Genomic DNA, 56750 nt, shown 5'->3' with positions numbered 1-56750 from the left:
CATCCATTATACATTTGAGATTTGCATATTCAAAAACATCAATGCTTACAAAAATAAATCCATCTTCTGCCAACAGCCGTTGCAACAGCTTCAAGCGGGGGTACATCATGCACAGCCACTTATCGTGCCGGGAAAGGTCCTCTCCTTCTCTGCCCACCACTTCACCCAGCCACTTTTTGATCTTGGGGTCATTGACGTTATCGTTATACACCCAGCCTTCGTTGCCGGTGTTGTACGGTGGATCAATGTAGATGCACTTCACCTTGCCCTCATACTGTGGCAGCAGAGCTTTCAACGCCTCCAGATTGTCGCCGTGGATAATCATGTTTTCGCTGCCGTTGTCCTCGGCGTGCTGTCCGGCTTCGTCATAGCTGTACTGGCGCTCCAGCACCCGGTAAGGCACCTCCTGGTGGTGGTTTACCACTTTATCTTTTCCAATCCATTCAAGTGTTGGCATGGGGTGTATCCTCCTTGATCCAAACAATTTGCTTTCTTTGTACTATCCCCCATGAATACACAAAAACCACCTTATCACATGAGGTCAAATCTCCACGCACAAACACATGGATGTTTTTTGTAGTGCTTGATTTTGGAGCAACATCAATATATCGAAGTTCATCACATTTATAGGCTCCTGCGCTTTTCCTGCCGGTGTCTTTATCGGCACAGGAGCACACGGCAATTCTGTTTGAACCGCTGTATAATTCGCAAGCAATTTTCTCAATAATCAACGATTTATTTTTCTTGTTGAGAATCGAAGCCCTAAAATTTATCCACGAACCATCATATCCGCCTTCACCGTCTGGTTTGCCCGTACCGAACCGCACATCAATATCGGAAATAACAAGCAGTTTGCGTCCAAAGCCACTGCACAGGTACGGAAAAACAAGACCAACAATGGTCCCTAACAGTGTTCCCCCTACGCCAATCAGCGCACACAATACATTTTCCGTCATACTTATTTTGCCTCCAAGTTCACTTCGGTTGTTTGGTTGGTCGGCAGAAAGTCCACGATGTCTCCAATATTTACATTCAATATTGCGCAAATTTTCCCCAGTGTTTCCAAGGTCACTTCTTCATCGCGGTTTAGTTTTGTCATGGTGTTGGGGGCGATTCCCGCCGCACGTCGTAAGTCTGCCTTGCTCATTTTGCGATCAATGAGCAGTTTCCAGAGCTTATTGTAAGAAATGGCCATATGGGTACCTCCGGTCAGAAAATTCGACGCTTTTATTATACCAGATACAGGAATTCAGAACAACAGATTTTCGCATCTCAATACGAAAATATCCAACTCAAATTTATCAGTCAGCAAGGCTTTCCGTTCACCTTTTCCCAGCCGCTGCTGACCAAAACAGGCACAGAGATTTACCCGCTATTCGGGCAAACCTCTGTGCCTGTTTTACCTGTTCGGGCAGGAGCGTATCCATCGTGTAGAAGCAGGATGGATCGCTACTGCATGGACAGGCGGGGCGTCCAGAGGGGCAAAGCCCCTTCGGCTCTGGGTTTCCAATAGGGGCGAGCAGCACCCCTGTTGGCACACGATTTTCCGTAGGAAAGTCTAGTGTGTTATACCTTTTGCGACCGCTGACGCTGGAAAGGGGCTGTCCCACGCCAGACAGACCGTTTTCAGTGGCAGCAGAACAGGCGGATTTTGTGGGCTGTAAGATACACAAAATGAAGGATTTGCCATGAGCAAAATCCGGCTGTTCGGGTGTAGGTGGCGCAGAAAACCTTGTAGCTGTGCGAAAAGTTTTTCTGTGTCAACGGGGGCGCAAGAGGTATATAAAAACCCGCCGCAACGACACGCTTAATTTTCCCCATCCAAGGGGAGCTCAAGAACTTGCTTGGCAAGCTGCTGGAACAGTTCGGAAGTATTCTCGTCCATTGTGATCATCGTTCCTATGTAGGCAGTAATGGCTGTTGACACATCATCGGCTGTCAATTCAGATTGTGGCTTGTCCGGTAATGCGGCACGAATCCCCTTTACTGCTTCTGCTGTAGCAACCGCTCCACTGGGTTGCTCCTCTGCCATGTTCTCTTTTACATCCCGAATGATCTTCATCAATATGTTTTTGATTTTCTCTATGTCTGCTTCATTACTCTGAATTTTGCTGGAGCTCAGAAAACTCAGATCTTTTATCATTTCCGTTCGCTTTGAAGGATCGGCGCTCATCAGCTCTGCAAGCGGATCAGTGGCAAGGTCAATAATCTGGTTTCTTGCCATGATGCCATTTGCAACGGTATTGCTGAAATAGTTTTTCATCAAAGCACAAAGTTTTGGGAACTGGTCATGCTCCAAAAGCCTGTTTAACACATCGGGGTCAATCGTTTTCAAAATCAGCCTGCGGATTACTTCCTCTGATAATCCCAGCTGGGAAATATCATAGCTTTTCGGTACGCTAATGGGCGTAAGGCAAAGCAGATAATCTGTTGAAACATGGAACACCTTAGCTAACGATACCAAGAGAGAGCTACCTATATTTGTGGTTTCGCCGCTTTCCAACCGGCTGATCTGGGAGTGGGCAACAAATATTTTGTCTGCCAGTTCTTTTTGGCTCCATCCCCTGTCCTGGCGTAATAGGCGGACACGGTACGCAGTGGTATTTTCCTGCTCATCGTCATAGTTCTTCTTCATGTGCAACGCCTCCCAACCTACTATCATTATAAACCACCCTGTGCAAATTTGCAATTTTTCAAGTCTATACTTCCGACATTTGCGGCTTTCGTGCATAAACGAAGGTCGCTTATTTTTTGCGGTAAACTTGGCTCACGATCGATCGAAAAGACGCCTTGAAAATCGAATGACCGTCCAGACCGAGATAAACCGCCATGACTTCTGTAAAAGGAACGAGCGCTCCACAAAGGAGACGACACAGCGCCGAGCAGGGTTGCCTGTCAGGAAACGGAATGGGTAGAACGGCTTAACCAAGAGCAAGCAGGAGGATTATTGCTATTTGAATATTTTTGAAACTGTGAAAGCGGCAGTTCCTGTAAGACAAGCCGCCGAACACTACGGGCTGAAAGTCAGCCGCAACGGCATGGCTTGCTGCCCATTCCACAATGACAGGCATCCAAGCTTGAAGTTGAATGAGGAATATTTCTTTTGCTTCGGCTGCGGAGCCAAAGGTGATGTGATCGACTTTGCGGCACAGATGTTTGATCTCAGCAGCTATGAAGCGGCACAAAGACTGGCTGCGGACTTCGGTATCAGCACCGAGCACGGTCAAGCGGTGGCAGCTCCCCACAAGCCAAAGCATCCCTATATCCGTCAGTTCCGGGAGGACGAAATGTTGTGCTTCCGGGTGCTGACGGATTATCTGCATCTGCTGGAAGATTGGAAGGTTTGGTATGCCCCGAAAACGCCGGACGATGATCCGGATGACCGGTTTGTGGAGGCCTGCCAGATGCTTGAACGCATCGAGTATCTGACTGACATTCTGACCGTGGGCGATTTGGAAGAACGTGTTGCTGTGGTGGAGGAGTTGATGAAGGATAGCACGGTTGCGTTCCTCCAGGACTACACCGCAAGAAAGAGAGAGGAGGATGTACGATATGAGCGAGGAAATGACGCAGACCACGCACTCTGAAAATCCGGCGTGGTTTGACGGCAAGAAAATCAACGAAGCCCTATTCTGCGAAGAATTTCTCCGGGAATATCCAATGGTCACGGTAAACGGAGCATTTTTCACGGTCAACGGCAGAGTACACGATGAAAATCGCCTGAAAAAGGTGATTTATGACCGCATCAAGTGTTATGTGACCAGCGGCATTGCAAAGAAGGTCACAAACCTGTTGGATGTCATGCGGATGGAGTGCTGTACCGAAAAGCTGCCCCTGTATCAAGACCGCATCCATGTGGCGAACGGCACCTATTATCTGAACGGCACATTCAGTCCGGAAAAGGATTTCTGCCGGAATCGTTTGCCTGTCTCCTACAATCCAGAAGCTCCGCAGCCAGTGACATGGCTGCATTTTTTGTCTCAGCTTTTGGAGCCGGAGGACATCCTGACTTTGCAGGAATTTATGGGATACTGCTTTATTCCCTCCACTAAAGGACAGAAGATGCTTTTACTGATCGGCAAAGGCGGCGAGGGCAAAAGCCGCATTGGTATTGTCCTTCGTGCGCTGCTGGGCAGCAACATGAACACAGGCAGTATCGCAAAGGTGGAGACAAGCCCCTTCGCTCGTGCCGATCTGGAGCATGAGCTTGTGATGCTGGACGATGATATGAAGCTGGAAGCCTTGCCCCAGACCAATCACATCAAGGCAATCATCACCGCAGAATTGCCGATGGATCTGGAGAAAAAGGGACAGCAGAGCTATCAGGGCGATTTGTATGTGCGCTTTATCGGCTTGGGCAACGGCGTCTTGCAATCTCTCAATGACCACAGCGTGGGCTTTTTCCGCAGACAGATTATCCTTTCCACCATAGAAAAAGACCCGAACCGAAAAGACGATCCGTATATTGCGGAAAAGCTGTGCGCCGAAGCAGAGGGCATTTTCCTGTGGGCACTTGCGGGCCTGCACCGCCTGATCGACAACGATTACAGGTTTACTCTTAGCCAGTCGGCGCAGGACAATATGGACGCTGCGGTATCGGACGGCAACAACGTCATCGAATTCTTAGGCTCCGAGGGGTATATCCGTTTCAAGGCAGATTACGAAGTCAGCTCCAAAGACCTGTACGCCGTTTACAAGCTGTGGTGTGACGATAACGCCATGAGCAGCCTTTCACAAAAGCGCTTTTGTTCCTTTCTCAAACAGAATGAGAGCCACTATCACCTTGAATACACAAATAAGGTCAATATCGGCGGCGGAAAGTTCGCCAGAGGATTTATTGGCATTGAGCTTCTTCAAAGACCGTTTCTGTGAAAAGTGAAAGTGACCCGAAAATACATGTACCACCCGTACCAAATGTACTACGGTACGAAAGTACACTTGGTACATGTACTTTTCAGCCCATCTCACTTCCTTTTGGCAGAAGCATCCGTAAAGACCTGTTTTGGGATATGGATTCGCAATGGTAGTGGAAACAGGCAAGTTTTTGACCGCAGGACGAAATGATTTCACGGAATCGCGCTTCTCTGAATCGTGTACCGTGTTTACGGAATGGTGGGTGTTTTTACTGTCCCAGCCCAAATCACACGGAACAGTAAAGTGGGATATGGTCAGATATGGACAGGACATCACAGGAGAAATTCTGAACGGATTTCAGAGATTGCAGTTTTTTCACGATTCGGTATATCTGCTCTACTTTGAAGCGCAGAGTGTGCACCGAATCAACAATGATATTTTATGGAGGACTTTATCAATATGAATGTACGTAACGAAATCAAAGCACAGATCATCCGTGCCGGAATGACGATGCAGGAAGTAGTTGACCTGCTGCATGATGAATACGGCTGGTCGGACAGCGTTTCCAACCTATCTGCCAAGTTACAGCGGGAGAGCATCCGCTATAAAGAAGTTTTGGAGCTGGCTGATGTATTGGGCTACGACATCGTGTGGCAGAAAGGGCGGGAAAAATAATGGAAAAAGGACAGTTTGCTATTTTGAGATTTGCCAAGTATAAGGGACCGGAGATCGGTAATATCGAAGCCCATAATGAGCGAACCAAAGAGAAATATGCCAGCAATCCCGATGTGGACATCAGCCGGAGCCATTTGAATTTCCACCTTGTTAAGCCGGAAAGAAAGTACCGGGCAGAGTCCGAACGGCAGATTGCCGCAGCCGGATGCCGTACCCGCTCCGACAGTGTTCGTGTGGTAGAAGCTCTGATCACCGCAAGCCCGGAGTTTTTCAAGGGCAAGAAACGGGCTGATATCAAGGAATTCTTCAATGAAGCGTTGGAGTTTATCCGACAGAACCAATCCCCTGAAACCATTATATCCGCCGTGGTGCATATGGACGAGAAAACGCCCCATATGCACCTTTCTTTTGTCCCGCTGACCGAGGACAAGCGGTTGTGTGCCAAGGAGATTCTGGGCAACCGCAAAAAGATGACCCAGTGGCAGGACAAGTTCTGGGAACACATGGTCAGGAAGTATCCGGTATTGGAGCGTGGCGAGAGTGCCAGTGAGACTGGCCGTGACCATATCCCGCCGAGAGTGTTCAAACAGATGACCCGTTTGACAAAACAGATGGAGAAGTTGGACGCCATGCTCTCCGATGTGAAATTCACCAACTATAAGGAGCGGACAGCGCAGATTGCCGCATTTCTGGAGAAATATATCCCGGATGTTGCGGCGATGGAAACGCAGATGAAGAAATATCAGAGGTGCTTTACCACAGCTGAGTCCGAGAAAAAGGCGCTGAAAAAGAAAAACGATGATCTGACGGAAGATCTGGAAAAGAGCCAGCAGCAGAGTACCGTCAAGAAGTTACAGGAGGCAAGGCTGCAAAGCGATTATGAACGGGTGAAAGGGATTCTTGATCGTATCCCTCCGGAGATCATCCAGGCGTACACACAGCGTGGCAGTAAGAAACAGGAGGTAAACCATTATAGCGGATTGGAATAAGGATGAGTGGAGCGGCTTTGCTGATTTGCTTGCCAACTTAATAGAAAAATATGCGGCGGTTCTGGACATTGACAACCTTCCAGAGCCGCCGAATTGTTTAGGGAAAGAAACTGCCGGAGCTACAAATATTCCCGAACAGCCAGAGGACACTATTGAAAAAACTAAAACGGCATGATATAATAATCGTGCAATAATTGTCCAAACTTACTCCGAAAGAGCTTCGGAGTAAGGATACATAAAGGTGCCATGGCTGTGGCACGAATGAGGATCGTGAGATGAAAAAAGAAAAGACAAAAGTATATATCTATACAAGAGTATCCACCGCCATGCAGATCGACGGATACTCTCTGGATGCCCAGAAATCCAGAATGAAAGCCTTTGCCGAGTATAATGAATATGAGATAGTCGGTGAGTATGAGGATGCCGGGAAGTCGGGTAAATCCATTGAGGGCAGAGCGGAGTTCAACCGCATGATGGAAGATATAAAGTCCGGGAAAGATGGTGTTTCCTTTGTGCTGGTGTTCAAGCTGTCCCGCTTCGGCAGAAATGCAGCAGACGTATTGTCCACTTTGCAGGTCATGCAGGATTTCGGCGTCAATCTGATTTGTGTGGAGGATGGGATTGATTCTTCCAAGGATGCCGGAAAACTGATGATCTCTGTTCTGTCAGCCGTTGCGGAGATTGAGCGAGAAAACATCCGTGTCCAAACAATGGAGGGCAGAATCCAGAAGGCTCGTGAGGGCAAATGGAACGGCGGATTTGCGCCCTATGGCTACAAGCTGGAAAATGGCCAACTTTTCATCAACGAGGAAGAAGCGGCTGCAATCCGTGTGATCTTCGATCAGTATGTGCATACCGACATGGGTGCAAATGGTCTTGCCAAATATCTTGACCAACATGGTATTCACAAAATCCAGCGACAGAACGGCAAAAATCCGCTATTCGATGCGGCCCTTATCCGGAGAATACTGAAAAACCCTGTGTACTGTGGGAAAATCGCCTATGGTAGACGCAGAACGGAGAAGGTGCATGGCACCAGGAACGATTACCGGCTTGTGGAGCAGGACGATTATTTGTTGGTGGACGGCCTGCATGAGGGGATCGTATCAGAAGAACTCTGGCACGAAGCACAGGTCAAGCTGCTGGCGCAGGCTGAAAAGTATGAACATGTGAACCGTGGCAAGGACACCAAGGTGCATCTTCTGTCTGGTATTGTCAAATGCCCAATCTGCGGAGCCGGGATGTATGGCAACAAGAGCATCAAACATAAGTCCGATGGAACGAAGTACAAGGATTTCTTCTATTACGGCTGCAAGCACCGCACTATGACCCGTGGGCACAAGTGCGATTATCGAAAGCAGATTCACGAGGAACTGTTGGACAGTGCTGTGGCAGAGGTCATTGTCAAGCTGGTCAGCAATCCCAAGTTTGCCGCCATGATGCAGGAAAAAATCAACATGAAGGTGGACACTGCCGCCATTGAACAGGAGATCGTCAATTACGAAAAACAGCTCCGGCAGAGCTATTCTGTGAAATCAAAGCTGATGGAGGAAATAGATTCCCTTGACCCGGACGATAAACACTACTACAAACGCAAGGCAGACCTTGATGATCGGCTTTACAAGATGTATGATAAAATCGAGGATACAGAAAAACTGCTGATCGCCGCCAGAGCAAAGAAAATGGCAATCGAAGCGGAAAAGCTCACCGGGGATAACATCTACAAGGTGCTGATCTACTTCGACAAGCTATACGCCGTCATGAGCGAGCAGGAAAAGCGGCAGATCATGGAAGCATTGATTTCCGAAATCCAGATATATGAGGAACGCCAGCCCAACGGACAGTGGCTCAAGTCCATCAAATTCAAGCTCCCGATTATTGAGGAAGATATGAGTTTGAGTTTGGACAATGATACACAAGTTGAGACGGTTGTCCTGATGACAAGAGGCCACCGTCTCCGAGCTTGAAAGGTAAAACGATGAAATACAGAAATGTGATCGTATTAAATGACGGCAACGAATGCCTGCTGAGAAACGCGGAAGCCTCCGACGCTCAGGCTGTATATGATATCTTCTGTTTGACCCATGAGCAGACGGAACACCTGTTGACCTATCCGGATGAAAACAGCTTTGATCTTGCTCAGGAGCGTCAGTTTCTCATTGAGCAGGAAGAGAGCAACAGCGCGGTGGAGCTCTGCGCGTTTGTCAACGGACAGCTGGCGGGAACGGCCGGTATCGAGCCGGTGGGAACAATGGATAAAGTAAAGCACCGCGCTGATCTCGGGATCAGCGTAGACAGGGCGTATTGGAGAAAGGGGATCGGCCGTGCGCTGACAGACGCCTGTATCCAGTGCGCGAAACAGGCGGGCTATGCACAGATCGAGCTGAATGTGGTCAGCACGAACACCGGCGCCATCGCGCTTTACAGGAGCGCCGGCTCTGCCGGGTACGGGAGAAACCCGAGAGGTTTCCGCACACGGGACGGCCGGTGGCAGGAGCTGGTGCTGATGCGGCTGGAGCTTGCGCCGTAGAGCCGCATCCATGATCTTTGGGACCCCTGTGATCCGGATCACTTCCAGAAAAAGAGAAGTACTTCCATGGACGATCGGGACATCTTATATACAGTGCCGTCCGGGAGGGGGCGCGCGGCAGTACCATCCCGCCCCGTCCGGCCGGAAAGGAAGGAAGCCATTTGAATCCCAACCGCTATGAATTTGACGCGGTGATTCGCAAAGTGCCGGACATAGACGGCGCTTATGTCGAATTTCCCTTTGACGTGCGGGCCAAATTCGGCGCGGGCCGGGTGAAGGTCCACGCCGAGTTTGACGGCGTTCCCTATGATGGCAGCCTGGTCCGTATGGGCACGCCCGGCCACATCATCGGCGTCCGGAAGGACATCCGCGCCCGGATCGGCAAGCAGCCCGGCGACACCGTCCATGTGGTCCTCTGGCAGCGGCCCTGAACCCTACTTGCGAGAAAAGGAGCACTTCCATGAGCGAGAACCATTGTATCCATGTCATCGCCCGCATCCGCAGCGATTTCCCCACCAAATTCGGCGTTCCCCGCCAGAGCGGCCTGGTGGATGCCCTGAAGGCCGACGTGGTCTTTGAGCCGGAGTACCGCAATCCCGACGCCTTGCGTGGGCTGGAGGACTTCTCCCACATCTGGCTCATCTGGCAGTTTTCCGGCGCGGTGCGGGAGAAATGGTCCCCCACCGTGCGCCCGCCCCGGCTGGGGGGTAACGCCCGTATGGGGGTATTCGCCACCCGCTCGCCCTTCCGTCCCAATCCCATCGGCCTGTCCTGCGTCCGGCTGGAGGGGGTGAGGCAGGACCCGGAGCTGGGTCCCGTCCTCCACGTGGCGGGGGCCGACCTGATGGACGGCACCCCCATCTACGACATCAAGCCCTATATTCCCTATGCCGACAGCCATCCGGAGGCCTCCGCCGGCTTTACCGCCGGGTTGTCCCCCCGGCTGCTGGAGGTGGAGTTCCCCCAGCGCTGGCTCGCCCTGGTGCCGGAGGACCGGCGGGAGGCCCTGATGGGCGTGCTCTCCCACGATCCGCGCCCCACCTACCACAGCGACCCCGACCGGGTCTACGGCCTGGCCTTCGGCGGCGTGGATGTGCGCTTCACCGTGCGGGAGGGGGTACTTACCGTCTGCGGCGTGGAGTCCGCCGCCCTCTGATGAAAGGATGCTTCCATGATCTATTCTCTCTATGAGCTGAGCTGGTTTTTCCTGATCTACTCCTTCCTGGGCTGGTGCGCCGGAGTGGTGTTTATTGCCCTGCGGCGGCACACCTTTGTCAATACCGGCTTCCTTACCCTGCCCTTCTGTCCCATCTACGGTACGGCCGGGGTGCTCTTCACCCTCTTCCTCGGCGAGCTGTCCGGGCAGGTCTTTTTCCTCTTCCTGGGGGGCGCGCTGCTCTCCGCCTTTCTGATCTTTCTCACCGGCTGGCTGCTGGAGCGCTTCCTCCACCGCAAATGGTGGGACTTCTCTCACCGCCGCTTCCAGTTCCAGGGTCACGTGTCGATCCCTCTGCTGGCACTGTGGGGCGTGCTGGCGGTGGTGTGCGTCCGGGTGGGTGACCCGCTCTTTGCCCGGCTGCTCGCCCTGATCCTCCTCCCGGTGGGCCGGGCCGTGCTGCTGGCCGTGCTGGGCGCGCTGGTACTGGACTCCTTCCTCTCCCTGGTGACCATGCTCCAGCTCCGGGTGCAGGTCCGCCGCCTGCTGGAGCTGCAGGAGGATTTCCGCAATATCTCAGACAACTTCGGCAACGCCATCACCCGGCACATCCAGCGCCGCGTCCTGCGGGCCTATCCCAACCTGGAGGGCGGAACAGCCGCCCAAAAGGAAGAAGACGCCGGCCCCCGCGTGTTTGCCCGGGGCTGCTGCTTTTCCAAACTGGTGTGGCTCTTCGTCATCGCCGCCTTTCTGGGGGACGTGATCGAGACCTTCTTCTGCCGCTACACCATGGGCGTCTGGATGAGCCGCTCCAGCGTGGTGTGGGGCCCCTTCAGCGTGGTGTGGGGCCTGGGCGCGGTGATGCTCACCGCCCTTCTCTACCGGTACAAGGACCGCCGGGACGGCGCCATCTTCTTTGCCGGCACGGTGCTGGGCGGCGCCTATGAGTACGCCTGCAGCGTCTTTACCGAGCTGGTATTCGGCACCATCTTCTGGGACTACAGCCACCTCCCCTTCAACCTGGGCGGGCGCATCAACCTGCTCTACTGCTTCTTCTGGGGCATCGCGGCGGTGGTGTGGCTCAAGCTCATCTACCCCCGGCTCTCCGGCCTCATCGAACGCATCCCAGTCCGCGTCGGCCGGATCGGCACATGGGCACTGCTGCTCTTCATGGTCTGCAATATGGCGGTCTCCTCCCTGGCCCTGGCCCGCTATACCCAGCGGCACACCGATCCCGCCGCCCCCCAGAACGCCGTCACCACCCTTCTGGACCGGCATTTCCCCGACGAGCGGATGGAACGCGTCTATCCCAACGCCAAGCTGGTGGACTGAGCCCCCGAAAAGAAGGGGTCAGCCGGTGCGCCCTGCCCCTGTCAAAAATCAAAATCAGGAGGGATCTCTATGCCCGCTCCCCGCGGTCTTGTTCTCTATTACTGCGCCGGCCCCCAGGCCGAGGCCTCCAGGGCCAAGCTGGTCTTTATCCGCTTCGGCCTGCGCATCAAGGTCATCACACCCGACCTGCTCTCCCGCGCCGTAGGCTCCTTTGCCGGGCTGGACGTGCCCGCGCCGGAGGACGCCGGCGGCGGCTCCATCCCCGACAGCATCATGGTCTTTGCCGGGCTCCGGGGCCCTGTGCTGGACCAGGTGCTCTCCGCCCTCCTCAAGGCGGGTGTCCCCCGCTCGGTGTACAAGGCGGTGGTGACTCCCGGCAACGCCGGCTGGTCCTTCTACCAGCTCTATGAAGAGCTGGTACGGGAGCGTCGGGCGGTGGATTTCGGCGATTCCGCCATGTAAACAGGTTCTTTTTTGTCTGCTTTTCACAATTAGATGGAATTTTCTCTTCCCTTCAACTTTTCTCTTGCCTCCCACGTCAAAAAGAGGTAAGCTCTAACCTGATATGCGTTATGTCACCCAGAGCTTACTGCTCTGCCGGCAGATCGCCGCGTCCTGCGGCGCAGCGGAAAGGCAGGTATCATCCACTTTGAATTTTGATTACGACCAGCTTCTGGATCTTGCGGCGGAGCTTGGGTTCCGCCTGATGGAGACCGGGGCCGAGATCTACCGGGTGGAGGAATCGGTACAGTACATCCTTCAGGCCTACGGCGTCACCACCGGAGAGGTCTTTGCCATCCCCAATTGTCTCATCATCAGCTTTACCGATACCACCGGCCACGCCCACACCCGGATCCGGCGCATCCCCGCCCACGGCACCGACATCTCCCTGCTGGAATCCCTCAACGAATATTGCCGGGAGACCGTACAGGATCCGCCGCCCCTTGCCGCCGCACTGGACCGCCTGGACCAGATCCAGAAGCGGCACTTCGTCTATCCTCTTCCCGTGATGCTCCTGGCCGATTTTGCCGGCGGCGGAGCCTACTCCATGTTCTTCGGCGGCAGCCTGCGGGACGCCCTGTGCGGCGGACTGTGCGGCGTGGCCATCGGCCTGTGCCTGTGGCTCATGGGCGGCCTGCGGGCCAACTCCTTCGTCCGCACCCTGGCAGGCGGAGCGGTCTCCGCCCTGTGCGCCCTGCTGCTGGTACAAAGCGGCCTGGGGGAGAATCTGGACTTCATCATCATCGGCGCGCTGATGATCCTGGTGCCGGGCATCGCCTTCACCAATGCCATGCGGGACATCATGTCGGGAGACCTGACCTCCGGCGTCAACAAGACGGTGGAGGCCCTGCTCATCGCCACCGCCATCGCCCTGGGCACCGGCTTCGTGCTGACCCTGGCGCCCGCGCTGTAGGAGGTGAACCATGGAACTGTTCACCCCCTCTTATTTTCTGCCCTGCCTGTACGCCTTTGTGGGCTGCGTGGCCTTTGCCGTTACCTTTAATATCCACGGCCGGGAGATCCCCATCTCCGCCCTGGGGGGCGCGGTGGGCTGGCTGGTCTATCTGCTGGCCGCCCCCTGGATCCCCGGGGAGATCGTGCGCTATTTCCTGGCCTCCCTTGCCCTGTCGGTCTACTGCGAGGTGATGGCCCGGCTGCGCAAATGCCCCGCCACCTCCTACCTGCTCATCTCCATCTTCCCGCTGGTGCCCGGCGCCGGCATCTACTACACCATGGAGCACGCCATCCACGGCGAGACCGCCCTTTTCATCAGCCGCGGCATGCATACCCTGGGCCTGGCCGGCGCACTGGCCCTGGGCATCCTGCTGGTGTCCTCGGTAATGCGGATGTGGACCGTGTTCCGCCGCCGCACCCATCATTTTCCCCCTTTCCGGAGGTCGTGATATGCCCCGCTATGACTATGTTCTCTTTGATGCCGACAATACCCTCTTCGACTTTGACCTGGCCGAGCGTAAAGCCCTCCGCCGGGCCCTGGAGGAGCACGGCTACCCCTTTGACGATGTGACCGAATCCCTCTACCTGGCCATCAACCGGGCCCTGTGGCACCGCTTCGACCTGGGCACCATCGGCCGGGAGGAGCTGTTGCGGGAGCGCTTTGCCGTGTTCTCCCATGTCATGGGCGGACAGGACGATCCCCTGGAATTCAACCGCTGCTACCTGGACCATCTGGCGGAGGGAAATGATCTTCTGCCCGGGGCGGAGGAGCTCTGCGCCGCCCTGGCTCCCTGCTGCACCCTGGCCATCGTCACCAACGGCGTGGCCTCCGCCCAGCGGGGGCGCTTCTCCCGCTCCCCCCTGCCACCCTATTTCAGCGGCCTGTTCATCTCGGAGGAGCTGGGCTGCCAGAAGCCACAGGCCCGGTTCTTTGAGCTGGTCCTCCGTGCCATGGACATCCGCTCTCCGGAGCGGGCCGTGGTGGTGGGGGACAATCTGCTCTCCGACATCCAGGGCGGCATCAACGCCGGGCTGGACACCGTGTGGTACAATCCCCACAGCCTGCCCAATGCCACCGCCGTCCGCCCCACCTGGGAGGTTCACGATTTTGACGCCCTCCGCGCCCTGCTGCTGGGCGACCCCATCATCCCTGAAACGAGGTAATCATCCATGTCCCAATCCAGTCAGCGGCCGCCCCGCCGTCCCTCCCTCCCCCTGCTGCTGGCAGGTCTGGTGGTGGTGACCGGTCTTCTCATGGCCCCCACCCTCTCCCGGGCCCTCCAGCCCTCGCCCAGCCCCTCTCCCACCGCTTCCGAAAGCCCGACGGTAACACCCGCGCCCCCCTCCATGGCCACCCCGCCCCCGGCCGCCCAGTCGGCTGTGCCGTCGGCCTCTCCGGCGCCCACCCCCGCGCCCACGCCCTCCACTCCTGCTTATGACTATACCCAGCCCGCTCCCGAAAGCCCGGCGGTGGATATGTCCTACTTCTCCGACGCGCTGTTCATCGGCGACTCCCGTACCGACGGGCTGCAGCTCTTCAGCGGCATCAAGGATACCACCTTTTTCTGTTACAAGGGCATCACCGTCTTTGACGTGATGGAGGATGATCCCAAAAAGGTCATTGAGCTGGGCGGAGTCAAGTACTCCATCCAGGGCGCTCTGGAGGCCTGCCAGGGCCAGTTCAAAAAGGTCTACCTCTCCCTTGGCATCAACGAACTGGGATACTACGACGACCAGGGGTTCCACGACAAATTTGCTGCCCTCATCGACAAGGTCCGGGCCACCCAGCCCGGCGCCGTCATTTACTTACAGAACCTGGTCCCCGTGAATCCCGAGCTCTGCGCCAAGAACTGGAGCTCCTACGTAAACAACGAGAAGGTGGCCGTTTACAACGCCATCTTTACCCAGCTCGCCCAGGAGAAGCAGGTAGTTCTGCTGGACGTGGCCTCCGCCCTCTCCAACAGCGAGGGCATCCTGGCCAAAGAAAACACCGTGGACGGCGTCCACTTCACCAAGGCCTGGTACAAGGAGTGGCTCTCCTATCTGATGTGCCACACCGTATCCCTGTGATGGGCCCGGAATGAGAAAGGAAGTCTTTGCTATGTATCGTCTCGCATCCCTGCGCCTGCTCCTGCCGGCGCTGGCCCTGGGCCTGCTACTCACGGCCTGCGGCGGCGGCTCCTCCGCTCAGCAGCCCTATGACCCTGCCGCCGTCTCCCAGGCTCTGCTGGATTCGGACGCTTTCTCCGAGCCACTGGAGGAGATGGATGCCGACACTGCCTGCGGCGCGCTCTACCGCATCGACGCCCAGAGTGTCACCGGCTGCGCCGTGTACACCTCCCTCACCGCCGGCGCTGAGGAGCTGGCGGTTCTCACCCTCTCCGGCGAGGAGGCCGCCAAGACCGCCCTCTCCGCCCTGGAGCAGCGGGTAGCCGACCAGAAGGAGGCCCTTCGCTCCTACCAGCCTGAGGAGGTGGCCAAACTGGACCAGGCCATCGTTAAGCAGCAGGGAAATTCGGTGCTGCTGGTGGTTGCTGCCGATCAAAAGGCCGTACAGTCCGTCTTAGACACATTGAATTAAGTCTTACTCACTGCTTACAGGAGGTTTCTTATCTTTAAGAAGCCTCCTGGTTTTTTATGCAGTCTCTATCTTTCCTGATTTTTCTATTTCTTCTTTTTTCTTTCTGTCCTTTTTGACCTCTCTCTGTTGGAACACTTTTCTTGACGCAAAAATTGCAAATTTTTATCTACTTTATGTAGGCTTCCTTCTGTAATTTCCCTTTTCAGGCCTTTCCAAGACGCAAATTTGCCGAAAATACCCTTCGCGTCCGAAATTATGACTTAACTCTTGCATTTTCACCGTCAGATGGTATAATTTCTATGTTTAAGATGATCAAGGAGGAGTTTGACATGGGTCATAAATATGTATACCAATTTTGTGAGGGAAACGGCTCCATGCGGGAGCTGCTGGGCGGTAAGGGCGCCAATCTGGCTGAGATGACCGGCCTGGGTATGCCCGTGCCTCAGGGCTTTACCGTCACCACCGAGGCCTGCACCCGCTATTATGACGACGGCCGGACCATTGCTCCCGAGATCCAGGCCGAGATTCTGGAGTATCTGGCCAAGCTGGAGGAGACCACCGGCAAGAAGTTCGGCGACGCCTCCAACCCCCTGCTGGTGTCGGTCCGCTCCGGCGCCCGGGCCTCCATGCCCGGCATGATGGACACCATCCTGAACCTGGGTCTCAACGATATGGTGGTGGAGGGCTTTGCCAGGTTCACCAACAACCCCCGGTTTGCCTATGACTCCTACCGCCGGTTCATCCAGATGTTCTCCGACGTGGTGATGGAGCTGTCCAAGAAGCGCTTTGAGGAGATCATTGACGATGTAAAGGCCAAAAAGGGCGTCAAGCAGGACGTGGAGCTGGACACCGAGGATATGAAGGAGCTGGTCCGGCTCTTCAAGGAGTTCTATAAGAAGGAGAAGGGTGAGGACTTCCCCCAGGATCCCCATACCCAGCTGATGGAGGCCGTCAAGGCCGTGTTCCGCTCCTGGGATAACCCCCGCGCCAATGTCTACCGCCGCATGAACGAGATCCCCTATGACTGGGGCACCGCCGTCAACGTGCAGTCCATGGTCTTTGGCAACTCGGGCGACAATTCCGGCACCGGCGTGGCCTTCACCCGCAACCCCGCCACCGGCGAGAAGGCCCTGTTCGGCGAGTACCTCATCAACGCCCAGGGCGAGGACGTGGTGGCCGGCGTGCGCACTCCCTCCCCCATCAGCAAGCTCCACGAGGAGATGCCCGCGGTGTACGACCAGTTCGCCGCCATCGCCGACAAGCTGGAGAAGCATTACAAGGACATGCAGGACATGGAGTTCACCATTGAAAACGGCAAACTCTACATGCTCCAGACCCGCAACGGCAAGCGCACCGCCGCCGCCGCCCTGAAGGTGGCTGTGGACCTGGTGGATGAGGGCATGATCAGCGAGAAGGAGGCCGTCCTCCGCGTGGAGCCCAAGCAGCTGGACTCCCTGCTCCATCCCCAGTTCGACGCCGCCGCCCTGAAGAAGGCCCAGGCCGTGGGCAAGGGCCTGGCCGCCTCTCCCGGCGCCGCCTGCGGCCGGGTGGTCTTTACCGCCGAGGAGGCCAAGGAGTGGCATGCGCGGGGCGAGAAGGTCATCCTGGTCCGGCTGGAGACCTCCCCTGAGGACATCGAGGGCATGCAGGTCTCCCAGGGCATCCTCACTGTCCGGGGCGGCATGACCTCCCACGCCGCCGTGGTGGCCCGGGGCATGGGCACCTGCTGCGTGTCCGGCTGCGGCGAGATCGTGGTGGACTACGCCGCCAAATGCTTCACTCTGGCCGGCAGGACCTATCAGGAGGGCGACTGGATCTCCATCGACGGCTCCACCGGCAACATTTACGGCGAGGCCATTCCCACCGTGCCCGCCGATCCCTCCTCCGGCCCCTTCGGCCGCTTCATGGCCTGGGCCGACCAGTACCGCCAGCTCAAGGTGTACACCAACGCCGACAATCCCCGGGACGCCGCCCAGGGCTACGCCTTCGGCGCCGAGGGCATCGGCCTGTGCCGCACTGAGCACATGTTCTTTGAGAGCGACCGCATCAAGGCCATCCGGGAGATGATCGTCTCCGACAACGTGGACGACCGCAAGAAGGCCCTGGCCAAGATCATGCCCTATCAGCAGGGCGACTTTGAGGGCATTTACGAGGCCATGCAGGGCCACCCCGTGATCATCCGCTTCCTGGATCCCCCGCTGCATGAGTTCCTGCCCACCAAGGAAGAGGACATTGCCGAGCTGGCCGACGAGATGGGCATCTCTGTGGAGAAGCTCCACAACGTCATCGACTCTCTCCACGAGTTCAACCCCATGATGGGCCACCGCGGCTGCCGTCTGGCCGTCTCCTACCCCGAGATCGCCGAGATGCAGACCACCGCCATCATCAGCGCCGCCATCAACGTGCAGAAAAAGCACCCCGACTGGAACATGCTCCCCGAGCTCATGATCCCCCTGGTGGGCGACGCCAAGGAGCTCAAGTTCGTCAAGGACGTGATCATTGCCACCGCCGACAAGCTCATCGCAGCCTCCGGCCTGGACATGAAGTATGAGGTGGGCACCATGATCGAGATCCCCCGTGCCGCCCTCACCGCCGACGAGATCGCCAAGGAGGCCCAGTTCTTCTCCTTCGGTACCAACGACCTGACCCAGATGACCTTCGGCTTCAGCCGCGACGATGCCGGCAAGTTCCTCAGCTACTACTATGATCAGAAGATCTATGAGTCCGATCCCTTCGCCCACCTGGATCAGAACGGTGTGGGCAAGCTGGTGGAGATGGCCGCCAGAATGGGCCGGGCCACCCGCCCCGACATCCACCTGGGTGTCTGCGGCGAGCACGGCGGCGACCCCACCAGCGTGGAGTTCTGCCACAAGGTGGGCCTGGACTATGTCTCCTGCTCCCCCTACCGCGTTCCCATCGCCCGGCTGGCCGCCGCGCAGGCCGCCATCAAGAATCCCAGAGCCTGATCCATCCGCTGAACTGCATTGATCGAACACAGCCCCGGTCCTATGGACCGGGGCTGTATGCTTTCAGGCATTAGGCCGGCCTGAACTCTACGGAGCGTTTGTTGTGGGAGCGGATGCCTTGCCCTATAATAATGTCTGCTGAATAAACCGCTTTGCGGTTTATTCGTGCGGCAGCAGCCGCACAATTCGATCAAAAGGGTTATTCTCAGCCCTTTTGATCGAATTCAGGCATTGTTACAATGTCCACAGAGGAACGGACCAACACCATGGTCCATTTGATCAGGAGGGATCACAGTGAAAAAGGAACCCTGTTTTACGCCTGTCGATCTGCGGACATGGCCCCGCGGGCAGGTCTTTTACTACTTTTCAAAGATGGCTCCCACAGGCTATTCCATTACGGCGGATCTGGACGTAACCAACATGAGAGCATCCCTGAAACAGGCGGGCATGAAGTTCTATCCCGCTTATCTGTGGCTCGTGACCAGGACCCTGAACCGGCAGCAGGAATTCAAGATCGCGGAAAAAGACGGCCAAATCGGGTATTATGATACCCTGACTCCCCTCTATGCGGTATTCCACGATGACGACAAGACCTTTTCCCTGATGTGGACGGAGTATGATGACGATTTCAAATCGTTTTACCGCTCTTATCTGGAGAACAGCACGCGGTACGGCGGCAATCACGGCATCCTGGCGCAGGCCGGCCGGACCCCGCCGCCCAACGCGTACACGGTATCCTGTGTTCCGTGGATCTCCTTCCGCCACTTTGCCGTTCACACCTATGAGAACAAGACGTACTTTTTCCCCTCCGTGGAAGCGGGCAGGTTTTTTGAGGAGAGCGGAAGGACCGTGATGCCCTTGTCCATCACGTGCCACCATGCCTCCGCCGACGGATACCACGTGAGCCGTTTTCTGGAAACGCTGCAGTCAGAAGTGGATCTGTTTCAGCAATATATTATATAGAATCCTGCCCGTTTCCCAAACTGCTGTCAAGGAGATGGGAACCCCTCTCCGCGCCCGGACATGTTACCTTGAATCAACACGCGCTTCGGAAGCCTCCTTCCTGGGCGTGTGTTTTTTCATCCGTCAAAAGACGGTCCATATCCCTTGAAAACGCATACTGCCTATGTTAATGCGTACTGAACAAAGCTGTAGGCCTTGAAAGCCAAGGCTTACAAGACCAAACAGCTTTGTTCGGGTGCAAGGTTTTTGGGCGAAACCGCCCAAAAACCTTGCACGTTCCGATGAAGCGCTGTGGCGCTTCATCGGAAATACGCATTGTAACAATGCCTGAATTCGATCAAAAGGGCCGAGAATGGCCCTTTTGATCGAATTGTGCGGCTGCTGCCGCACGAATAAACCGCAAAGCGGTTTATTCAGCAGACATTATGTTAGAATGGATTATACTCCGGAAATTTGTTGATTCTGTCAAAACGGGAGGCAGCAACATATGACAAAGACTGAATTCGCAGCACGCCTAAAAAATGCCTGCGCGGCCGTCATTGCCGCGGAGGATGAGCTGACTGAGATCGACTCCAAATTCGGCGACGCCGACCACGGTCTGACCATGGCCAAGATCGCAGGCGCCATCTCCGCGGCGGTGGACGCCTCGGACGGCGGCATCCAGTCCATGCTGGACGACGCCGCCATGGCCGTCATGTCCCTCAACGGCGGCAGCGCCGTTCCTCTCTGGAACACCTGGCTGGACGGCATGCAGGAGGACGCTCCCGTGGGAGATGAGATCGGCATAGAGGGCATCAAGGCCATTTTTGCCCGGGCCTTTGAGGAGATCGACGATATGTCGGGCGCCAAGGTGGGGGACAAGACCATGATGGACGCCCTCATTCCCGCCAGCCAGGCCATCGCGGCCTATGAGGGGGACAGTGCAGACGGGCTCTTTGCCGCCGCCGCCCAGGCAGCTGCCCAGGGCGCGGAGGACTCCAAAAACTTCGTCTCCAAGTTCGGCCGGGCCAAGAGCTATGGCACCAAGACCATCGGCACCCCCGACGCCGGCGCTGTGTCCATGGCCTGTTTCTTCCGGGGGCTGGCCGAAGCATAACCTTGCTTTCTCCCCGCACGGGCGGGATCTGATCGGCACCAAATTTTGACTGGAGGTATTCTGCCATGAAAATGAAGAAGTTCATCAACGCCCCCGAGACGGTCACCGACGAGGAACTGGCCGGTCTGGGGCTGGCTTACAGCGATATCCTGGACGTGGAGGGCCATCTGGTCATCAGCAAGGACCTGGCCAATGCCGACCGCGTGACCATCGTCACCTACGGCGGCTCCGGCCATGAGCCCGCCCAGGCCGGCTTTGTGGGCAAGGGCATGCTGGACATCCAGGCTGTGGGCGATATCTTCGCCGCTCCCAACGGCCAGCTGGTGTTTGACGCCATGAGGATGGCCGACAAGGGCCACGGCGTGCTGCTGCTGACCTTGAACTACGCCGGCGACCAGCTGGCCGGCAAGCAGGCCATGAAGCTGGCCAGGAAGGCCGGTCTCAATGTCCGCCAGGTGGTCACCGGCGAGGAGATCCAGTTCGATCCCAACGGCGAGAATAACCAGCGAGGCCTGGCCGGCGCAGTGGCCCTGTACCACATCGCCGCCGCGGCCGCCCGGGAGGGCAAGACCCTGGACGAGGTAGCCGACATCGCCCAGCGCTACGCCGACAGCATGGCCTCCATCACCGTCAAGTCCACCGACGCCACCCATCCCCAGAACGGCATGTCCTTCGGCGACCTGGGCGAGACCGACCTTATGGAGATCGGCGCCGGCCAGCACGGCGAGGGCGGCGGCGTCCGGGTGCCCATGATGTCCTCCAGGGACACGGTAGCCACGGTGGCCGAGGCCCTGTGCAAAAATCTGGAGCTGAAGGCCGGCGACAGGGCCTTTGTCATGATCAACGGCTGCGGCGCCACCACCATGATGGAGATGCTGGTGCTGTTCAAGGACACCGTGGAGTTCCTGAAGGCCAAGGGCGTTGAGGTCGTTGGCAATATGGTGGGCGAGATCCTCACCGTGCAGGAGGCCGGCGGCTTCCAGATGAACATCGCCAGGTGGGACGACGAGTTCCTCCGCCTGTGGAACACGCCCTGCCGCACCCCCGCGTTCAGCAAGGAGTAAGCCATGGCAGACGCGATCGGAAACAAGGCCGCAAAGGACTATCATCTGGACATTCCCGCCCCGGAGCAGACATTCTTCGCCAAGGGCCTGGGCCACGGCGACTGGGGCGCGAAAAACCGTCTCTCCCGCCTCTTTAACCCCAGGAGCGGCAACACCGTGATGCTGGCCTTTGACCACGGCTACATCATGGGCTCCACCGCGGGCCTGGAGCGCATGGACGTGACCATCGCCCCCCTGTGCCAGTATGCCGACGTGCTCATGGCCACCCGGGGCGCCATCCGCTCCTGCATCCCGCCCACGGTACAAAAGCCCGTCTGCCTGCGGGCCACCTATGACGCCAGCGTTCTCAAGGACGACATGAGCACCGGCAACGGCCTGGGCGCCGACATGGAGGCCGCCATCCGCATGAACGCCTCCGCCGTGGCCATGCAGTGCTTCATCGGCGGCGCGGGCGAGGCCCGGTCTCTGGAGACCCTCTGCCGGGCCGTGGACGCCGGCGAGCGCTACGGCATCCCCGTTCTGGGCGTCACCGCGGTGGGCAAGGAGATGGAGCGCACCACCCAGTATTTCCTGCTGGCCACCCGGATGCTGGCCGAGCTGGGCGCATCCTTTGTCAAGACCTACTACTGCGACGATTTTGAAAAGGTAGTGGCCGCCTGCCCCGTGCCCATCGTCATTGCCGGCGGCAAAAAGCTGCCCGAGGACGAGGCGCTGACCATGGCCTACCGCGCCATCTCCGACGGCGCCCGGGGCGTGGACATGGGCCGCAACATTTTCCAGAGCAAACACCCCGCCGCCATGTGCCAGGCGGTAGCCAAGATCGTACATGAGAAGTTCACCGACCGGGAGGCGTATCAGTTCTATCAGGAGCTGGCTTCCGAATCATAAAGACAGGAGGAACTGCCATGGCAGCCGAATATATGCACATCGGTATCCCCGTGCTCAACAAAAAGCCCAACATGGTCTACAACGAGTGGGGCGGCTTCTGGGTCAACGAGAGCGTTGACGCCTACGACTATAAGATCGAGTACCTGAAGTTTGAAGAGGGCACCCGGTTCCCCGAGATCCTCTCCAAGCAGCCCCATGTGGCCTACAAGGTGGATGACATGGCCCCCTATATTGCCCAGGCCCAGCGGGTCATTTTCGGGCCCGAGGTGCTCAGTGACACCGTCCGTCTGGCCTTTGTCATCCACGATGATGCCATTATCGAGCTCTATGAAGAAAAATAAGGCAGCCTGCTGATTATGATCGTTTTGCAGCAGCGTCCCCGGCCGGGGACGCTGCTTTTTTCATCTGCCGTCCCTTTGCCCCCCCGGAATGCACAAATCCCCTCATCTGGTGCAAAAATCCTATTCAAAATGCAAATATTCTGTGGATTCTTACATTAGAAAACCCAATTTAACATGTACAGGCATTTATGATACAGTAACACTGTTGATTTATCCTTCTATTCCCACATAACTCCACATACAAACTGCGTTTTGACCGGAGGGGATGAAATGATCGAGATCAGGCATCTGCAAAAGTCCTTTGGCAGCAATGAAGTTTTGAAGAATATCGACATCACGATCCGGGACGGAGAGATCTACGGGCTCATCGGCGTCAGCGGCGCGGGGAAATCCACACTGCTGCGCTGCATCAACGGTCTTGAGCCCTATGACGGCGGAAGCCTGAAGATCGACGGCGTAGAGGTCAGCCAGCTGAGCAAGCAGGAGATGCGCCGCTTCCGCAGCAACATCGGCATGATCTTTCAGCAGTTTCTTCTGATGGACCGCATGACCGTATATCAGAATATCGCCCTGCCCATGAAGTGCTGGAAGCGTTCCGCCGCCGAGATCGACAGGCGGGTCAGCGAGCTTTTGTCCCTGGTGGAGCTCAATGACAAGAAAAACGCCCGCCCCAGGGAGCTCAGCGGCGGCCAGAAGCAGCGGGTGGCCATTGCCAGGGCGCTGGCCATGGAGCCCCGTATCCTGCTCTGTGACGAGGCCACCTCAGCCCTGGACCCCAATATCACCATTTCCATCCTGGAGCTGCTGAAAAAGATCAACCGGGAGCTGGGGCTCACCATCATCGTGGTCACCCACCAGATGGATGTGGTCAAGCAGATTTGCAGCCGGGTGTCGGTCCTGAGCCACGGCGTGCTCACGTGCACCGGCGAGGTGAAGGACATTTTTCTCAAGCAGCCCCAGGTCCTGTCCGAGCTGCTCAGTGAGGCCTCCAGCCAGTCCCTTCCCGCCGGAGGCGTCAACGTGGAGATCATCTATCCCATGGACACCGCCTCCACCCTGCTCTCCCGCATGGCGCTGGAGACCGGCATCGCCTATGAGCTGGTACGGGACCGGGTGGAAACTTACTGCACCGGCACCTACGGCTGCTGTACCATACATATTGCCGGCCATGAGCTGGCAGCGCTGGAAGCATTTCTGAAGCGGGCTCAGGTAGAATGGAGGGTACTGCAGGATGTTTTATAAGGATGTTCCCACACTGATCCGGCGCATCGTGATCCCCGGGTTCTGGACGACGGTGTACATGCTCGCCTTTGCCTCCGTCACCTGCACCATCTGCGGCTTTGCCATTGCCATCGTCCTGGTACTGACCGACAAACAGGGCCTGCGCCCCAACCGCTTTATTTACGAGACCCTGAGTATTCTCATCAACATCGTCCGCTCCACCCCCTTTGTGATCCTGATCATCTCCATCATCCCCATCACCCGTCTGGTGGTAGGCCGGTCCATTGGTCCCAACGCCGCTGTTTTCGCCATCACGGTGGCTGGCTCTCCGCTGGTGGCCAGGCTGATGGAGACCAGCCTGAAGGAAGTGGACCCCGGGTTGATCGAGGCCGCCAAGTCTTTCGGCGCGTCGGACTGGCAGATCGTGGTCCACGTCCTCATCCACGAGGCGGTGCCCTCCATCGTCTCCAATCTGACGCTGGCCGTGGTGTCCATCCTGGGCTACACCGCCATGGCGGGCATCGTGGGCGCCGGCGGCCTGGGCGCCGTGGCGCTGACTTACGGATACCAGAACTTCGACGACCGGGTGATGTACAGTACGGTCCTGATCCTGATCATCTTCGTACAGATCATCCAGCACGTGGGTCTTGCCATCTATCAGAAGCTGAAATGATTTCCCGCGGCCATGGCTGTTTGCCGGCCGCCGGATATAAAAAACAAAGGAGAGTGCCCCATGAAAAAGAAAACCGTTTCCCTGCTGCTGGCCGCCGCCATGCTGCTGGCCCTGCTCTGTGCCTGCGGCGGTCAGAGCGCCGCCACTCCCGCGCCTTCCTCCGCGCCCGCCCCCTCCTCCGAGCCCGCTCCTGCTCCCACTCCCACGCCGGAGGAAAAGACCGTCATCACCGTGGGCTGTCTGGCCCGTGAGGAGCCCGATATCCTCTATGTAGCCGAAGCCCTGAAGGATTCCAAATATGAGATCCGTCCCCAGGTCTTCAGCGATGTGATCACCACCAACATGGCCACCCAGGAGGGCGAGATCGACGCCAACTTCACGCAGAACAAGAAATATCTGGCTGCGTTCAACGAGAGCAACGGCACCACCCTGGTAGCTCCCGGCGAGCCCATCTCCACCTTCCCTGAGGGTCTCTACTCCCGCAAGTACACCTCTCTGGATCAGCTGCCTGACGGCGCCGTCATTGCGATCTCCAACGACTCCGTCAACCGCGCCAGAGAGCTGGATATCCTGGAGTCCTGCGGCCTGATCGAGCTGGACCACACTGAGGATTATCCCACCGTACTGGATATCACCTCCAATCCCAAGAATATCGAGATCCTGGAGATGGAGTCCAGAAGCAAGTGGGGCGCTTTTGAGGATGTGGACTGCATCACCGTCACTGCTGTTACCGTCTATCTCTCCGATGATCCCGCCAAGCCCGCCCACCTGCTGGCCATCGAGGGTATGGACGTCACCATGACCGTGGCCGGCACCTGCCTGGTGGTGGCCGAGGAGAACGCGGACGCGGAGTGGCTGAAGCTGATGGACGACGCCATGCACACCGATGAGTACGCCGCCCATCTGGCCGAGACCTACAAGGGCGCCAAGGTCCCCATGTTCGAGTCTGACGCCTTCAACGTCAACTACTTTGAATGATCGCCGGAAGCAGGAAGTGACAGGATGAAGCATCGTACACAGGCCAGCTTTCCCGGCGGTTACCGGACCGATATCCAGGTACTCAGCCCCGGCAGCGGCAAGGTGATGGAATTCCACACCGACTACTCCAAAGAATATGGCGGCGACGGCAGCGCGCCCACCCCCTGGGACACTTTCCTGGCCGCCATGACCGCCTGCCAGGGCATCCATGTGCGGAATTTCTGCGCCGAGCACCACATCCCCACCGAAGCCCTCCGCGTCCAGATGGACCTGGTGCTGGCTGAGGACAACCGGGAGGTCAGGGAGTTCCGGACCAATATCGTGCTCCCCCGGGAATTTCCCGAAGAGCTGAAAGAGCAGCTCATTGCTGAAGCCAGACATTGCAAGGTGGTGCAGCATCTGCTGGATTTTGAGCCCACAGTGATCTACAGCACCGAGCGCGAGCCCTGAATCAACAGGCCGCCGCAGAGCGTTCCTCTGCGGCGGCCTGTTTCGCTCCCGGGTGCCGTCCCTCCCTCTTGCCGCCGGCGGCGGGACTTGCTATAATCTGAGACAGACATTTCATCTTACCGCAAGAAGGAGGCGGCTGTTCCATGGAGCCATCCACCCCGGCGCGGGCCGCATCACCCACCGCCGATCCCGCCCGGAACGAGGCGGTCCTCTCCTGCATCCTGGACATGGGGGAGCTGCTGCTCACCAGCGGCGCCGAAGTGATGCGGGTGGAGGACACCATCTCCCGGCTGTGCGCCGTTTACGGCTTCTCCAAGGCCGACGTGTTTACCATTACCTCCAGCATCGTACTCACCGTCCACACGCCGGAGGGCCGGGTCATCACCCAGACCCGGCGCATCATGGCCCGGGATACCGATCTGGGCCGGGTGGAGCGGGTCAACGCCCTGTCCCGCTCCCTCTGCGCCCGGCCTGTGGACGTGCCCCGCTTCCGGCAGGCTGTGGGCGGGCTGCGCCGGGCGCCCGCGTATCCGCTTCAGGCCCAGTGCGCCATGTATGCCATGATCTCGGCCGCCTTCTCCATCTTCTTCGGCGGCACCTTCTCCGACGCGCTGGCCGCCGCCTGCTCCGGCGTGCTCCTCTTCGCCTCCCTGCGCTTTGGCGCCCGGCTGCGGCTCAACAGCATCCTGCTCAACCTGCTCAGCAGCATGCTGGCCGCCCTGGCGGTGGTGGCCATGGTCTCTCTGGGGCTGGGACAGAATCCCGACAAGATCACCATCGGCAACATCATGCTCCTCATCCCCGGCATTGCCTTTACCACCTCTCTGCGGGATATGATCAGCGGCGACACTATTTCCGGCCTTCTGGGCATCAGCGAGGCCATTTTGAAGGCACTGGCCATCGCCATCGGCTTTGCTGTAGTGCTGATGCATTTCTGGAGGTGAGGGCATGGCGTGGTATGTTCTTCAGACCGCCATGGGCTGCGTGGGCGCCCTGGGCTTTTCCATTCTCTTCAACATCCGGGGCCGGAAGCTGATCTGGTCCATGCTGGGGGGCGGCCTGGGCTGGGTGGTCTATCTGGCCGGCGTGTGCCACGGACTGGACGTATTCCCCGCCCTGCTCTGCGCCACCCTGGCTGTGGCCCTGCTCAGCGAGGTACTGGCCCGGGTGCTCAAGGCCCCCGTGCTCATGCTGCTGGTCCCCATGCTCATCCCCCTTATCCCCGGCGGCGACCTGTACTATATGATGAGCTTTTTCGTCCGGGGGGACTATGAGTCCTTCGGCCAGCGGGCCCGGCTCCTCCTCTCTGAGGCGGGAGCCATTGCCCTGGGCATCCTCTGCGCCGCCTCCCTGGCCAGCCTGGCTGTCAGCCTTCATGAACGGCGCGGCGCCGGCCGCTGAACATGCAAAAACGCTCCCCCGGCACTCGAACGCCGGGGGAGCGCTGTTTTTTACGGTCAGTTGTCCAGGTCCTGAATGGCCTTGGCGGCGTCGATCGCCTTCTGCTGGGCCACGGGAGGAGCCTCCTCATAGCGGACGAAGTGGAAGGTGAAGGAGCCGCGGCTCTGGGTCATGGAGCGCAGGTCGATGGCATAGGTCATCATCTCGGCCATGGGGACCTCGGCCTCCACGATCTGGTTGCCCTTGCCGTCGGGGTTCATGCCCATGACGCGGCCGCGCCGCTTGTTCAGGTCGCCGATGATGTCGCCCATGTAGCTGTCGGGGATGGTGACCTTCAGCTCGCCAATGGGCTCCAGGATGGTGGGATTGGCGTCGGGCAGGCCGGCCTTGTAGGCCAGCTGGGCCGCCGTCTTGAAGGCCATTTCGGAGGAGTCCACGGGATGGTAGGATCCATCGTACAGGGTGGCCTTCAGGTTGACCACGGGATAGCCGGCCAGCACGCCGTGCTGCACGGCCTCACGCAGGCCCTTCTCCACGGCAGGGAAGTAGTTCTTGGGCACCGCGCCGCCGAAGACCTCCTCGCAGAACTCCAGCTCCTCGCTCTCGCCGGGCTCGAAGCGGATCTTGACGTCGCCGAACTGGCCGTGACCGCCGGACTGCTTCTTGTGGCGGCCCTGGACCTCCACCTTCTTGCGGATCTTCTCGCGGTAGGCCACGCGGGGGATGGAGAGCTCGGCCTCCACGCTGAAGCGGTTCTTCAGCTTGGACACCAGCACGTCCATCTGCATATCGCCGGTGCCGGAGACCACCATCTGGCGGGTCTCGGCGTTGCTCATCCAGTTAAAGGTCAGGTCCTCCTCGTTCAGGCGGGTCAGACCGGCGGCGATCTTGTCCTCCTGGCCCTTGGTCTTGGGGGCGATGGCCACGGAATAGCAGGGCTCGGGGAGGGGCAGGGGGGCGACCTTGATGACCTTGCGGCTGTCGCACAGGGTATCGCCGGTCTTGAGGGCATCCATCTTGGCCACAGCGCCGATGTCGCCGCAGACCAGCTCCTTGACCTCCTCGGTCTTCTTGCCCTTGACCACATACAGGCGGCCCAGCTTCATGGTCTCGCCGGTGCGGGCATTGACCATGGGCATATCGGGGGTGATGGAACCGGAGAGCACCTTCACGTAGGAGTACTTGCCGTACTGGTCGGAGGTGGTCTTAAACACATAGGCGCAGGGATAGGCGCGGTCGGACAGGACATACTCCTCCAGCTCGCCGTCGGCATTCTCCACCACCTCGGGGGAACCCTCCAGCGGGTTGGGGACCAGGTCCACAATGGTGTCCAGCAGCATCAGGGTACCCAGGCCCTGGACCGCGGAGCCGCAGACCACGGGGAAGAGGGACAGGTCCCGCACGCCCTGGCGCAGGCCCTGGACCATCTCGGCGTAGGTGAAGTCCTCGCCGTTGAAGTACTTGTCCATGAACTCCTCGCTGGTCTCGGCCACCGACTCCTTCAGGGCGTCGTACAGCTCGTCCAGCACGGCCAGCTTGTCGTCGGGCACCTGGATCTCCACCCGCTTGCCATTCTGCATCTCGTAGGCCCGCTTATGGAGCACGTCGATGATGCCGATGACCTTCTTGTCCGCATCCCAGATGGGGGCCACCACGGGGGCAATATTCTTGCCGAAGCGCTCGCGCAGAGTGGCGAAGGCGGCGTTATAGTCGGAGTTCTCCTCGTCGGTCTTGGAGATGTAGAGGATGCGGGGCATCTTGCGGGACTCGCAGTACTCCCACGCCTTCTCGGCGCCCACGCTCATGCCCGCCTTGGCGGAGCAGACGATGACGGCCGCGCCCGAGACGCTCAGGGCCTCGATGGCCTCGCCGCAGAAGTCGAAGTAGCCCGGAGTATCCAGCACATTGATCTTGCAGCCCTTATACTCCACGGGAGCCACCGCCAGGGAGATGGAAATCTGACGGCGGATCTCCTCGGGATCGTAATCACAAACGGTATTGCCGTCCACAGGAGAACCCATGCGGATGGAGCCGCCGGTGAGATACAGCATGTTCTCTGCCAGGGTGGTCTTGCCGTTGCTGCCGTGGCCAAGCAGGCAGATGTTGCGGATGTTTTGCGCGGAATAGCTCATATGTTTCCTCTCCTTGCGTTTGAAATCGGGCCAGCAGTGTGCCCCGATGGATCATCACGACTGACATTAGTCATTATAACTCAAAACCGGCATCATGGCAACTGCAATTTTAGAAAAATAGTGCAAATCACGCAATTCAGCAAAAAAACAGGAAAAAAAGGTCTGTGGAGATTGCCCACAGACCTTTTCAGACGTAAAAACCGGATTGTTCATTGTGTCAAATCAGGACTCGGAGGGTTCCTCCGTCACCGCACCGCCGTCCAGCTCCACCAGATAGCGGGCCACCGGGGTCCCGTCCCCCCGCTCCAGCCGGAAGGCACAGCTCCCGCCGTCCTCCGTCAGGCCGTCGCAGGTGAGGATCAGCTTCTCCCCGTCCCGCTCCGTCATGGCTGCTTCGGGCGAGAGCCAGGTATAGTCTTCCCACTCCAGCTCCTCCAGCAGCCGCTCCATGGCGGCGCTCTCCGCTTCGCCAAGGGCATCCGGCACAGCAGAAAACAGGGCCGGTCCTGTTCTCTTATCCTTATCTTCGGCAGAGCCGCTTTCCCCGCCGTCCGTCCTTTCGGCTCCCTCCGCCGGTGCGGCGCTCTCCGGGGCGCTGCCGGTGTAAACGTCAGCGGCCGTCTCACCGCTCCGGCCGGCGGCCGCCATTTCAGGCTCAGGGACCGGGGCGGTGCTGCCGGAGGTGGTCTCGATCCGGGCGCCCTGTGCCGCCGTGGCCTCATTGGCGGCGGGGGCCGCCTCATGCCGCAGCGTGCCTGCCCCCAGAAGCACCACGGCGAATACCGCGGCGCTGGCCGCCCAGGTTCTCCAGCGCTTCCGGGCAGAACGGACGGGCTTCATGGGGACCACCTTTTCCGCCCGCACCCGCTCCATAACCCCTTCGGCCAGGCCGGCGGGCGCCGGGACATTCAGGCCGGACATCTCCTCATGGATGGACCGGAGCTCCTCCAGGAGCGCCCGGCACGCCTGGCAATGATCCAGGTGCTCTTCCAATATACGCGTTTCTTCCGCTGTCAGCTCGCCGTCCACTCCGGCGCTGATCAGCTCCAGCGCCTCGTCACAGGAGACCATGGGCACTCCCTCCTTTCTCTCCGGGGATCAGATAGGCTGTTACTGTCCTGTAGACGAACCTGAGCCGGAAAAGTTCCCGGTGGACAGCAAATACTTCCGCAGGGCCAGCCGTGCCCGGGCGATGCGGGATTTCACCGTCCCCTCCTCCAGCTTTAAAAGGCCGGCGATCTCGGCGTAAGAGAATCCGTCCAGCTCCCGCAGCACCAGCACCTGCCGGTGCTCCTCAGACATCTGTGCCAGTCCGCCCCGGATAGCCTCCCGCAGCTCCCGCCGCTCAGCCTCCCGGTGGGGATCATAGCGATGGTCGGGCACCTCGGCCTGCCGCTCCTCTTCGTCACCGTCCAGCGAGATGGTCATGGACAGCGCGCCGCGCCGCTTCTCCCGGCGCAGAAAATCGATACACACATTGGTGGTCAGGCGGTAGAGCCAGGTGGCAAAGGAGCTCTCCCCCTGGAACCTGGCCAGCCCCCGCCATGCGTTGACAAAGGCCTCCTGGGCCAGGTCGGCGGCGTCCTCCGGATTGCCCGTCATCCGCAGGGCCAGGTTGTACACCCGGCTCTGGTGTTCTTCCACCAGGGCGGCGAAGGCCGCCTCGTCCCCCTGCCTGGCCCGGGCGATGCGCTCCGATTCGGTTGACACGGCTTCACCGTCCTTTCTCTCAAAGCTTCCCGCGGGACTTACCGCAGGTCCCGCTTGATGCCTTCTGTAATCCGGTAGATATCCTCCATGGCGGAGATCTTCGAGATCTGCTCCTTATAATAGCCCGCATAGGGCACGCCCTTGAGATACCAGGCGTAGTGCCGCCGGGCCTCCAGACAGGCGATCTTCTCCCCCTTGTGGGCGGCGTTGAGCTCGAACTGCCGCACCGCCGTGTCGCACCGCTGTGCCAGCGGGGGCAATTCGGGGATCTCTTCCCCCTTCAGGGCGGCGGCGCACTGCTGCAGCAGCCAGGGGTTGCCGAAGGCCCCCCGGCCCACCATGACCATGTCCGCCCCGGTCACCTTGCGGATGCGCAGGGCGGCCTGGGGAGAGAACACGTCGCCGTTGGCAATGACCGGAACACTCACCGCCTCCTTCACCTGGCGGATATAGTCCCAGTTGGCCTCCCCAGCGTACATCTGCTTGCGGGTGCGGCCGTGGACCGTGACGGCGGCGGCCCCCGCCTGCTCCATCATCCGGGCGAACTCCACGCAGTTGATGGAGCCCTTGTCCCAGCCCAGGCGGAATTTCACCGTTACCGGGCGGCCGCCCGCCCCCCGGACCACCGCCTCCAGCACCCGGGCGGCCAGCTCGGGGGTGCGCATCAGGCCGGAGCCGTCCCCGCTCTGGGCTACCTTGGGCACGGGACAGCCCATGTTGATGTCGATGATCTCCGCTCCCGACACCTCCCCGGCGATGCCTGCGGCCTGCTCCATACACGCCGGGTCGCTGCCGAAGATCTGAGCCGCGGCGGGGTGCTCCCCCTCCGCCAGCTTCAGCAGGGGGATGGATTTTTTGTCCTGGTAGCACAGGGCCTTGGAGCTGACCATCTCGGTAATGGTATAGCAGCCGCTCAGCTCCCGGCACACGGCCCGGAAGCCCAGGTCGGTGACCCCCGCCATGGGGGCCAGCGCCAGCGGCGTCGGTATGGTGACATTGCCTATCTTCACGGTGATTCCTCACTGTTCCATCGGTTTCTCATTCTGTTCATCATACCATATCGCGGAGCTTCGGGCAAGCGCTTTCCGGCGGGCCTGATTTCCCCGGCTTCTCCTCCTCTTCCGACCGTCTTTTTCCATAATATGGTTTATACTCAAGTGGAACAAAAGACCACGCATCTGCGCGGAACAGACAGGAGGAGCCGAGATGGCAGCAAAAAACGATCTGAGAACCCGGGCGGCCCGGGTCAGCGAGGAGATGCGGGAGACCGGGCGGCTGGTGCTGCGGGCGCCGGCGCTGGTGCGGTGCGCCGAGTGCGCCATGCGCTTCCTGCTCAGCGCGATCCTGGCGGGGGCGGAGCTTTTCGGCGGATACGCTCCCTTTGGACTGGGAATGGTGGCGGCCTCCGGCTCGGGACTGGACGGCTTTTCCGCCCTGCTGGGCGCCTGCTTCGGCTACCTGGTCTTTCTGGGTTTTGCCGAGGGGCTGCGGTACGCGGCGGCGGCCATTCTGGTCTTTTCGGTGGCCTTCGCCTTTTATGACATTCGCCCCTACCGGGCGGCCTGGTTCATGCCCCTGGCTGCCGCCGGGATGGACGCGGTCACCGGCTTCGTCTACCTCTCCGACCGGGGCTGGACGCCGGAGAACCTGATCTTTTTCGGCACGGAGATACTTCTCGCCGGCGCGTCGGCCTACTTCTACCGCATTGCCTTTTCCCCCTGGCGGGAAAACCGGGAGGAGGATCCCCTCACCCTGCGGCAGACGGTGAGCCTGCTCATCCTGGGGGGCACGGTGCTCCTGACCCTGTCCAGGGTCACCTTCCTGGGGGATCTCTCAGTGGGGCGGCTGGCCGCCGCACTGGTGGTGATGGCCTGCGCCTATGCCGGAGGCATGGGCCCGGGTGCCGCCATCGGCATCACCGCCGGGATGGGCATGGACCTGGCAGGGGAGGGCATGGCCTTCTACTCCATGGCTTACGCCTTCTCCGGCGTTATGGCCGGGGTCTTTCACCGGCAGGGCCGCCTCTTCACCGCCCTGGCCTATGTGCTGGCCAACGCGGTGGCCGTGCTGTGGACCTGGAACACCGGCGTCCACCTCTCCATACTCTACGAGGTATTCGCCGCGTCGGTCCTCTTCCTGCTCCTGCCCGAGCGTGGCCTGCGGCAGCTCCGTTCCCTGCTGGTGCGGGAGCCCCGGCGGGACACCGAGAGCAAGGCCCGCGCTTACGCCCGGGCCCGGCTGGAGGGCACTGCCCAGGCCTTCCGGGAGCTCCATGACGCCCTCCGCGGCGTCTTCTCCTCCCCCGACCCCAACGACAACGACGCCGCCGGCATCTTTGACCGGACCGCCAACCGGGTGTGCAAAAGCTGCCCCCAGCAGCTCATCTGCTGGCAGCGGGACTATGTGGACACCTACAACGCCCTCAACGACGCCCTTCCCGCCATGCTGGAGCGGGGCAAGGGGGAGGGCTGCGACTTTCCCCAGCACTTCTCCAGCCGCTGCCAGAAGTTCCCCCAGTTCCTCTCGGCCGCCAATGAGGAGCTCTCCGCCCTTTTTTACCGCCGCCAGTTCAAGAGCCGGCTGCGGGAGAGCCGGGAGGAGGTCTGCCGCCAGTACGCCGGTCTCTCGGCCGCCCTGGGCTCCGCCGCAGCCGAGCTCTCCGCCGAACTCTCCCCCGACCCGGTACGGGAGCGGCGGCTGCGGCAGCACTTCGCCGCTCTGGGGGTGGAGGCCGACCCCGCCGTCTACTACGATCAGGCCGGCCACCTGCGGCTGGAGATCGAGGGCCCGGGGCTCCAGCCCCTCCGGCGGCCTGAGGCGGTCAAAAAGCTCTCCCAGCTTCTGGCCGTGCCCCTGCGCCCGGCGGATGAGACCCCCCTGCGCCGGGGGCGTCTGGTGCTGGTGGAGCAGGAGCCCTTTATGGCTCTGGCGGGGGTGGCCGCCCGGAAGAAGGACGGTGAGACTGTGTCCGGCGACACCGGAACCTGGTTCAAGCGGGAGGACGGCAGTCTCTTCGTGCTCCTGTGCGACGGCATGGGCAGCGGAAGCGCCGCCCACCGGGAGAGCAGCGAGGCCGTGCGGCTGCTGGAGGGCTTCCTCCGGGCCGGAGTGGCTCCGGAAGAGGCGCTGCGCACCATGTGGGGGGCACTGGCCCTCCAGGGGGAGGAGACCGGCGGCTTTACCACCATCGACCTGCTGCGGCTGGACCTGTTCACCGGCAGCGGGGCGGTGTACAAATACGGCGCCGCCCCCACCTATGTCAAAAAGGGCGGCACCGTCACCCGTATCTCGGCCTCCACCCTTCCCGCCGGGCTGGCCCCCGGCTCCAACGCCGCTCCTGACGTGGGCCGCTTCCAGCTGGAGCCGGGGGACTGCGTGCTCATGGTGTCCGACGGGGTGGCCGGCGGCGACGGGGACGTGTGGCTGCGGGAGAAGCTGCGGGCCTTTGACGGCGCCAGTCCCAAGGAGCTCACCCGCCTTCTCATCGACGAGGGGAGCCGCAGGGGCGGCGCCACCGATGACCGCACCGCCATCCTTCTGCGGCTGGCCAAACGGGAGCAGGCGTAAAACAGACCGCCGGCGGGCATTTGCCCGCCGGCGGGACTTTTATGCTCCTATGTCCTTTTACAGGCTGTCTCCGAAGTCGGCCCGGAACTTGGCCACCAGCTTCTCCTGCCAGTCGGAGGTGGGGGCCAGCCGGCCGAAGAAGAAGCGCAGCACGGCGGGCTCCTCCACGAATTTCAGGCCGCCGATGAGTTCCCGGTTCTGGTACAGCCAATCGATGCGGTCCACGGCGTACTTGACCTGGGACAGGGTGAACACACGGCGGGGCAGGGCCAGACGCAGCAGCTCCATCTCGGCGAAGCGCTCGCTGCCGTCAGGCTCCCGCTGCTCGCTGATGGTGCCCCGCTCCATACCCCGGACGCCGCCGGCGATGTACATGGCCGCGGCCAGCGCGCCGGCGGGGTACTCGGACTGCGGGATATGGGGCACAAATTCAGAGGCATTCAGATGGCAGCCCAGACCGCCGGCGGGGGTGATGACCGGGATGCCCCGCTTGGCCAGCTCGCCCACCATATACTCGATGAAGAGGGGCCCCTGGGAGATCACGTCCTCGTCCATGGTCTCCTCCAGACCCACGGCGATGGCCTCCATCTCCCGGACCGACATGCCGCCGTAGGTGAGGAAGCCCTCGTACAGGGGGATGTACTCCTTCATCTTCAGGCAGGTGGCCTCGTCCCGGATGCAGATGCCGCCGCCCCGGGCAAAGCCCAGCTTGCGGGCCGAGAAGTAGATCACGTCCATCATATCGGCCATGGCCCGGGTGATCTCCCGGATGGACATGTCCTTGCAGGCCTCTTCCCGCTGCTTGATGAAATACAGGTTGTCCTGCAGCAGGGAGGCGTCCAGCACGGTCATGATGCCGTACTCCTTACAAAGGTCGGTGACCTCTTTGGCGTTCTGCAGGGAGAAGGGCTGGCCGCCGATGAGGTTGGTGCCCGCCTCCAGCCGCAGGAAGGGGATGTGCTCCGGTCCTACCTTCTCGATGAGGGCGCGCAGCCGGGGCACGTCGAAATTGCCCTTGAAGGGATAGCTGCTGGTGGGATTCAGGCCCTCTTTAATGACCAGCTCCTCCACCGAGCCGCCCAGGCGGGTGATGTGGGACTTGGTGGTGGTGAAGTGGAAGTTCATGGGCACCACGTCGCCGGGCTTCACAAAGGCCGAGGCCAGGATGTTCTCACAGGCCCGGCCCTGGTGGGCAGGCAGGAAATAGTCCATGCCGAAAATCTCATGGAGCTTGCGTTCCAGGCGGTTGAAGGTCTCGCTGCCGGCATAGCTGTCGTCGGCCTGCATCATGGCCGCCATCTGGTTGTCGCTCATGGCGTTGACGCCGCTGTCGGTGAGCATGTCCAAAAACACGTCCCGGTTCTGGAGCAGGAAGGTGTTGTTGCCCGCCTCCGTAATGTGCTGGAGCCGCTCCTCTACCGGCGGCAGATAGAGCTTCTGCACGATACGGACCTTATGCATCTCCAGCGGCACCCGCTCGCCGCTGAAAAAACTGACCTTAGCCATAGTAAATGCCCCCTGAACTTTTTGATTTTTTTTGCTTTAAAGCAATGCGCTTTTACAGTTTAAAGTAAATATACAGGAATTATACTTCTTTTCGACCGCCGCGTCAAGTCGAAATCCCCTCCCCGCTGCATGAGCATAAGCGGGAATCACGTTCTTTCCCTCCTTCGGACAGCTTGAATCAAAAACGGATCTCCGCTATAATATACCCAGCACCCAGTGTGAGGTGATGAACATGCGCAGCGATCCGTTATATGAAGCCATGAAAGAGACCCTCCGTTCGGATGAATGCAAAAAATATAAAGTCAGTGTTTCTTCCAGCCGCTATCTGTATAAAAAGGACGGGCCGTATTTTTGGAGCGTCCATTTCACGCCCCAGGGAGCCCCGCAGGACGGAACGCTCCCCATTTACCTGTATCTGAGCTTAAAGTATTGGCGGTTTGACGAACTGCAGCTCGCCGTCACGCACCCCGGCGCCGCGCCCAGGTTCACAGACCGGAGACGCTGCGACGGCGGCGGTGCATGTAATGCCCTGATCGAACGCGGGACCCATCCCTTCCCCTGGGAGAGCGGGACGCCGGTGCGGGAGGCGGAACACGAGGAGCTGCTGCTCCTGTCCCGGAACATACTCAGCGCCGCGTTGGAGCGGGTACAGGCGCTCATCGCTGCCGCGGAAAAGGACTATGGCGGTTTGGGAGACTATTTCATCGCTCACCCGGAGATCAATCCCCGGCTGGCAGGTCTTGCCCTCATCGACAGGGGCGATTACCGGGGCGCAGAGAAGGTATTTTCCAGTATTGACAAGCTCCCTGAAACCCTCACTTTTTCTGTGCTCTCCGTTTCCGGCACGGAAACAAGCGCAGACTCTGTCTGGCGGAACTACCGCGACATTTATCTGGATTACTGCCGCGCCATGCAGCGGGGCATCCCCTGGACGGAAGAACTCGTCCGGCACGGATTGCCGGACTGATCGCGAAACAGCTCCCAGCAGATGGGGCAGTTCCCTTTTGGGGACTGCCCTTTTCTTGGCCCGCGAAAGCGCGCCCTCCCCACTGTTGCAGAAACGGCTAAAAGCGGCTAAAATAATGTCTACTGAATAAACCGAATGGGGAATACGATGAAAAAACTGGTCGTTGGGATACTGGCCCATGTGGACGCGGGAAAGACCACCCTGTCCGAGGCCATGCTCTATCGGAGCGGAAATCTGAAAAAGCTGGGGCGGGTGGACCATCAGGACGCCTTTCTGGACACCGACGCACTGGAGCGGGAGCGGGGCATCACCATCTTCTCCAAGCAGGCGGTGCTGCCTCTGGACGGGCTGGAGGTCACTCTGCTGGACACGCCGGGCCACGTGGACTTCTCCTCCGAGATGGAGCGCACCCTCCACGTGCTGGACTGCGCCATTCTGGTCATCAGCGGCACCGACGGCGTACAGGGCCACACCCGCACCCTGTGGCGGCTGCTGGATCGCTACCACGTGCCCACCTTCCTCTTTGTCAACAAGATGGACCTGGCGGGAGCCGACCGGCAGGCCGTTCTGGAGGAGCTGCGCCGGCGGCTGGACGAGAACTGCGTCGATTTTACCCAGGAGGGAGATCCCTTCCACGAGGCGGTGGCCATGTGCGGCGAGGAGGCCCTCACCGCCTATCTGGATACCGGCACGGTGCCTGACAGTGAGATCGTCTCCCTCATCGCCGCCCGCAGGCTCTTCCCCTGCTGGTTCGGCTCCGCCCTCCGGCTGGAGGGTGTGGACGAATTTCTCGCGGGCCTGGCCCGCTACGCCCGCTGCCCCGACTACCCGGCGGAATTCGCCGCCCGGGTGTACAAGATCGCCCGGGACCCCCAGGGCGCCCGGCTCACCTATCTCAAAGTCACCGGCGGCACGCTGAAGGTGAAGGCCCTTCTATCCGGCGGCCCGGAGAACGACCGCTGGGAGGAAAAGGCCGACCAGCTCCGCATTTACTCGGGCAGCCGCTTCCAGACGGTGAGCGAGGCCCCCGCCGGTACGGTGTGCGCCGTCACCGGCCTGAGCCGCACCTTCGCCGGGGAGGGGCTGGGCACGGAGGCCGGCGCCGCCCTCCCGCTGCTGGAGCCGGTGCTCACCTATCAGGTCATCCTGCCCGACGGGTGCGACCCCCACACCGCCCTGCTCAAACTGCGGGAGCTGGAGGAGGAGGACCCCCAGCTCCACCTGGTGTGGAACGAGCACCTGCGGGAGATCCATATCCAGCTCATGGGCGAGGTGCAGCTGGAGATCCTGCGCCGGCGCATCGCCCAGCGGTTCGGTCTGGAGGTCTCCTTCGGCCAGGGCAGCATCGTCTACCGGGAGACCATCGCCGCCCCGGCGGAGGGCGTGGGCCACTATGAGCCCCTGCGCCACTATGCCGAGGTCCACCTTCTGCTGGAGCCGGGGGAGCGGGGCAGCGGCCTCTCCTTCGCCTCCGCATGCAGCGAGGACGTGCTGGACCGGAACTGGCAGCGGCTCATCCTCACCCATCTCACGGAGCGGGAGCATCCCGGCGTCCTCACCGGCTCCCCCATTACTGATATGAAGCTCACCCTGGTGGCCGGCCGGGCCCACCTGAAGCACACCGAGGGGGGCGACTTCCGCCAGGCCACCTACCGGGCCGTGCGCCAGGGCCTGAAGAGCGCCGGGAGCGTCCTGCTGGAGCCCTGGTATGACGTGCGCCTGGAGGTGCCGTCGGAAAACCTGGGCCGGGCCATGTCCGATCTGCAGCAGCGCCACGGCGTCTTTCAGCCCCCGGAGACCGAGGGGGATATGGCGGTTCTCACCGGCGCGGCCCCGGTGGCTTCCCTTCATGGCTACTGGACAGAGGTCACCGCCTATACCCGGGGCCGGGGACGGCTCTTCTGTGTCCCCGGGGGCTACCGCCCCTGCCACAACACCGAGGAGGTGGTGGCCGCCCTGGGCTATGACAGCGAGCGGGACACGGAAAACCCCACCGGCTCGGTGTTCTGCGCCCATGGCGCAGGCTTCACCGTCCCCTGGGACCAGGTCCGAAGCTACATGCATGTGGACAGCGGAGTGCGCCTGGGCGCGGCGGCGGAGCTGGAGCAGGAGGAACGGCCCGCCGGCGGCCGTCTTTCCGGCTCCCTGGCCGACGACAAAGAGCTCCAGGCCATCTACGAGCGGACCTACGGCAAGGTGGAGCGGGAGGCCTTCCGCCCCCAGCCCAAACCCGCCCGCACCAGCCTGGACGAGGGGAAGTACAACATCCGCAGCCAGGACCGGGGGCCGGAATACCTGCTGGTGGACGGCTACAACATCATCTACGCCTGGGACGAGCTGAAGGCGGCGGCTCAGAGCAGTCTGGACGCCGCCCGGCAGCTGCTGCTGGACATCCTGTCCAACTACCAGGGCTTCCGCAAATGCGTGGTCATCGTGGTCTTTGACGCCTACAAGGTCAAGGGCAACCCGGGCTCGGTGAGCAAATACCACAATATCCACGTGGTCTATACCAAGGAGGCCGAGACCGCCGACAGCTATATCGAGAAGGCCACCTATGAGATCGCCCGGGAGCACCGGGTCCGGGTGGCCACGTCGGACGGCGCGGAGCAGCTCATCATTCTGGGCCACGGGGCCCTGCGGGTGTCGGCCCGGATCTTTAAGCAGGAGGTGGAGCAGGCTCAGGGTCAGATCTCCGCTTTTCTGGCCGAGTACAACCGGAAAAACAAGGGCTCCAAGGTGGGGGATCGTCTTTCCAGGCCATAAAACTTCATGCGCAGGCATCATTCCACAAAAAGAGGCAGGGGCGACGCGCATGAAGTTTTCGCGCATGCGGGCCGTCTCAGCCCACGCGCCTGAAATTTTAAGGCCATGTGCCGTCGGAGACGGCACATGGCCTTTTTTGCTATGCTTCTGCATAGCAAAAATACCGTTGCAGCTTTGTCCTGCAACGGTATTTTTTACACTTACCGGGCCTCTGCAAAGAAGGCCCGGGTCTCGTCGGCGTTGCGCATGACCTCGCGGCGCAGCTCCTCCAGGCTGGGGAATTTCTTCTCCCCCCGCAGGCGCTTGTAAAACTCCATCCGCACGCTCTGTCCGTAGAGGTCCCCGTCAAAGTCCAGGATAAATCCCTCGGCGTTGACCCGGTCCCCGTCGTCCACCGTGGGCCGGGTGCCCACGTTGGTCACCGCCATGCGGCTCTCCCCGTTTTCCAGCCAGACCCTGCAGGCGTACACGCCGAAGGCAGGGACCAGCACCCCTGCCGGGAACTGCAGGTTCACCGTGGGAAAGCCCAGAGCGGAGCCCAGCCGCTTGCCGTGGCGGACCGTGTTGGTCAGGGTGTGGGGGTGGCCCAGGAACAGGTTGGCCCGCTCCATCTCCCCCTGGGCGATGAGGGTACGGATGTACGTGGAGGAGATGGTGATACCGTCCTCCTCCACCTTGGGGATGATGTCGCAGCCGATCCCCAGCTCCCGGCAGGTCTCGGCCAGGCGCCGGGGGTTGCCCTCCCCCTTGTAGCCGAAGTGGAAGTCGTGCCCCGCCACCAGGTGGACGGCGTGGTACTCCTTCACCAGATATTCGGTGATAAAATCCCGCCAGTGCATGTGCATCATCCGCTCGTCAAAGGGGACCAGGATCACGTCCCGAATGCCGTAATACCGCCGCATCAGGTCGGCCCGGTCGGCCGGGGAGCTGAGCAGGGGCATGGGATTGTGCAGGATCAGGTTCTCCGGGTGGGTGGTGAAGGTCACCGCCGATGGGACAGCCCCTTCGGCCTGCGCCGCCTCCCGCACCCGGCGCAGCAGGGCCCCGTGGCCCAGATGGACCCCATCAAAAAAGCCCAGGGCAATGACACGCCCCTTCTGTTCTCTCTCTTCCACGTGCTACACCTCGAAAAAGCTCTTCACCGCGGCCATCCGGCCGCCCTCCAGCCGCCCCAGCATCAAAAAGGCGCCGCCGGGGCCGTATACCCGGTAGGTTCCGTCCTCCCCCCGCTGGGGGAAGCCGGCGCCGTTGCGGATGGAGCGCTCCCGCCTCTCGTCCACAGTGAGGGCGGGATACTGCTCAAAATAGGCGTCTACCGGCGTCAGGAGAGCTTCCGCCTCTCCCCGCTCCGCCGCTTTTTCCAGCTCCGCCATGGTCACTGCCCGGTCCAGGCCGAAGCCCGCCGCCCGGGTCCGCCGCAGGGAGTACATGGCCCCGCCGCAGCCTAGGGCCTGACCCAGGTCGTGGCAGAGGGTACGGACATAGGTGCCCTTGGAGCACGCCACCCGGATCAGGTAGTCGCTGCCGCTGACCTGCTCCACCACCTCCAGGGCGTGGATGCTCACCGGCCGCGGCTTCCGCTCCACCTCCACGCCCTTCCGGGCCAGCTCATAGAGCTTCTGCCCCTTGACCTTGAGGGCAGAGTACATGGGCGGCACCTGCAGGATGTCCCCCCGGAAGGCGGAGAGCGCCGCCTCCACCTCCGCCCGGCCCGCCGTCACCGGCCGTGTTTCCCGGACAGTGCCGGTGGTATCCTGGGTGTCAGTGATAACGCCCAGTCTTAATCCGGCCAGATATTCCTTTCCGGCTTCGCTGGCAAACTCCACCGCCCGGGTGGCCCGGCCCACAAAGACGGGCAGCACGCCGGTGGCCATGGGGTCCAGGGTCCCCGCGTGGCCGATGCGCCGCTCTCCCAGCAGCCGGCGGCACCGGGCCACCACGTCGTGGCTGGTCCAGTCCTCCGGCTTATCAATGATCAGGATGCCGTTAGCCATGCTGCACCTGCCGGATGGCCTGCATAATGGCAGCCTCGGCCTCCTCCAGCGTGCCTGCCACCGTGCAGCCGGCGGCGGCGGCGTGGCCTCCGCCCCCCAGCAGGGCACAGACGGCAGAGGCGTTCAGGCCGGCCGCCGTGCGCACCGACAGCTTGCAGCTCCCGTCCTCCAGCTCCCGGATGGTGACGCTGGTCTCCACTCCCTGGATCTGGCCCAGGAAGGAGGCGATGTCCTCCATATCCTCCTCAGTGGCTCCGGCCTCCTCCATCAGGGAGAGGCCCACCGGGGCCACGGCGACGGCGCCGCCGTCATAGCGGTGCATCCGCTCTGTAATAAGACGCTCCACCTGAAGCCGGGGCCAGCTTTTGGTGCGGAAGTGCTTCTTGTTCAGCGCAGCCACGTCGATGCCGGTCTCGATCAAGGCCGCCGCCACCCGGTGGGTGGCGGCGGTGGTGTTCCCGTACTGGAAGCAGCCGGTGTCGGTGGACACCGCCACATAGAGGGGCAGGGCCATCTCGGCGGTCACCGGGCCCAGCTCCGTCAGGATGTCGTATACCAGCTCGCCGCAGGCGCCCCGCCCGGCGTCCAGGCAGGTCTCCTTTGCAAAAAATTCCTGCGAGGGATGGTGGTCGATGGCCAGATCGACGCCCCGCTCCAGCCACACCTGTCCCCGCTGGGTAAAAAGCCCCCGGGCGGCGATATCCACACTGACCACAGTTTCGGGCTCATAGCCCTCCGGGGCGATGCAGCCCTCCAGATAGTGGGTGAACAGGCTGGTCTCCCCCAGGCCGGGACAGATCCAGGCCGTCTTTCCCAGGGCCCGCAGGCCCTTGCACAGGCCCACGGCGCTGCCCACAGTGTCCCCGTCGGGCCGCTTGTGGGTCAGGATCAGATACCGGTCGTGCAGGCGCAGCCACTGCGCCGCTTCCTCGTACGTCATACCGCTCACTCCTCGTCGCCGCCGTCCAGATCAATATGCTCGTTGGCCGGATTGGCCGGTTTGACCACCTGGGGGTCCCGGAGCATACTCAGGATATGGGCTCCCTTGTCAATGGAGTTGTCCTCCTCAAACAGCAGCTCCGGCGTGTAGCGCAGCTTCAGCGCGCTGCCCAGCTCCCGCCGCAGATAGCCGGAAGCCGATTTGAGCCCCCTGACCACCTCGCTCACGTCGCTCTTGTCCAGCACGCTGACAAAGATCTTGGCGTAGCGCAGGTCGGGGGTGGTATTCACCGCGGTGATGGAGATCAGACCCTTGACCCGCGGGTCCTTCACACTGCGGATCAGGGCAGCCAGCTCCCGCTGGATCTCCTCATTGATGCGTCCGATTCGATTACTCGCCATAATATTCTCCTATTATATTGCCGTTAGTTTTGCTCTTCTGCCGGCTGTACTCCGAAAAACGCCGCGATCTCCCGGGCGCTCACCGGGGCCATGCCGTTGGCGTCCACGCCCACGTCATACCGCCGCAGGCCCAGCCGCCGCTGCTCCAGGTTGTATTCCGGCCTGCTGTGCAGATGGCCGTGGAGGTGGATGGCGCCATAGCGCTTCCGGTCCCACTCCGCAATGGGGTAGTGGAAGAGGACGAAGGGGATGCCCCGCCAGGTCACACAGGCGTAGTCCCGCACCCAGAGGAGGGGATTTTCCTCCGGAGCCAGCTTGTCGGCAAAGCCGTCGTGATTGCCCCGGACCAGATACTTGCGCCCGTTGAGCCGCTCCAGCGCCCTGCGGGCCTCCTTCCGGCCCCGCATGGTCACGTCGCCCAGGATATACACCTCATCCTCCGGCGTCACCCGGCTGTTCCAATTCTCTATCAGGCCCTCTTCCATGTCCGCCGCGTCCCGGAAGGGCCGGTCCATGATCCGGATCATTTTTTCATGGCAGAAATGAAGATCGGATGTGAAATAGACCATCGCGTTCCTCCCCTCCTCTGCTGAACAAAAAGAGGGGCCGGAGCGGCCCCTCTTCTCTTCCTTTTACCGGACATGACGCCGCGCTTTATACTCTCCGCTTTCAACGGTGATCAGACCTCGATCTGCTCCATCTCGTCCTCACAAGCTCCATATCCCTCGCTTCGCCCCGAGGGGCAAAGCTCGCTCATTTCGCTGCTCGTCCTCTCCGGACCGCAGCCACTGCGTTGGGTCGCGGTCCGGGGCCGCCTGCGGCGGCTTTTTCAGTCTTAAACTTCAATCTGCTCCATCAGGAAGGCCTCGATCACGTCGCCCTGCTTGATGTCCTGGAACTTCTCAAAGGTAATGCCGCACTCGTAGCCCTGGGCCACTTCCTTCACGCTGTCCTTAAAGCGCTGGAGGGAGGCGATGGCGCCGTCATAAATGACGATATTGTCCCGCAGCAGGCGCATCTGGGCGCCGCGCTGCATCTTGCCATTGGTGACGTAGCAGCCGGCCACCATGCCCACGCCGGTGATGCGGAACACGTCGCGCACCTCGGCCTGGCCCAGCTCCACCTCTTTGAACTTGGGCGCCAGCATGCCCTTCATGGCGGCCTCCATCTCGTTGATGGCGTCGTAGATCACCCGGTACATGCGCATATCCACGCCGCTGCGGGCAGCGCTCTCCTTGGCGTTGGAGTCGGGCCGCACGTTGAAGCCAACGATGATGGCGTTGGAGGTAGCGGCCAGCATGACGTCGCTCTCGTTGATGGCACCCACCGCGCTGTGGATGACCCGTACTCGGACCTCGTCGTTGGAGAGCTTTTCCAGAGAGGCCTTGACAGCCTCGGCGGAGCCCTGCACATCGGCCTTGACGATGATGGGAAGCTCCTTCATCTCGCCCTGCTTGATCTGGCTGAACAGGTCCTCCAGACTGACCTTCTGGGCCACGGGGCCGGAGGCAGCCATCTTCTGCTCGTGCTTGCGCTGCTCCACCAGCTCACGGGCCATGCGCTCGTCGGCCACGGCGTGGAAGTCGTCGCCGGCGCCGGGCACCTCGCCCATACCGATGATCTCCACGGGCACAGAGGGGCCGGCCTCGGTGACCTTCTGGCCCCGGGCGTTGGTCATGGCGCGGACGCGGCCCACTGCGGTGCCGGCAATGATGACGTCGCCCTGCTTCAGGGTGCCGTTCTGCACCAGCAGGGTGGCCACGGGACCGCGGCCCTTGTCCAGCCGGGCCTCGATGACGGCGCCGTGGGCGGTACGGTTGGGGTTGGCCTTGAGCTCCTGCATCTCGGCGGTCAGGTTGACCATCTCCAGCAGGTTGTCGATGCCCTGGCCGGTCTTGGCAGAGATGGGGCAGATGATGGTCTCGCCGCCCCACTCCTCGGGCACCAGCTCATACTCGGTGAGCTGCTGCATGATGCGGTCGGGGTTGGCCTCGGGCTTATCCATCTTGTTGATTGCCACGATGATGGGGATCTTGGCGGCCTTGGCGTGGTTGATGGACTCCACGGTCTGAGGCATGATACCGTCGTCAGCCGCCACCACCAGGATGGCGATGTCGGTGATCATGGCGCCGCGGGCGCGCATGGCGGTGAACGCCTCATGGCCCGGGGTGTCCAGGAAGGTGATCATCTGGCCGCCCACCTTCACCTGATAGGCGCCGATGTGCTGGGTGATGCCGCCGGCCTCGCCGGAGGCCACGTTGGCGTTGCGGATATAGTCCAGCAGGGAGGTCTTGCCGTGGTCCACGTGGCCCATGACCACTACCACGGGGGCGCGGGCCACCAGGTCCTCCTCCTTGTCCTCGGCGGTGTCGATGAGCTTCTCCTCGATGGTGACGATGACCTCCTTCTCCACCTTGCAGCCCATCTCCTCGGCAATGATGGCGGCGGTGTCGAAGTCGATGATCTGGCTGAGGGAGGCCATGACGCCGTTCTTCATCAGGCACTTGACCACCTCGGCGCCGGTCTTTTTCATGCGGCTGGCCAGCTCGCCCACGGCGATCTCGTCGGGGATCTTGACCACCAGGGGGTGCTTCTTGGCGATCTCGGCCTGGAGGCGGCGCATCTTCTCCTGCTCCTCCGCCCGGCGCTTGCTGCCCTGGAAGCCGCCCTTGCGGTTATTGCTGCGTCCCTGGAACTTCTGCTTGCCGCCCTGCATCTGGCTGGTGCGGCCGGCGGCCAGGTTTTCCAGCCGCTCGTCGTATTTCTCCAGGTTCACGTTGCCGCCCTTGCGGGTGTCCACGATCTTCTTCTCGGGTACCCGGCTGGCCACGGAGCCGCCCTGGCCCTGGGGCTGCTTGCCGCTCTGGGGCTGAGCCTGCTTCTGGCCGCCCTGAGGCGCCGCCTGGGGGGCGCTCTTCTGGCCGCCCTGGCCCTGGGGCTGCTTGCCGCTCTGGGGCTGGGCCTGCTTCTGGCCCTGGCCGCCCTTGCCCGGAGCGCTCTGCTGGGCCGCCGGCTTGGCCGGGGCGGGCTTGGGCTCATGGTAGACGTCGGCGTAGATGGACTCCACGCTCTCCACCTGGTTGTGCTGGGTCAGGTACTCAAAGACCACGGACAGCTCCTTGTCGTCCAGCACCTGCATATGATTCTTGGGGGTCGTTGCGTACTTGGTCAGGATGTCGGCGATCTCCTTGGAATTCCTGCCGAAATCCTTGGCCAGCTCATGCACACGATACTTATTGTTCAGCAAATAAAGCCACCTCCACTGTGGGACTTGTGCCAACGAGAAAACGCAAAACGCTTTTACGCTTTCTCATTGGAACAAGTCCGGTCCTCGTTGCCACTTCTCATATCCGCCGTCATTTCTCATGGCGGCGGGACGGCTTCTTACGGCCGTTGTTTTTTTGCGCTCCGGCGTCCTTTCCGCCGGCGGGGGGCGCCCAGGGCTTGCGGCGGGCAGCCTGACGCTTTTTCTCCAGGGCCCGCTGCTCCTTCTGGCGCTCCAGAGCCTTCTGAGCCCGCTGCTTCAGGGTCTGGGCCACAGGGCCGTAGCGCTCTGCGTCCTCCCAGGCCAGCTTTTCGGCCAGGGCCGAGGCCAGGCCCACGTCGGTCATGGCCAGCACGGCGCAGGAGGCCCGGCCCACCGCGCTCCCCAGCTCCGCCTTGGTAAAGGGGACCGTGAGCCACAGCGTGTCGGACTGTCCGGCCAGATGGGCCGCCCGGGCGGCGGTGTTCTCCGCCGCATCGGCTGCCACCAGGATCAGCTTGGCCGTCCGGGTCCGGCAGGCATCCCCCACCGGGGCCTCCCCCACGGCCAGCCGCCCCGCCTTGCGGGACAGGCCCACCAGGTGCAGGACGTTATTCATCTCCGCCCTCCCGCATCTGGTCAGCCAGAGCGGCGTATACCTCCTCGGGCATCTGAGCGGAAAAAGCCCGTTCCAGCGCCCGCGCCTTTTTGGCCCGGGCCAGGCACTGGGCGTCGGGGCAGATATAGGCCCCGCGGCCCGGCTTTTTCCCCTTGAAGTCCAGGGACACCTCGCCCTCCGGCGACCGGACCACCCGGATCAGCTCCCGTTTGGGCTTCATCTCCCGGCAGCCGAGACACTGGCGCATGGGTATTTTCTTGGGCATGGCAATGCCCCCTTTCTTTTCTTTCTGGTGCAAAGATCGGATGCGGCGCATCTCTCCGGCTCCCCTGCCGGGGAACTGCCGCCGCAGGCGGCTGAGAGGATCCTCCCTCAGCTTATTCCCCGGTCCCGGCCTCCGCTCCGTCCTCAAGGGCCGGCCCTTCCTCCGCCTGGGGCTCCTCCGCGGGGGCGCTCTCCGGCTTGATGTCGATCTTATAGCCGGTGAGCTTGGCGGCCAGCCGGGCGTTCTGGCCCGCGCCACGTAAGGCTCCGCCTTTCGCGGGGGCCCCATTTCTTTTACATGCTCGGCGGAAATGAATCCCGCCTGCGCCAAGGTTTTGGCTCCGCCAAAACGCTTGTACGGCGCTCATCGCGCCGCCCCATCTGTGATGGGGACCCAGGAGGGCCAGACTGGGTCCGGCGGCCGCCCCCGGGTGGGCTTACGCCTGAATTTCGCCTTCCTCGTCCACCACCGGCTCTTCCTCCGCCTGGGTCTCCTCCGCGGGGGCGCTCTCCGGCTTGATGTCGATCTTATAGCCGGTGAGCTTGGCGGCCAGCCGGGCGTTCTGGCCCTCCTTGCCGATGGCCAGGGAGAGCTGGTCGTCAGGCACCACCACGCGGCAGCTCTTGCCGTCCTCCAGGGTGGTGACGCTGATCACGTCGGCGGGGGACAGGGCGGCGGCGATATACTCGGCGGGGTCCTCGCTGTATTTGATGATGTCCACCTTCTCGCCGGCCAATTCCTCCACGATGTTGTTGACCCGCTGGCCCCGGGGGCCCACGCAGGCGCCGATGGCGTCCACATCCGGGTCGGCGGACCAGACGGCCAGCTTGGTGCGGGAACCGGCCTCACGGGCGATGGACTTGACCTCCACAGTGCCGTCGTAGATCTCGGGTACCTCCAGCTCGAACAGGCGCTTGACCAGACCGGGGTGGGTCCGGGACAGGAGCACCTGGGGGCCCTTGGTGGAACGGCGGACCTCCACCACGTAGACCCGCATGCGCATGCCCTCGGTCAGGGTCTCGCCCTTCACCTGCTCGCCGGCGGCCAGATAGCCCTCGGTGCTCTCGCTGCCCGAGCCGATGCGCAGGCTGGCCGCGCCGGAACGGGGATCGATGCGGGTAATGAGACCGGTGAGGATCTCATGCTCCTTGGAGTTGAACTCGTCGTAGATCATGCCCCGCTCGGCCTCCCGCATGCCCTGGATGATGACCTGGCGGGCGGTCTGGGCGGCGATGCGTCCAAAGTTGCGGGGCTTGATCTCGATGCGCAGCACGTCGCCCAGCTCGGCCCGGGGCAGGGCGGCCCTGGCCTCCTCCAGGCTCATCTCGGTGCAGGGATTGTCCACGGTCTCCACCACGTCCTTCTTGACGTACATGCGCACCGTGCCCTTCTCCTCATTGGCCTCCACTGTCACGTTGTCGCCCACGCCCTCGTGATCCCGCTTGTAGGCCGAGACCAGCGCCTGGGTGATCTTCTCGATCATGTAGGCCTTGGGGATGCCCTTCTCCTTCTCGATCAGTCCGATGGCGGCAAAGAACTCCGCTCCGTCCAGCTCATTGCTCTTCTGGGCTTTTGCATTCTTTTTCGGCATAATGTTATCTCCTCATCTTCTAAAACCGCACATACAGACGGACCTGTGCGATATCCTTTTTCTCAAAGACCACGGGGCCCTCGCCTGCGTCCACGGTGACGTTTCCGTCCTCATAGCCGGTCAGGCTGCCCACGAACTCCTTTTTGCCCTCCCGGGCCCGGTAAAGGCGGACCTCCACCTCGCTGCCCAGAAAACGCGCGAAATGCTCCGGCTTCCTCAGCACCCGGTCGATGCCCGCCGAGCCCACCTCCAGCGTGTAGCTTCCCTCAATGGGGTCCACCTCATCCAGCTTGTCGGACAGGGGACGGGACACCGCCTCGCAGTCGTCGATGGACACGCCGCCCTCCTTGTCGATATAGACCCGGAGGTACCAGGCGCCGGCCTCCTTCACGTACTCCACATCCCACAGGCTGCACCCCTGCTCCGCCGCGATGGGGGCGGCCAGGCCGGTCACGATATCGGTCACTTTTGCCATGTGTGCACCTCCGTTTTTATGGCATCCAAAAATTTACATACCTGATTTTTCTCAAAAAGAAGAGCGGGGCGAACCCCACTCTGTCAAATACACCATAACTTACGTTTTGGATTATAGCACACAGCGCCCCTCCGCGCAAGGGTTTTAGCCTATATTTTGCCGCTTTTCCGGGGGAACTTCCCCACTTTTTTGCCGTCTAAACCGGCAGTTTCGGAATTTCTTTCTCCCCGGTCCCGGGGAGCGCGCCCCGCAGGGCGCATTGTAACTCTTTTTTAGTTGACATAAGTTTAATCTCTGATAAAATAGAAAAAACCGCATTTTGCGGCCGCAAAACGGCCTTTTTCCATTCAGACAGGTAAGGAGGCATATCATCCCATGAACGATCGCAAACTGGCCGCCGCAGTCATTGCCGAAGTGGGCAAAGCCGTGGTGGGCAAGGACGAGGTTCTGGCCAGGGTCCTGCTAGCCATTCTGGCCCGGGGCCACATTTTGCTGGAGGACATCCCCGGCGTGGGCAAGACCACCATGGCTCTGGCGTTCTCCCGGGCGCTGGGCCTGGACTATAACCGGGTGCAGTTCACCCCGGACGTGATGCCCTCCGACATCACAGGCTTCTCCATCTTCAACAAGGCCGCCGGCCGGATGGAATACCAGCGGGGCGCGGTGCTGTGCAACCTCTTTTTGGCCGACGAGCTCAACCGGGCCACCAGCCGCACCCAGTCCGCCCTGCTGGAGGCCATGGAGGAGGGCCAGGTCACGGTGGACGGCGTGTCCCACCCGGTGCCCCAGCCCTTCATTGTCATCGCCACCCAGAACCCGGCGGGGGCCTCGGGCACCCAGCTTTTGCCCGACTCCCAGCTGGACCGCTTCATGGTGCGCCTCTCCCTGGGCTATCCCGCCCCGGCGGACGAGGCCGAGCTCCTCCGACGCAAGCAGGCGGGCAATCCCCTCCAGACGGTGGAGCGGCTGCTCACTCTGGAGGGACTGGAGGACCTGCGCCGGACGGTGGACCGGGTCTATCTCAGCGACCCTGTGTGCGATTACATCGTGCGTCTCATCTCGGCCACCCGGGGCCACCCGCTCATCGTTCAGGGGGCCAGCCCCCGGGCCACCCTGGCTCTGGCCGCCATGAGCCGGGCCGCCGCCTTCGTCCGGGGACGGGACTATGTGGTCCCCGACGACGTGGCGCTGGTATTCCGGGACACCATCGCCCACCGGCTCATCCTCTCTCCCCGGCTGGAGGACAGCTCCCTGCCCGACCCGGTGGACTCGGTGCTCAAGGCCGTCCGGCCGCCCGAGATCAAGTGAGGCTGCCATGCTCCGCCGACGACTGCTGTACGCGGCGGCCCTGCTGGCCGCCTGGCTCTTCTTCCTCTTTTTTGAGGGCTGGTTCGCCCTCTTTCTGCTGGTGACGCTGCTGCTCCTCCCGCTGCTCTCCCTGGCCCTCAGCCTGCCGGCAGCGCTGGGCTGCACACTGTCCCTCTCCGCCGCGCCCGGCCGGGTCCTCCGGGACGGGGACGCCCGGTGGGAGCTCTCCCTGCGCACCGCCTCCCCCTTTCCCCTGCCCCGCTTTACCGCCCGCCTGCGGACGGAGGATCTCTTTGCCGGCGGGGAGCAGATGCGGCGGGTGGTCCTGGCCGGACGGGGGGAGGGATGCGTCCACACCCAGGCCATTCCCACCGGACGCTGCACCCGCCTGTCCTGCGCGGTGGAAAAGCCTCGGGTCTGCGATCTGCTGGGGCTCTTTTCTCTGCGCCTCCCGGCGCCGGAGGCCGTTTTTCTCTCCGTCCTGCCCCGGCCCTCCCCCCCCGGCCCGGTCCCCCAGCTCACCGGCGGCCGGGGCCATGACCTTGGATGGAAGCCCCGCCCCGGCGGCGGCCCCGGCGAGGATTATGACCTGCGGGAGTACCGGCCCGGCGACCCCATGCGCTCGGTCCACTGGAAGCTCTCCTCCAAGCTGGACGGGCTGGTGGTCCGGGAGACGCTGGAGCCCCGCCGCTCCGCCATCCTCATTACCTTCGACCACTTCGGGACCCCCGATGAGCTGGATGCCGTGCTGGACCGGCTCTCCGCCCTGTCCCAGCTGCTGCTCAAGCGGGAGGCCCCCCACTATATCCAGTGGGCCCACCCGCTTACCGGCCAGGTGAACACCTGCGCCGTCACCGACGAGGTCTCCCTTCTGTCCTGTCTGGACCAGATCCTCTCCCAGCCCGCCCCGGCGGAGGGCCGCTCCATTCTGGACGGCGGCCTTCAGGTCCCCGGCGGGGACGGCCGCCCCCGCCACCTCCATGTGACTCCCGCCCTCTGGCAGGAAGGAGGGGGCCTGTGAGATCCATCCGCCTTTCCGCCGCCCCGCTGCTGCGGGGTGTCACCGACGGCCTTCTGCTTCTGGGCCTCCTATGGGGCTCCGTCCTCTGTTTTTCCACCTCTTTTGCGCTGAATGTGGATAACCTGCTCCTCTCCCTGGGTATCCTGGCCCTGGCGCTGACCGCCCTGCTCCTGTATTCTCTTCCCCCGCGCCTGGGCGCACCCGGACTGCTGGCGGTCTCCCTGGCCTGGGGCTGGGGCATATATGCCCTGTGGGACACGCTTTACGCCGGGCAGGCCGCCATCCAATGCGCGGTGGTCAACCTGTACGCCAAGGCCTTTCCCGTTATTACCCCCATTGCCCCCGTTATGGAGCTGACCCAGCAGGAATGGACCCGGGCCGTTACCCTCACCGTGCTCTTTGCCGCCGCCCTGCTGGCGGCGGTGCTGGGCCTGCTGCTGGTCCGCCTGCGGACGGCCTGGCCCGTCCTCATCCTCACCGCTCTGCCCCTGCTCCCCGGACTGTGTATTACCCTGACGCCCCGCCGCCTGCCCCTGATGGTGCTGCTGGGCTGCTGGTGCGTCCTGCTCCTCACCGCCCTGGTCCGGAAGCGGGACCCGGACGGGGCCGCCGTGCTCACCGCCGCCGCCCTGCCCGCCGCGGCAGTGCTGCTGGGCCTGCTCACGGTGCTGCTCCCCGGGGAGGAGTACCGCCAGCCCGGCTGGGCCCTCTCCGCCCGGAAGGAGCTGGTGGACAGCCTCTCCGGCTTTGCCATGGAATTCGACCTGTCCGGCCGTCTGCCCGGCCCCCTGAGTTCCCTGCGCTTCACCGCCGCAGGCTCCACTGCCACCATTGACATGGCAGCCGCAGGCGCTCAGGCGTACGACGGGCACACCGTATTGCGCATCACCACCGACTATGTGGGCAAGCTCTACCTCCGGGGCCACAGCGCCGCCGTCTATGAGGACAACCTGTGGAAGCCCCTGGACAGCGCCTGGTACGATGCCCTTTTGGAGGAGGGCGTCCTGCCGGGGACGGGTTACAGTCCCCTGAACCTCCCCGCCCAGACCATGCCGGACGCGCCCTACTACGCCTTTGAGGTGGAGAACGTCTCAGCCCCCGGCGGCTGCGTCTACTTTCCCTACCAGCTGCTGACCCGCCCCTCCGAGCTGCGCGGTGCCCTCCTCACCGACGACGCCTATATTGCCCGGGACCGGTTTGTCTCCAGGCACACGGTGTACTTCCGGCCCGCCGCTCTGGACCCGGACCGGGCGGGCTCCTCCAATCTTCCCGGCGAGAGCCGGTACCGGCAGTTTGTCTACGACCACTACCTCCAGCTCCCCGACGGGTACGGCGAGGCCCTGGCACCCCACGCCGCCGCCATATGGCAGCGGCTGTACGCCCCATTCGCCTTCAGCTTTTATTCCTCAGGCTCGGCCCTAACCGACCTCAGCGTTAGCTTTTCTGCTTCCCCGGAGCAGGCGGCCCGGGCGGTGGCCGAATACCTGGAAGAGCTGGCCGAATACGATCTGAGCGCCCCCGCCGTACCGGAGGGGGAGGACTTCACCCTCTACTTTCTCAATGAGAGCCGCCGGGGCTACTGCATGCACTTCGCCTCTGCCGCCGCGCTGCTGCTGCGGGAGATGGGCGTCCCCGCCCGGTATGTCAGCGGATATGTCACCCGCACCGTGATCCCCGGCCGGGTGGATGTGGCCGACCGCTCCGCCCACGCCTGGGTGGAGGTCTATCTGGACGGGTACGGCTGGTATCCGGTGGAAGTAACTCCCGGCTATCAGGGTGATGCTCTGCCCTGGGTGGCCGAGGCCGGGACGCCCACGCCCACTCCCTCCGCCACACCGTCGGCAACCCCCCGGCCTTCCGCCACACCCAGGCCCTCCGCGGCGCCCAGGCCCTCCGGCACCCCCGCGCCGGGAACGGCGGAGCAGTCCCCGGCCTTTGACCTGCGGCTGCTCCTCCTCCCCGCTGCGGCGCTCTCCCTGATCCTCTGCGCGGCGCTGGGCCGGTATCTGGCCGGTACGCTGCGCCGCAGGCGGCTGCGGCAGGAGAACCCCAACGCCGCCGTCATCGCCTGCTACCGCTACGCCCTCCGGCTGGCCAGACATGGCGGACAGGTGCCCCCCGCCGTATCCGAGCTGGCCGCCCAAGCCGCCTTCAGCCGGGACGGCGTTACTCCCGCCCAGGCCCGTACCGCCCGTCAGGAGGTGGCTGCGGAGGCCGGGCGCCTGCGCGCCTCCCTCCCCCGGCCCCGCCGCTTCCTGCTGCGCTGGTTCTGGTGGCTGGACTAGCACTTTTTGCCGCAAAAAGAGACGGCGTGTCCCCCGGGTCACGCCGTCTCAGGTTGTTGAAGATCTACCATTTGCAGGTCCGGATCTATTCCACATCATCCGGCAGAAAGACCTCATAGGGCAGCACTTCGGACAGCTCTACCAGCACCTGGGAGAAGCCACCGGTGGGATCGTATCCCATCCTTGGGGACTTGAGCGTCTGGCACATTTCTCCCACAGGCAGGGAGACCACCGCCCGGATGCCCTGGCTGTCCTCCCCCCGCTCATACACCAGCGTACCGCCGTGCAGGGCCGCGATCTCCCGGGCGATCTCCAGTCCCAGACCCAGGCCGGAGCGTTCCTTCAGCCGCTCCTCCAAAGCCAGCTCTGCCGGATCCTGCGCTCCCGGGAGGATTTCTCCCTGTCCGTCGTCCCATATGGTGATCCGGGCCCGGCCGTTCTCAGCGCTCAGGCGCAGTCCCGCACTGCCGCCCGCCCCGGCTGCCCGGAGGGCATTGGCGATCAGGTTGAGGAGCATCCGCCGCAGCAATACCCCGTCTCCCTCCATCAGCACTTCCCGCTCCCCGATCTCCGCCCGGAAGGTCACACCTGCCTGCCGGGCCAGCGGCGCCACCTCCCGGCACAGCTCTCCGCACAGGGCGGAGAGCTCCACCGTCTCCCGCCGGGCGGCCGGCCGCTCTCCTCCGCCGGTGAACTCCAGGTGCTCGGTCAGCCGGAGCAGCCGGTACATGCTCTGGTTCAGGATGGCCAGGTATTGGTCATATTTACGGTCCTCCTGCTCCCGGATGGCCGGAGTGAGCAGCTGGGCGGCCGCCATCAGGTTCCCCACCTGCTCCCGCAGCTGCTCCGCCAGCAGCCCATTAAACCGGTTTGCATCCTCCTTCAATCCAAATCCCTCCCCGCATGCCTGCTTTTATACCACAAGCGGCTTGATAAATCGATCCGAGCCGGCAGAAATGACCTGCCGGCAGTGTCAGTATAGCAAATACTTGCTTTTAGAACAAGCTTAAATGTCGAGTTATGTCGAATTTTATGTCTTTTTGTCCGATTTGCTACCGGCTTTTATTTAGAATCAACTGTTTTTTTGCATTTATCCCCTTTTCTTTTTAAGGTAAGTGGGATATAATATGTTCGCGCGAAGGTAAATCAATACACTTTGTGAAGGAGAGATTCCCATGAGCATCAAAGTTGGCATCAACGGTTTCGGCCGCATCGGCCGCCTGGTATTCCGCGCCGGCATCGAGCGCTCTGACATCGAGTTCGTCGGCATCAACGACCCCTTTATGAGCCCTGACTATATGGCCTATATGCTCCGCTACGACACCATGCACGGCAAGTTCGAGGGCACCATCGAGTATGATGAGACCTCCATCACCGTCAACGGCAAGAAGGTCAACTTCTACGCCTGCATGAACCCCGCCGAGATCCCCTGGGGCGAGATCGGCGCGGAGTACGTCGTGGAGTCCACCGGCCTGTTCCTGACCAAGGAGAAGGCCCAGGCCCACATCGACGCCGGCGCCAAGCACGTGGTCATGTCCGCCCCCTCCAAGGATGACACCCCCATGTTCGTCATGGGCGTCAACCAGGACAAGTACGACTCCAGCATGACTTTCGTTTCCAACGCCTCCTGCACCACCAACTGCCTGGCCCCCATCGCCAAGGTCCTCAACGACAACTGGGGCATCACCGACGGCCTGATGACCACCGTGCACTCCGTCACCGCCACCCAGAAGACCGTTGACGGCCCCTCCAAGAAGGATTGGCGCGGCGGCCGTGCCGCTTCCGGCAACATCATCCCCTCTTCCACCGGCGCCGCCAAGGCCGTGGGCAAGGTCATCCCCGAGCTCAACGGCAAGCTGACCGGCATGTCCATGCGCGTCCCCACTCTGGACGTGTCCGTGGTGGACCTGACCGTCAACCTGTCCAAGCCCGCCAAGTACGACGAGATCTGTGCCGCCATGAAGAAGGCCTCCGAGGGTGAGCTGAAGGGCGTCCTGGGCTACACCGAGGATGCCGTGGTGTCCTCCGACTTCCTGGGCGACACCCACACCTCCATCTTCGACGCCACCGCCGGCATCGCTCTGACCGACACCTTCGTGAAGGTGGTCTCCTGGTACGACAACGAGATCGGCTACTCCAACAAGGTCCTGGATCTGATCGCCCACATGTACAGCGTGGACCACAAGTAAGCATCGTCTTCACACTTTGGAACAAATTTAAAAATTCCCCCTGCCGGATTGAACTGCACCCCATTTGTTAGACAGTATGATATACTATCTAACAAGTGGGGTGTTTACTATGCCAAAAGGGATCCCAAACAAACGATATATGCCAGAATTTAAGAAACTG

The 56750-nt window shown here is 61.3% G+C and carries 56 protein-coding genes (1 of these 56 running past the window's edge); 35 read left to right on the top strand and 21 right to left on the bottom strand.

The annotated features are described in order from the left end of the window. The 4 genes from ACTNBZ_RS06320 to ACTNBZ_RS06305 all read right to left on the bottom strand — a co-directional run. A protein-coding gene (locus ACTNBZ_RS06320) for a site-specific DNA-methyltransferase (protein WP_441208827.1) crosses the window boundary here: on the bottom strand, positions 1–457 show its 5' end (the start). It extends 1127 nt beyond the left edge of the window; 457 of the gene's 1584 nt are visible here — the first part of the coding sequence; the start codon lies at positions 455–457; its stop codon lies off the left edge, out of view. Continuing rightward, positions 444–956: a hypothetical protein gene (locus tag ACTNBZ_RS06315; RefSeq protein ID WP_441208826.1), complete on the bottom strand. Its 513-nt coding sequence runs from the start codon at positions 954–956 to the stop codon at positions 444–446. Before ACTNBZ_RS06315 ends, ACTNBZ_RS06320 begins: the two co-directional genes overlap by 14 nt. Positions 957–958: 2 nt before the next feature. Further along, positions 959–1195, bottom strand: a complete 237-nt coding sequence (locus tag ACTNBZ_RS06310; protein WP_033119790.1) for a helix-turn-helix domain-containing protein — start codon at positions 1193–1195, stop codon at positions 959–961. 612 nt (positions 1196–1807) lie between these two features. Next, a complete protein-coding gene (locus ACTNBZ_RS06305; protein WP_441208825.1) occupies positions 1808–2635 on the bottom strand; it encodes a helix-turn-helix domain-containing protein in 828 nt (275 codons plus the stop codon). A gap of 319 nt (positions 2636–2954) precedes the next feature. Here ACTNBZ_RS06305 and ACTNBZ_RS06300 point away from each other — a divergent pair, with 319 nt between their 5' ends. From ACTNBZ_RS06300 to ACTNBZ_RS06165, 28 genes are all read left to right on the top strand, one after another. Then, the gene (locus tag ACTNBZ_RS06300; protein ID WP_441208824.1) at positions 2955–3587 is read left to right on the top strand and encodes a CHC2 zinc finger domain-containing protein; all 633 of its coding nucleotides are present in this window, start codon (positions 2955–2957) and stop codon (positions 3585–3587) included. Beyond that, positions 3553–4872 carry a DNA primase family protein gene (locus ACTNBZ_RS06295; RefSeq protein WP_441208823.1) on the top strand — a complete coding sequence of 440 codons (1320 nt, stop codon included), beginning with the start codon at positions 3553–3555 and terminating at the stop codon, positions 4870–4872. The genes ACTNBZ_RS06300 and ACTNBZ_RS06295 overlap by 35 nt, the downstream gene beginning before the upstream one ends. Before the next feature lie 435 nt (positions 4873–5307). Then, positions 5308–5529 (top strand): LLM class flavin-dependent oxidoreductase, encoded by a 222-nt coding sequence (locus tag ACTNBZ_RS06290; RefSeq protein WP_441208845.1) that lies wholly within the window; start codon positions 5308–5310, stop codon positions 5527–5529. Then, entirely contained in the window at positions 5529–6518 is a 990-nt protein-coding gene (gene mobV, locus ACTNBZ_RS06285; RefSeq protein WP_441208822.1) for a MobV family relaxase, read from the top strand. The genes ACTNBZ_RS06290 and mobV overlap by 1 nt, the downstream gene beginning before the upstream one ends. 25 nt (positions 6519–6543) lie before the next feature. Beyond that, positions 6544–6693 (top strand): hypothetical protein, encoded by a 150-nt coding sequence (locus tag ACTNBZ_RS06280; RefSeq protein WP_441208821.1) that lies wholly within the window; start codon positions 6544–6546, stop codon positions 6691–6693. A gap of 100 nt (positions 6694–6793) precedes the next feature. After that, positions 6794–8485, top strand: coding sequence for a recombinase family protein (locus tag ACTNBZ_RS06275; protein WP_441208820.1), 1692 nt, complete (start codon positions 6794–6796; stop codon positions 8483–8485). Between the two features lie 11 nt (positions 8486–8496). Then, positions 8497–9048, top strand: coding sequence for an N-acetyltransferase family protein (locus ACTNBZ_RS06270; protein ID WP_441208819.1), 552 nt, complete (start codon positions 8497–8499; stop codon positions 9046–9048). 161 nt (positions 9049–9209) lie between these two features. Next, the gene (locus ACTNBZ_RS06265; RefSeq protein WP_441208818.1) at positions 9210–9479 is read left to right on the top strand and encodes a DUF1905 domain-containing protein; all 270 of its coding nucleotides are present in this window, start codon (positions 9210–9212) and stop codon (positions 9477–9479) included. A 29-nt stretch (positions 9480–9508) separates the two neighbouring features. Beyond that, positions 9509–10204 carry a tRNA (N6-threonylcarbamoyladenosine(37)-N6)-methyltransferase TrmO gene (gene tsaA, locus ACTNBZ_RS06260; RefSeq protein ID WP_441208817.1) on the top strand — a complete coding sequence of 232 codons (696 nt, stop codon included), beginning with the start codon at positions 9509–9511 and terminating at the stop codon, positions 10202–10204. Between the two features lie 15 nt (positions 10205–10219). Then, on the top strand, positions 10220–11536 hold the full coding sequence (locus ACTNBZ_RS06255; protein WP_441208816.1) for a putative ABC transporter permease: 1317 nt from the start codon (positions 10220–10222) through the stop codon (positions 11534–11536). A 69-nt stretch (positions 11537–11605) separates the two neighbouring features. Then, on the top strand, positions 11606–11998 hold the full coding sequence (locus tag ACTNBZ_RS06250; protein ID WP_441208815.1) for a DUF3783 domain-containing protein: 393 nt from the start codon (positions 11606–11608) through the stop codon (positions 11996–11998). A 103-nt stretch (positions 11999–12101) separates the two neighbouring features. Further along, positions 12102–12950, top strand: coding sequence for a threonine/serine exporter family protein (locus ACTNBZ_RS06245; RefSeq protein WP_441208814.1), 849 nt, complete (start codon positions 12102–12104; stop codon positions 12948–12950). Between the two features lie 10 nt (positions 12951–12960). Beyond that, entirely contained in the window at positions 12961–13440 is a 480-nt protein-coding gene (locus ACTNBZ_RS06240; RefSeq protein WP_441208813.1) for a threonine/serine exporter family protein, read from the top strand. A 1-nt stretch (position 13441) separates the two neighbouring features. Continuing rightward, positions 13442–14155 carry a YjjG family noncanonical pyrimidine nucleotidase gene (locus tag ACTNBZ_RS06235; RefSeq protein ID WP_441208812.1) on the top strand — a complete coding sequence of 238 codons (714 nt, stop codon included), beginning with the start codon at positions 13442–13444 and terminating at the stop codon, positions 14153–14155. 6 nt (positions 14156–14161) lie between these two features. Then, complete coding sequence (locus ACTNBZ_RS06230) at positions 14162–15061, top strand: GDSL-type esterase/lipase family protein (RefSeq protein WP_441208811.1); 900 nt, start codon at positions 14162–14164, stop codon at positions 15059–15061. Between the two features lie 31 nt (positions 15062–15092). Beyond that, the gene (locus ACTNBZ_RS06225) at positions 15093–15572 is read left to right on the top strand and encodes a DUF4358 domain-containing protein (RefSeq protein WP_441208810.1); all 480 of its coding nucleotides are present in this window, start codon (positions 15093–15095) and stop codon (positions 15570–15572) included. 329 nt (positions 15573–15901) lie between these two features. Further along, positions 15902–18538 carry a pyruvate, phosphate dikinase gene (gene ppdK, locus ACTNBZ_RS06220; RefSeq protein ID WP_441208809.1) on the top strand — a complete coding sequence of 879 codons (2637 nt, stop codon included), beginning with the start codon at positions 15902–15904 and terminating at the stop codon, positions 18536–18538. A 294-nt stretch (positions 18539–18832) separates the two neighbouring features. Beyond that, on the top strand, positions 18833–19501 hold the full coding sequence (locus ACTNBZ_RS06215; protein WP_441208808.1) for a CatA-like O-acetyltransferase: 669 nt from the start codon (positions 18833–18835) through the stop codon (positions 19499–19501). A gap of 487 nt (positions 19502–19988) precedes the next feature. Continuing rightward, the gene (locus ACTNBZ_RS06210) at positions 19989–20597 is read left to right on the top strand and encodes a DAK2 domain-containing protein (protein ID WP_441208807.1); all 609 of its coding nucleotides are present in this window, start codon (positions 19989–19991) and stop codon (positions 20595–20597) included. A 65-nt stretch (positions 20598–20662) separates the two neighbouring features. Next, on the top strand, positions 20663–21661 hold the full coding sequence (locus ACTNBZ_RS06205; RefSeq protein WP_441208806.1) for a dihydroxyacetone kinase subunit DhaK: 999 nt from the start codon (positions 20663–20665) through the stop codon (positions 21659–21661). Positions 21662–21664: 3 nt separating this feature from the next. Next, entirely contained in the window at positions 21665–22549 is an 885-nt protein-coding gene (gene lsrF, locus ACTNBZ_RS06200; RefSeq protein ID WP_441208805.1) for a 3-hydroxy-5-phosphonooxypentane-2,4-dione thiolase, read from the top strand. A gap of 17 nt (positions 22550–22566) precedes the next feature. Then, entirely contained in the window at positions 22567–22890 is a 324-nt protein-coding gene (locus ACTNBZ_RS06195) for a hypothetical protein (RefSeq protein ID WP_441208804.1), read from the top strand. A gap of 270 nt (positions 22891–23160) precedes the next feature. Next, positions 23161–24132: a methionine ABC transporter ATP-binding protein gene (locus ACTNBZ_RS06190; protein WP_441208803.1), complete on the top strand. Its 972-nt coding sequence runs from the start codon at positions 23161–23163 to the stop codon at positions 24130–24132. Continuing rightward, positions 24122–24784 carry a methionine ABC transporter permease gene (locus ACTNBZ_RS06185; RefSeq protein ID WP_441208802.1) on the top strand — a complete coding sequence of 221 codons (663 nt, stop codon included), beginning with the start codon at positions 24122–24124 and terminating at the stop codon, positions 24782–24784. Before ACTNBZ_RS06190 ends, ACTNBZ_RS06185 begins: the two co-directional genes overlap by 11 nt. 60 nt (positions 24785–24844) lie before the next feature. Further along, positions 24845–25762 (top strand): MetQ/NlpA family ABC transporter substrate-binding protein, encoded by a 918-nt coding sequence (locus ACTNBZ_RS06180; protein ID WP_441208801.1) that lies wholly within the window; start codon positions 24845–24847, stop codon positions 25760–25762. A 24-nt stretch (positions 25763–25786) separates the two neighbouring features. Beyond that, positions 25787–26212 (top strand): OsmC family protein, encoded by a 426-nt coding sequence (locus tag ACTNBZ_RS06175; protein ID WP_441208800.1) that lies wholly within the window; start codon positions 25787–25789, stop codon positions 26210–26212. 143 nt (positions 26213–26355) lie between these two features. Beyond that, a complete protein-coding gene (locus ACTNBZ_RS06170) occupies positions 26356–27156 on the top strand; it encodes a threonine/serine exporter family protein (RefSeq protein ID WP_441208799.1) in 801 nt (266 codons plus the stop codon). Between the two features lie 4 nt (positions 27157–27160). Further along, the gene (locus ACTNBZ_RS06165; RefSeq protein ID WP_441208798.1) at positions 27161–27613 is read left to right on the top strand and encodes a threonine/serine exporter family protein; all 453 of its coding nucleotides are present in this window, start codon (positions 27161–27163) and stop codon (positions 27611–27613) included. Between the two features lie 56 nt (positions 27614–27669). On the opposite strand, the gene ACTNBZ_RS06160 is transcribed toward ACTNBZ_RS06165, so the two are convergent. The 4 genes from ACTNBZ_RS06160 to dusB form a co-directional block, all read right to left on the bottom strand. After that, positions 27670–29745 (bottom strand): elongation factor G, encoded by a 2076-nt coding sequence (locus tag ACTNBZ_RS06160; RefSeq protein ID WP_441208797.1) that lies wholly within the window; start codon positions 29743–29745, stop codon positions 27670–27672. A 222-nt stretch (positions 29746–29967) separates the two neighbouring features. Further along, positions 29968–30816, bottom strand: coding sequence for an anti-sigma factor family protein (locus ACTNBZ_RS06155; RefSeq protein ID WP_441208796.1), 849 nt, complete (start codon positions 30814–30816; stop codon positions 29968–29970). A gap of 39 nt (positions 30817–30855) precedes the next feature. After that, the gene (locus ACTNBZ_RS06150) at positions 30856–31455 is read right to left on the bottom strand and encodes an RNA polymerase sigma factor (protein ID WP_441208795.1); all 600 of its coding nucleotides are present in this window, start codon (positions 31453–31455) and stop codon (positions 30856–30858) included. 38 nt (positions 31456–31493) lie between these two features. Next, positions 31494–32465: a tRNA dihydrouridine synthase DusB gene (dusB, locus tag ACTNBZ_RS06145; RefSeq protein ID WP_441208794.1), complete on the bottom strand. Its 972-nt coding sequence runs from the start codon at positions 32463–32465 to the stop codon at positions 31494–31496. 196 nt (positions 32466–32661) lie between these two features. Between dusB and ACTNBZ_RS06140 the strand changes: the two genes are divergently transcribed. Beyond that, positions 32662–35022 (top strand): SpoIIE family protein phosphatase, encoded by a 2361-nt coding sequence (locus ACTNBZ_RS06140; protein ID WP_441208793.1) that lies wholly within the window; start codon positions 32662–32664, stop codon positions 35020–35022. Between the two features lie 57 nt (positions 35023–35079). Here the strand turns inward: ACTNBZ_RS06140 and ACTNBZ_RS06135 are convergent, their stop codons facing one another. After that, complete coding sequence (locus tag ACTNBZ_RS06135) at positions 35080–36528, bottom strand: tryptophanase (RefSeq protein ID WP_441208792.1); 1449 nt, start codon at positions 36526–36528, stop codon at positions 35080–35082. 259 nt (positions 36529–36787) lie between these two features. On the opposite strand from ACTNBZ_RS06135, the gene ACTNBZ_RS06130 reads away from it, so the two are divergent. After that, positions 36788–37495 carry a hypothetical protein gene (locus ACTNBZ_RS06130; RefSeq protein WP_441208791.1) on the top strand — a complete coding sequence of 236 codons (708 nt, stop codon included), beginning with the start codon at positions 36788–36790 and terminating at the stop codon, positions 37493–37495. 147 nt (positions 37496–37642) lie between these two features. Beyond that, positions 37643–40258, top strand: coding sequence for an NYN domain-containing protein (locus tag ACTNBZ_RS06125; RefSeq protein WP_441208790.1), 2616 nt, complete (start codon positions 37643–37645; stop codon positions 40256–40258). A 200-nt stretch (positions 40259–40458) separates the two neighbouring features. On the opposite strand, the gene ribF is transcribed toward ACTNBZ_RS06125, so the two are convergent. The 11 genes from ribF to rimP all read right to left on the bottom strand — a co-directional run bounded on the left by ribF (position 40459) and on the right by rimP (position 49787). Further along, positions 40459–41373 (bottom strand): riboflavin biosynthesis protein RibF, encoded by a 915-nt coding sequence (gene ribF / locus ACTNBZ_RS06120; protein WP_441208789.1) that lies wholly within the window; start codon positions 41371–41373, stop codon positions 40459–40461. A 3-nt stretch (positions 41374–41376) separates the two neighbouring features. After that, positions 41377–42252, bottom strand: coding sequence for a tRNA pseudouridine(55) synthase TruB (gene truB, locus ACTNBZ_RS06115; RefSeq protein WP_441208788.1), 876 nt, complete (start codon positions 42250–42252; stop codon positions 41377–41379). Then, on the bottom strand, positions 42245–43192 hold the full coding sequence (locus tag ACTNBZ_RS06110) for a DHH family phosphoesterase (RefSeq protein WP_441208787.1): 948 nt from the start codon (positions 43190–43192) through the stop codon (positions 42245–42247). Before ACTNBZ_RS06110 ends, truB begins: the two co-directional genes overlap by 8 nt. 5 nt (positions 43193–43197) lie before the next feature. Next, positions 43198–43593, bottom strand: a complete 396-nt coding sequence (gene rbfA, locus ACTNBZ_RS06105) for a 30S ribosome-binding factor RbfA (protein WP_441208786.1) — start codon at positions 43591–43593, stop codon at positions 43198–43200. Between the two features lie 23 nt (positions 43594–43616). Further along, complete coding sequence (locus ACTNBZ_RS06100) at positions 43617–44162, bottom strand: metallophosphoesterase (protein WP_441208785.1); 546 nt, start codon at positions 44160–44162, stop codon at positions 43617–43619. Positions 44163–44428: 266 nt separating this feature from the next. Continuing rightward, complete coding sequence (gene infB / locus ACTNBZ_RS06095) at positions 44429–46837, bottom strand: translation initiation factor IF-2 (protein WP_441208844.1); 2409 nt, start codon at positions 46835–46837, stop codon at positions 44429–44431. A gap of 112 nt (positions 46838–46949) precedes the next feature. Next, the gene (locus tag ACTNBZ_RS06090; RefSeq protein ID WP_441208784.1) at positions 46950–47456 is read right to left on the bottom strand and encodes a L7Ae/L30e/S12e/Gadd45 family ribosomal protein; all 507 of its coding nucleotides are present in this window, start codon (positions 47454–47456) and stop codon (positions 46950–46952) included. Continuing rightward, positions 47449–47721, bottom strand: coding sequence for an RNase P modulator RnpM (gene rnpM, locus ACTNBZ_RS06085; RefSeq protein WP_441208783.1), 273 nt, complete (start codon positions 47719–47721; stop codon positions 47449–47451). Before rnpM ends, ACTNBZ_RS06090 begins: the two co-directional genes overlap by 8 nt. 112 nt (positions 47722–47833) lie before the next feature. After that, positions 47834–48088 carry a hypothetical protein gene (locus tag ACTNBZ_RS06080; protein ID WP_441208782.1) on the bottom strand — a complete coding sequence of 85 codons (255 nt, stop codon included), beginning with the start codon at positions 48086–48088 and terminating at the stop codon, positions 47834–47836. A gap of 69 nt (positions 48089–48157) precedes the next feature. Further along, a complete protein-coding gene (gene nusA / locus ACTNBZ_RS06075) occupies positions 48158–49312 on the bottom strand; it encodes a transcription termination factor NusA (protein WP_441208781.1) in 1155 nt (384 codons plus the stop codon). Positions 49313–49331: 19 nt separating this feature from the next. Beyond that, positions 49332–49787 (bottom strand): ribosome maturation factor RimP, encoded by a 456-nt coding sequence (gene rimP / locus ACTNBZ_RS06070; RefSeq protein ID WP_441208780.1) that lies wholly within the window; start codon positions 49785–49787, stop codon positions 49332–49334. 375 nt (positions 49788–50162) lie between these two features. Here rimP and ACTNBZ_RS06065 point away from each other — a divergent pair, with 375 nt between their 5' ends. Genes ACTNBZ_RS06065 through ACTNBZ_RS06055 form a run of 3 tightly spaced genes read left to right on the top strand, consistent with a single transcriptional unit; the run spans position 50163 to position 54401 of the window. After that, on the top strand, positions 50163–51095 hold the full coding sequence (locus ACTNBZ_RS06065; RefSeq protein ID WP_441208779.1) for an AAA family ATPase: 933 nt from the start codon (positions 50163–50165) through the stop codon (positions 51093–51095). A gap of 7 nt (positions 51096–51102) precedes the next feature. Next, the gene (locus tag ACTNBZ_RS06060) at positions 51103–52116 is read left to right on the top strand and encodes a DUF58 domain-containing protein (RefSeq protein ID WP_441208778.1); all 1014 of its coding nucleotides are present in this window, start codon (positions 51103–51105) and stop codon (positions 52114–52116) included. After that, on the top strand, positions 52113–54401 hold the full coding sequence (locus ACTNBZ_RS06055; RefSeq protein WP_441208777.1) for a transglutaminase-like domain-containing protein: 2289 nt from the start codon (positions 52113–52115) through the stop codon (positions 54399–54401). Before ACTNBZ_RS06060 ends, ACTNBZ_RS06055 begins: the two co-directional genes overlap by 4 nt. A gap of 85 nt (positions 54402–54486) precedes the next feature. Here the strand turns inward: ACTNBZ_RS06055 and ACTNBZ_RS06050 are convergent, their stop codons facing one another. Continuing rightward, complete coding sequence (locus tag ACTNBZ_RS06050) at positions 54487–55287, bottom strand: sensor histidine kinase (RefSeq protein WP_441208776.1); 801 nt, start codon at positions 55285–55287, stop codon at positions 54487–54489. A gap of 289 nt (positions 55288–55576) precedes the next feature. On the opposite strand from ACTNBZ_RS06050, the gene gap reads away from it, so the two are divergent. Further along, complete coding sequence (gap, locus tag ACTNBZ_RS06045; RefSeq protein ID WP_441208775.1) at positions 55577–56590, top strand: type I glyceraldehyde-3-phosphate dehydrogenase; 1014 nt, start codon at positions 55577–55579, stop codon at positions 56588–56590. Positions 56591–56750: the final 160 nt, after the last annotated feature.

Source organism: Pseudoflavonifractor sp. HCP28S3_F10 (genome assembly GCF_052065415.1).
Taxonomy (GTDB): Bacteria; Bacillota; Clostridia; order Oscillospirales; family Oscillospiraceae; genus Pseudoflavonifractor_A.
This window is presented reverse-complemented; position numbering and strand designations above follow the sequence as displayed.

Excerpts from the sequence above, each read along its gene's own strand:
- ACTNBZ_RS06185 (WP_441208802.1), top strand. The coding sequence starts at position 24,122 with ATGTTTTATAAGGATGTTCCCACACTGATCCGGCGCATCGTGATCCCC.
- ACTNBZ_RS06240 (WP_441208813.1), top strand. The coding sequence starts at position 12,961 with ATGGAACTGTTCACCCCCTCTTATTTTCTGCCCTGCCTGTACGCCTTT.
- ACTNBZ_RS06225 (WP_441208810.1), top strand. The coding sequence starts at position 15,093 with ATGTATCGTCTCGCATCCCTGCGCCTGCTCCTGCCGGCGCTGGCCCTG.
- ACTNBZ_RS06125 (WP_441208790.1), top strand. The coding sequence starts at position 37,643 with ATGAAAAAACTGGTCGTTGGGATACTGGCCCATGTGGACGCGGGAAAG.
- rbfA (WP_441208786.1), bottom strand. The coding sequence starts at position 43,593 with ATGGCGAGTAATCGAATCGGACGCATCAATGAGGAGATCCAGCGGGAG.
- ACTNBZ_RS06235 (WP_441208812.1), top strand. The coding sequence starts at position 13,442 with ATGCCCCGCTATGACTATGTTCTCTTTGATGCCGACAATACCCTCTTC.
- ACTNBZ_RS06310 (WP_033119790.1), bottom strand. The coding sequence starts at position 1,195 with ATGGCCATTTCTTACAATAAGCTCTGGAAACTGCTCATTGATCGCAAA.
- ACTNBZ_RS06205 (WP_441208806.1), top strand. The coding sequence starts at position 20,663 with ATGAAAATGAAGAAGTTCATCAACGCCCCCGAGACGGTCACCGACGAG.
- ACTNBZ_RS06135 (WP_441208792.1), bottom strand. The coding sequence starts at position 36,528 with ATGGCTAAGGTCAGTTTTTTCAGCGGCGAGCGGGTGCCGCTGGAGATG.
- ACTNBZ_RS06195 (WP_441208804.1), top strand. The coding sequence starts at position 22,567 with ATGGCAGCCGAATATATGCACATCGGTATCCCCGTGCTCAACAAAAAG.
- ACTNBZ_RS06270 (WP_441208819.1), top strand. The coding sequence starts at position 8,497 with ATGAAATACAGAAATGTGATCGTATTAAATGACGGCAACGAATGCCTG.
- nusA (WP_441208781.1), bottom strand. The coding sequence starts at position 49,312 with ATGCCGAAAAAGAATGCAAAAGCCCAGAAGAGCAATGAGCTGGACGGA.
- ACTNBZ_RS06275 (WP_441208820.1), top strand. The coding sequence starts at position 6,794 with ATGAAAAAAGAAAAGACAAAAGTATATATCTATACAAGAGTATCCACC.
- ACTNBZ_RS06130 (WP_441208791.1), top strand. The coding sequence starts at position 36,788 with ATGAAAGAGACCCTCCGTTCGGATGAATGCAAAAAATATAAAGTCAGT.
- ACTNBZ_RS06190 (WP_441208803.1), top strand. The coding sequence starts at position 23,161 with ATGATCGAGATCAGGCATCTGCAAAAGTCCTTTGGCAGCAATGAAGTT.
- ACTNBZ_RS06255 (WP_441208816.1), top strand. The coding sequence starts at position 10,220 with ATGATCTATTCTCTCTATGAGCTGAGCTGGTTTTTCCTGATCTACTCC.
- gap (WP_441208775.1), top strand. The coding sequence starts at position 55,577 with ATGAGCATCAAAGTTGGCATCAACGGTTTCGGCCGCATCGGCCGCCTG.
- tsaA (WP_441208817.1), top strand. The coding sequence starts at position 9,509 with ATGAGCGAGAACCATTGTATCCATGTCATCGCCCGCATCCGCAGCGAT.
- truB (WP_441208788.1), bottom strand. The coding sequence starts at position 42,252 with ATGGCTAACGGCATCCTGATCATTGATAAGCCGGAGGACTGGACCAGC.
- ACTNBZ_RS06140 (WP_441208793.1), top strand. The coding sequence starts at position 32,662 with ATGGCAGCAAAAAACGATCTGAGAACCCGGGCGGCCCGGGTCAGCGAG.
- rnpM (WP_441208783.1), bottom strand. The coding sequence starts at position 47,721 with ATGCCCAAGAAAATACCCATGCGCCAGTGTCTCGGCTGCCGGGAGATG.
- ACTNBZ_RS06315 (WP_441208826.1), bottom strand. The coding sequence starts at position 956 with ATGACGGAAAATGTATTGTGTGCGCTGATTGGCGTAGGGGGAACACTG.
- ACTNBZ_RS06155 (WP_441208796.1), bottom strand. The coding sequence starts at position 30,816 with ATGGTCTCCTGTGACGAGGCGCTGGAGCTGATCAGCGCCGGAGTGGAC.
- ACTNBZ_RS06180 (WP_441208801.1), top strand. The coding sequence starts at position 24,845 with ATGAAAAAGAAAACCGTTTCCCTGCTGCTGGCCGCCGCCATGCTGCTG.
- ACTNBZ_RS06060 (WP_441208778.1), top strand. The coding sequence starts at position 51,103 with ATGCTCCGCCGACGACTGCTGTACGCGGCGGCCCTGCTGGCCGCCTGG.
- ACTNBZ_RS06110 (WP_441208787.1), bottom strand. The coding sequence starts at position 43,192 with ATGACGTACGAGGAAGCGGCGCAGTGGCTGCGCCTGCACGACCGGTAT.
- ACTNBZ_RS06245 (WP_441208814.1), top strand. The coding sequence starts at position 12,102 with ATGCGTTATGTCACCCAGAGCTTACTGCTCTGCCGGCAGATCGCCGCG.
- ACTNBZ_RS06175 (WP_441208800.1), top strand. The coding sequence starts at position 25,787 with ATGAAGCATCGTACACAGGCCAGCTTTCCCGGCGGTTACCGGACCGAT.
- mobV (WP_441208822.1), top strand. The coding sequence starts at position 5,529 with ATGGAAAAAGGACAGTTTGCTATTTTGAGATTTGCCAAGTATAAGGGA.
- ACTNBZ_RS06165 (WP_441208798.1), top strand. The coding sequence starts at position 27,161 with ATGGCGTGGTATGTTCTTCAGACCGCCATGGGCTGCGTGGGCGCCCTG.
- ACTNBZ_RS06065 (WP_441208779.1), top strand. The coding sequence starts at position 50,163 with ATGAACGATCGCAAACTGGCCGCCGCAGTCATTGCCGAAGTGGGCAAA.
- rimP (WP_441208780.1), bottom strand. The coding sequence starts at position 49,787 with ATGGCAAAAGTGACCGATATCGTGACCGGCCTGGCCGCCCCCATCGCG.
- ACTNBZ_RS06170 (WP_441208799.1), top strand. The coding sequence starts at position 26,356 with ATGGAGCCATCCACCCCGGCGCGGGCCGCATCACCCACCGCCGATCCC.
- ACTNBZ_RS06295 (WP_441208823.1), top strand. The coding sequence starts at position 3,553 with ATGAGCGAGGAAATGACGCAGACCACGCACTCTGAAAATCCGGCGTGG.
- ACTNBZ_RS06080 (WP_441208782.1), bottom strand. The coding sequence starts at position 48,088 with ATGAGCGCCGTACAAGCGTTTTGGCGGAGCCAAAACCTTGGCGCAGGC.
- lsrF (WP_441208805.1), top strand. The coding sequence starts at position 21,665 with ATGGCAGACGCGATCGGAAACAAGGCCGCAAAGGACTATCATCTGGAC.
- ACTNBZ_RS06160 (WP_441208797.1), bottom strand. The coding sequence starts at position 29,745 with ATGAGCTATTCCGCGCAAAACATCCGCAACATCTGCCTGCTTGGCCAC.
- ACTNBZ_RS06305 (WP_441208825.1), bottom strand. The coding sequence starts at position 2,635 with ATGAAGAAGAACTATGACGATGAGCAGGAAAATACCACTGCGTACCGT.
- ACTNBZ_RS06250 (WP_441208815.1), top strand. The coding sequence starts at position 11,606 with ATGCCCGCTCCCCGCGGTCTTGTTCTCTATTACTGCGCCGGCCCCCAG.
- ppdK (WP_441208809.1), top strand. The coding sequence starts at position 15,902 with ATGGGTCATAAATATGTATACCAATTTTGTGAGGGAAACGGCTCCATG.
- ACTNBZ_RS06230 (WP_441208811.1), top strand. The coding sequence starts at position 14,162 with ATGTCCCAATCCAGTCAGCGGCCGCCCCGCCGTCCCTCCCTCCCCCTG.
- ACTNBZ_RS06210 (WP_441208807.1), top strand. The coding sequence starts at position 19,989 with ATGACAAAGACTGAATTCGCAGCACGCCTAAAAAATGCCTGCGCGGCC.
- ACTNBZ_RS06100 (WP_441208785.1), bottom strand. The coding sequence starts at position 44,162 with ATGGTCTATTTCACATCCGATCTTCATTTCTGCCATGAAAAAATGATC.
- ACTNBZ_RS06090 (WP_441208784.1), bottom strand. The coding sequence starts at position 47,456 with ATGAATAACGTCCTGCACCTGGTGGGCCTGTCCCGCAAGGCGGGGCGG.